This is a genomic window from Streptomyces sp. TRM68367 (assembly GCF_014495685.1).
Classification (GTDB): domain Bacteria; phylum Actinomycetota; class Actinomycetes; order Streptomycetales; family Streptomycetaceae; genus Streptomyces.
The window spans coordinates 1-55,735 of sequence record NZ_JACTVI010000042.1 but is presented as its reverse complement, the minus strand read 5'-3'; the positions used below and the strand labels follow the sequence as shown (position 1 = coordinate 55,735).

Here is a 55,735-nt window from a genome sequence, read left to right as displayed (position 1 = left end):
CCGGAGGGCTCCCCGGCCCGCGAGGTCCCCGAGGGCCAGGTCCCGTTCGAGGTGGCGCAACTGCTGCTGGCGCTGGAGAACGACGAGGAGGTCACGGTCGTCGGCACGGAGGACGTGCCCGTCATGCAGGGTGACAACCTGCTGATCGTGCGCCGCGTCAAGCTCTCCGAGGGCCGGATCTCCTGCGTGCAGTTCGATCGCAGCGACAACGTCCTGGTGACCATCGCCGCCTGGGACCGCCCCATCACCGACGACCTGTACGCCCTCCTCAAACCGCTGCCCGCGGAGCTGTTCCAGCAGGGCTGACCCCGAGCGCCCCGAGCATTCCGAGCGCGCCAAGCCCTCCGACCACTCTGGGCCGTTCGGGCCCCGGCATGTCTCGTCATGACCCTTGTCGCCTGAGTCATCGGACCACTAGCGTCGAGGGCCATGTCGCATGAGTCGCATGAGATCTCCCGAAGAAGCACGCTGAAAGCTGCCGCGGGCGGGGTGGGCGGCCTTGCCCTGAGTGGCTTGGCGTTGAGCTCCGCAGAGGCGGCCGCGGTGGAGTCATCCGATGTGTCACGTATCAGCGGCCGGGACGCCTCGGTCCTCTGGTACACCGCCCCGGCCACCGACTGGGAGCGCGAGGCCCTGCCCATCGGCAACGGCGCACTGGGCGCCATGGTGTTCGGCGGCCTCGCCTCCGAGCGGCTGCAGTTCAACGAGAAGACCCTGTGGACCGGTGGGCCCGGTTCCGCTCAGGGCTACGACTTCGGCAACTGGCGCGCACCCCGCCCCGGCGCCCTCACCGCCGTCCAGGACGACCTCGACGCCCGGACCCGGCTCGACCCCGACGACGTCGCCGCCCGGCTCGGCCAGCCGAAGGCCGGATTCGGCGCCTACCAGACCTTCGGCGACCTGTACCTCGACTTCCCCGACGCCCCGGCCGCGGACCCCGGCACGTACCGCCGCGCACTCGACCTCGACAACGCCGTCGCCTCGGTCGTCTTCACCCATCAACAGGTCCGCCACCAACGGGACTTCTTCGCCTCCTACCCCGACGGAGTGATCGTCGGACGCATCGCCGCCGGCCAACCGGGCCGCGTCACCTTCACCCTGCGCCACACCTCACCGCGCAGCGACTTCACGGCGAGCGCGGCGGACGGCGGGCTCACCGTGCGGGGCGCCCTGAAGGACAACGGCCTGCGCTTCGAGGCCCAGATCCGCGTCCGTAGCAAGGGTGGCACCGTCACCTCGAACCAAGACGGCACGATCACCGTCACGGGGGCCGACAGCGCCTGGTTCGTCCTGGCCGCCGGCACGGACTACGCCGACACCTACCCCGAGTACCGCGGCCCTGACCCGCACGCCGCCGTCACCCGCGCCGTCGCCCGGGCGGGCAACCGCTACGAGTCCCTGCTGTTGCGCCACCTCCGCGACCACCGCGCCCTCTTCCACCGCGTCGCCCTCGACATCGGCCAGACCCTCCCACCGGACCTCCCCACCGACCGCCTCCTCGCCGGTTACACGGGCGGCGAGACCCCGACGGACCGCGCCCTGGAAGCGCTCTTCTTCCAGTACGGTCGCTACCTGCTCATCGCCTCCTCCCGACCCGGCTCCCTGCCCGCCAACCTCCAGGGCGTCTGGAACCACAGCACCACGCCCCCGTGGTCCTCCGACTACCACGTCAACATCAACCTGCAGATGAACTACTGGCTCGCCGAGGCCGCCAACCTGGCCGAGACGACGGCCCCGTACGACCGCTTCGTCGAGTCCCTGCGCGCGCCGGGCCGCCGTACGGCGAAGGAGATGTTCGGCTCACGCGGCTGGGTCGTGCACAACGAGACCAACCCGTACGGCTTCACCGGCGTGCACGACTGGGCGACCGCGTTCTGGTTCCCGGAGGCGGCGGCCTGGCTCACCCAGCAGCTCTACGAGCACTACCTCTTCGGCGGCTCCACCGACTACCTGCGCACCACCGCCTACCCGGTGCTGAAGGAGGCCGCCGAGTTCTGGCTCGCCAACCTGCGCACCGACCCGCGCGACGGGACCCTGGTCGTCACGCCCAGCTACTCGCCCGAGCACGGCGACTTCACCGCGGGCGCGGCCATGTCCCAGCAGATCGTGCACGACCTGTTCACCAACACCCTGGACGCGGCCCGCGTCCTGGGCGACTCCCCGGCGTTCCGCACCCAACTCCAGCAGGCGCTGGACCGGCTGGACCCCGGCCTGCGCATCGGCTCCTGGGGCCAGCTCCAGGAGTGGAAGGCGGACCTGGACGACCCGGCCGACACCCACCGGCACGTCTCCCACCTGTTCGCCCTGCACCCCGGACGGCAGATCCGGCCCGGCAGCACCTGGGCCGAAGCCGCGAAGGTCTCCCTCACCGCGCGCGGCGACGGCGGCACCGGCTGGTCCAAGGCCTGGAAGATCAACTTCTGGGCGCGGCTGCGCGACGGCGACCACGCGCACAAGATGCTCGGCGAACAGCTCAAGTCCTCGACGCTGCCGAACCTGTGGGACACCCATCCGCCGTTCCAGATCGACGGCAACTTCGGCGCGACGTCCGGAATCGTGGAGATGCTCCTGCAGAGCCAGCACGACGTCGTCGAGGTGCTGCCCGCCCTCCCCACCGCCTGGCAGACCGGCTCGGTCCGCGGCCTGCGCGCCCGCGGCGGCGCCACCGTCGACATCGACTGGGCCGAGGGGCGCGCCACCCGCATCGCGCTCCACCCCGCCCGGACCCGCGAACTCACCGTCCGCAGCGACTTGTTGAAGGACGGCGAGGTGACCTTCAGGGCGGTCGCCGGGAAGCGGTACGTCTGGCACTGACGCGCGAGGGCCGGGCCCCGCACGGGACCCGGCCCTTCCGTCGGCGATGACTACGGCTACTCGGACATCACCCGAACGTCCGCGGCCCGTACGAACCCCACCCGGTGCCCGAACTGGATCTCGTAGTACAGGTCCTTGCCGACCACCACCTTGTGCGAGGCCTCGTCGAAGGTCACCGCGTAGTAGTACTCGCCGGGCACCTTGTCACCGGCCACGTACTTCTGCCCGGCCGGAAGCCGGTACGGCAGCGCAGACACCGACTGCGCGGGCACGCCCGCCGGGTAGGCCTCCTTCTCCGGGTACGCCCGCCCGTACACCGGAACGCTCGCAAGGCCCTTCTTGGGCGTCACCACGAGACCCGACGCGGGCACCGCCGTCGGCTGTGCCTTCGGGTTCCTGAACCAGGCCTTCTGCCCCAGGTACCAGATGGCCGTCCAGTCGCCCCAGCGGCCGGCGACCGCGTACTGCTGGCCGGTGGACACCCGCGAGGACAGGTCGTTGACCCCCGTCGTCGGCTCCGTGCCCAGGCCGGTGTCCTTGATCAGGGCGGACTCCTCGTCGTGGTCGGAGTGGAGCCGCACCGCGCTCGACCCGTGCACCGCGCAGGGCTGTCCCTTCGCCGTGCAGTCCGTGTACTCCGGCCGGTTCGTGCCGTAGCCGGGCCGGATCGTCACCATGCCGCTGTTCGTGCCTGCCGTCGGCTCGAAGGGGCGGCCCAGCAGCGCGAAGTAGTGCCGCCAGTCCCAGTACGGGCCGGGGTCGGTGTGCATCCCGGCGATGGCTGAGGTGGTCGGGCCCGGCACGTTGTCGTGGCCCAGGATGTGCTGCCGGTCCAGCGGGATGCCGTACTTCGCCGCGAGGTACTTCACCAGGCGCGCCGACGAGCGGTACATCGCCTCCGTGTACCAGGCGTCCGGACTGGCCAGGAACCCCTCGTGCTCCAGGCCGACCGACCCGGCGTTGACGTACCAGTTGCCCGCATGCCAGCCCACGTTCTCAGCCTTCACGTGCTGGGCGATGTGGCCGTCCGTGGAGCGCAGCGTGTAGTGCCAGGACACGTAGGCCGGGTCCTGCACCAGGTTGAGCACGCCGTCCCAGGCGCCCTCCGTGTCGTGGACGACGATGTACCGGATGCGCTGGGACGCGGGACGGTCGGCCAGGTCGTGGTTGCCGTAGTCGTCGTCGCCAAACCGCTCGTACGGCGCCGGGAGCCACTCGCAGGACACCGTCCGCGGGCACTCGGTGCCGGCGGCGGAGAGCGTGCGCAGGCCCGTGCGCCGCAGCTGGGCCGTCTCCGGGGCGAGCCTCGGCTGCGCGGCCAGGGCGATGCGCTGGCCGGCGTCCGTGGTGCGTTCCGCGCCGGTGCGGAGGGTGTCGTACACGTCGTTCGCGTACGCCGCCGCCGTCGCGGTGTCGTCGGCACCCGAGAAGCGGGCCACTGCCCCGTACCAGTCCGCCGGATCCTCGCTCAGCGGCTCGCCCAGCTGCTTCTGCGCGGCGGCCAGCAGCGCGGCGCCGCCCGCCACGTTGGCGGCCGGGTCATCACGCAGCTTCCGCGGGCTCCGGCCGGTCAGCTCGGCAGCCTTCGGCAGTGTCCGCAGGCGGGCCGGGAGATCGGTGGCCTCCGGGGCCTTCGCGTCGGGGTGCAGCGCCGGGCGGGCGGTGTCGCCGCGCGGGTCCTCCGCGCCCTCGCTGTGGTGCGGTGCCCCGGCCAGCGCGGTGCGGGCGTCCGTCAGGTGCATCGGGCCGTAGCCGCCGGTCACGCTCGGCGCGCCGGCGTGCGCGTCCCAGCGGGACTGGAGGTAGGAGACGCCCAGCAGCACGCTCTGCGGGACGTGATACTCCGAGGCGGCCGAGGCGAACGCCAGCTGAAGGCGGTCCGCGGAGTGCTGCGCCTCGGACGGAGCGGCGCCGAGCAGCGGCAGCAGCAGTGTCGCACCGGCCAGGGCGCCGGCCGCCCTGCGGATGCGTCTGCGACCGGGCGAGGGATGCGAGGCGGTGACGGGCAAGGCGGCCTCCTGGGACAGTCGGGCGGAGCGTGCCGTGCGGGGCCGGGCGTGGGTCTGTGGTACCGGCTTGCCGACGATCCGTCAATCCTGCCCAGCAGGAGGCGACTTCCCTTGTCATCAGCGGGTTCGGCACGTCGGTGGCGTACACCAATGGCCGTGCTGTCCGCCCGTACGACGGCCCGTGATCCGCCGGTACGACGGGCACGTGTCCGTTCGTACGAGCGGCCCGCGGCGCGCCCCTGTCCTGGCGCACTGCGGACCGCTGTCCCCGTCAGCGAGTGCCGACCGCCGCGCGCACGGCCCGTCGGACCTGCTGGCAGTCGTCGTGCAGCCGCCTCAGCAGCAGCCGCTGTTCCTCGCCGGACGGCGCAGCACCAGGGTGGGCCGTTCCCGGTGCCGCCGGGGCCACGTCGTGCATCGAGCGCTGCACGGCCGTCTCGTACGTACGGATCTCACGGGTCAGGACCAGCATCAGGTTCACCAGGAACCCGTCCCGTGACGCCGGCCCCGCCGACTGCGCGAGCTGGCTGATCTGCCGCCGGGCCACCGGTGCGTCCCCGAGCACCGACCACAGCGTCGCCAGGTCGTAGCCCGGCAGGTACCAGCCCGCATGCTCCCAGTCCACCAGCACTGGACCGGCCGGTGACAGGAGAATGTTGGACAGCAGTGCCTCGCCGTGGCAGAACTGGCCCATGCCGTGCCGCCCGGCCGCTTGCGCGATGCCGTGCAGCAGCTTCTGCAGATCGCCCAGGTCCCGGTCGGTGAGCAGGCCAAGCTCGTGGCACCGGGAGATGCGCGCCGCGTACTTCAGCGGGGCGTCGAAGGTGCCCGCCGGCGGCCGCCAGGCGTTCAGCCGGCAGATCGCGCCGAGTGCCGCCCTGATGTCCGCCCGCGGCGGCGCCTCCGCCGGGTGCCGCCGCAGTGCCGCCACCCGCCCGGGCATCCGCTCGATGACGAGCGTGCAGTTGTCCGGATCCGCCGCGATCAGTCTCGGCACCCGCACCGGAGGGCGGTGCCGGACGAACGCGCGGTATGCCTCTATCTCGTGCCGGATCCGCTCGGCCCAGGCGGGGGAGTGGTCCAGTAAACACTTGGCGACGGCCGTGCTGCGACCGGTCGTGCCGACCAGCAGCACGGACCGCCCGCTGCGGCGCAGCACCTGCACCGGAGCGAACTCCGGGCAGATCCGGTGCACGGACGCGATCGCCGTGCGCAGCTGGGCGCCCTGAGGGCCGGACAAGTCGAGTCTCCCGCTGAGCGGTTGCGTGCCGGGCCCCGCGGCGAGCCGCGTCCTGCCCGCGCCGGGCACGGGGGCCGCCCCGCGCGCGGGGGCGAGATAGGGGCCGCTGCCCGCCGGGCGGGGATGCAGCGACCGGGGCGGGGCGGACACGGAGGACGATGCTGCGTACATGGGCGAAACAGATCCCTTCGTGTGCCTGCTGTTCCTGCTGTGCCCTCCTTCGGGGAGGACCTGTGCACTCCTCGGGGAGGCCACGGAGAAGTCATCGCTCAACCCGGCCCGGTCCCACGGAAACACCCTGGGGAATGTCCCTGCGGCGACCGGGTCGGGGTGGCGCGTTCCTACCTGACACCCGATGGGTCGTGGCACACCATCTGGCGCAGCCTGGCGAACCCTGGCGAATAGTCGCCCGGCAACTCTCACCGGGCTACTGTCAAGTCAGCCGAGAACCTGGGGGCTTGATGTGAGCGGACAACCCAACACCCGGCTCGCGGACCTGTTCGGCCTGGCCGGCTGGTCCAAGGGCGAACTCGCGAGACTGGTCAACCGGCGGGCGGCGGCCATGGGTCACCCCCAGCTGGCGACCGACACCTCCCGGGTGCGGCGGTGGATCGACATGGGGGAGTTACCCCGCGATCCGGTGCCGCGGGTGCTGGCGGCTCTGTTCACCGAGCGTCTCGGCCGTGTCGTGACCATCGAGGACCTCGGTCTGGTCCGGCACGGGCGTGCGGGGAAACGGCAGGGCGGCGGGAGTGTGGACCATCCCGACGGAGTGCCGTGGGCGCCCGAACGGACCGCCGAGGTCCTCACCGAATTCACGGGAATGGACCTCATGCTCAACCGACGCGGCTTGGTGGGCGCGGGCGCCGCGCTCGCCGCGGGATCCGCACTCAGCAGCGCCATGCACGACTGGCTGCACACCGACCCTGCCCTGGCTGCCGACGCTCCCGACTTCGACAATCACCTGCACGCCGACCCCGCTGGGTTCGACCGCTACGAGGCCGCCCCCATCGGGTCGCAGGAGATCGAGGAACTGGAGCGCTCGGTCGAGGTGTTCCGCGCCTGGGACGCCGCCCGCGGCGGCGGGCTCCAGCGCAAGGCGGTGGTGGGCCAGCTCAACGAAGTGGGCGGCATGCTCGCCTACCGTCACCCACCCCACCTCCAGCGGCGCCTGTGGGGCGTCGCCGCCAACCTCGCCGTCCTCGCCGGCTGGATGTCCCACGACGTCGGCCTCGAACCCACGGCCCAGAAGTACTTCGTCATCGCCGCCCACGCGGCCCGCGAGGGCGGCGACCGGCCCCGCGCCGGCGAGGCGCTGTCCCGGGCGGCCCGCCAGATGGTGCACCTGGGCCGGCCCGACGACGCGCTCGACCTGATGAAGCTCGCCAAGTCCGGCGTCGGCGAGGAAGTGCTGCCGCGTACCCGGGCGATGCTCTTCACCATCGAGGCCTGGGCGCAGGCCTCCATGGGCAGGAGTCAGGCGATGCGCCGCACCCTGGGCCGGGCGGAGGACCTCTTCGTCGCCGACAAGGGTGACGTGCCCCCGCCGGACTGGATGCAACTGTTCACGGAGGAGGACCTGTACGGCATGCAGGCCCTGGCCTACCGCACGCTGGCGGAGTTCGAGCCCACCGCGGCCGCGCACGCCCAGCACTACGCGGACAAGGCTCTGTCCCTGCGGACCGACGCCCGGCAGCGGTCGAAGATCTTCGACTACCTGTCGATGGCCTCCGCCTGCTTCATCGCGGACGACCCCGAACAGGCGGACCGCTACGCGCGGCTGGCCCTGGTGTCGATGGGCTCCAACTCCTCCCACCGCACCTGGGACCGGCTGCGCCAGATGTACCGGCTCACGGCGGAGTACGCCGACTACCCGAAGATCAACGAGCTGCGGGAGGAGATCAAGGTGGCGCTGCCGAAGGCGAGGGGCCGGACCGGGAACAGCGCCCAGGCATAACGCGAGCAGCAGGCACGCCCGGGAACGCACGGGCACAGGGGGGACTGTGCCGCCGTCCGCCGCGGTGCCTGCAACGTCACCACTATCCCTACGATGTCACCCTGGCGATGAGCACACAGGCGTCGTCCTCCCGCTCGGTCTCGCCGAACTCCTCCACGACCGCCCGCACGCAGTCCTGTGCGGTGCTCGCGCCGGCCAGACGCGGGGCCAGGTCCAGGAGGCGGTTCACGGCCGCCGTTCCTCCCCCACGCTCGGCTTCGCTCGCGCGGGGGGAGCCCCACTGCCGTGGCACCAGTCCGTCGGTGTGGAAGAGCAGCAGGTCGCCCACTTCGAGGGTCACCTCGGCCTCTCCGTAGGTGGCGCCCGAGGTCGCGCCGAGCAGGACGCCGTGCGGCGCGTCCAGCCTGTGCCCCGTCCCGTCGCGGAACAGCAGCGGGACGGGGTGTCCGGCCTGCGCCCACACCAGCGAGCGGGTCTCGGGCCGGTAGCGGCAGCACACGGCGCTGCCGAGGGCCGGCTCCACGGTGGCGTCGAGTAACTGGTTGAGCCACCCCATCAGCCGGCCGGGCCCGGCGCCCGCCATCGCCATGCCGCGTACGGCACCCAGCAGCATCGCCATGCCCGACGTCACGGCGGGGCCGTGCCCGGTCAGGTCGCCGATGCTGAGCAGGGTCTCGCCGCCGGGCAACTCGAGCGCGTCGTACCAGTCGCCGCCGATCAGCGCCGCCGTCGACGACGGCAGATAGCGGGCGGCGAGGTCCAGGCTGCGGCTGCCGTGGCGCGGGAGCCGCAGGGAACCGCGCCACGGCGGCAGCACGGCTTCCTGCAGCTCGACCGCGAGCCGGTGCTCGGTCTGCGCGAGCTGCCGGTGGCGCTGGAGCGAGTCGCGGGTCTCGCTCACCGCGCGCTGGCTGCGGCGCAGCTCGCTGACGTCGCGGAGCACCGCCCACATGGAGGCGGTGCTGCCGTCGGCGTCGAGCACCGGTTCGCCCATCATGTGCACGGTCCGTACCTCGCCGTCCGGACGCACGATGCGGAACTCGCCGTCGATGGGCCGGGCGTCCACGAGACAGTCCGTGACCATCGCCGTCAGCTTCGGCCGGTCCTCGTGGAGCACCAGGGACGGCAGTTCGTCGAGGGTGAGCGGGGGAGCGGCGGGGTCGCGGCCGAGGATCCGGTAGAGCTCCCCGGACCAGTCGGCCTCGTCCGTCAGCAGGTTCCACTCCGCGCTGCCGACCCGGCTGAGCAGCGAGCCGTCGCGGGGCGGGGATGGTGGGGCGGGGACGGCGGGTGACGGCCCGGCCGTCTCGGCGGGTGGGGCGTCGGAGGCGGGCAGCGGGCCGTCCCGCAGCTGGGCCAAGTGGGCGTCGAGGTCGTTGAGTTGATGCAGAGCCAGGTCGTACAGCGCGCGCTGCCAGCGTCCCTGCGGGTCGGATCCGTCGCCCTGCGCGTCCCGCCGGATGGCGTTCACGTCGCCCTTGAGTCGCCGTGTCTTGGAGATCAGGGCGTCGACCGAGCCGGGTCCTGGCGGTTGCGCGGCGGGGCGGTCCGCGGAGAGGTGGGACGGCATGACGCACTCCGGTGGAGGGGGACGGTACGACCAAGGCGGATCGGGAGGGACCGTTACGACTGTTGCACAGCCCGCGACGCCCTGTAAGGGATTTGGCAACACACGATAGGGTGGTGCTGTTGGCATATGCCATAGGCCCGGAGGGTGAATCCGGGCTACGCGTGATGTGCCCTCCGGGATGGGACAAGTCGTAGGAGTCATACGTTACTTGACGGACCGTCGAGAGCGTCGGAGCCGACTTTCGACAACTGTTCGACGTGCGTGTGTTCTATCGCTGATGCGGCGTTTTCAGTACCGCAGGACTCCCGCGATCCCGTTGGCGTCCCCCAGCGCTCCGTCCGGTACGAAACGGACGTCCGCCCCGGTCTCCAGGCACTGCTCGACGATCTCGTCCACGATGTCCTCGTGGGCGTCGAGATCCCCGCTGACCGCCGGGACCAGATGGTCGCCGGCGTCGCGCATGGTCACCTGGTAGTTCTCCTCGACGGCCAGCAGCCGCACCCGGCCCTCCCGGGCGCTCCGCCAGATCTCGTCGATGCCCGCCGCGTAGTCGCGGCGGCCGCGCGCCGAGATCAGCTCCCGGGTCACGGCGTCGGAGGCCCGGCGCTCCTCGGCCGCGACCGCCGGCCGCACGGCCTGCCACACGGCCTCCGGGACACTGTGCGCCAGACCTCCGTACGGGATGTGCACGGCGCCCTTGGGGGCACTGCCGACCTCGTCGAGGACGGACAGCGCGGCCTGGTCCCCGGTGACGTACAGCGGCCGCGGGTACGCGCGCAGGACCCCGGCCAGCGCGGTGTCGGCCTCCCGCAGGAACTGGCGGGTGCCTTCGTCGCTGTAGGTGCTCGGCACGTCGCCGATGCGCTCCTGGCGCTCGGGGTCGAAGTTCTCCACGCGCCGGGTCAGCGGGAAGCCGCCGTAGCGCTCCTCGACGACCCGGTCCGTGCCGCCGTTCCACAGGGTGACGCGGTCGGCGGCGACCGACAGCGCCCAGAACGGCTGCTCGGCGGCCCGCGCGGAGACGAGATTGCGGGTGAGGAAGGTGTCCGACAGCACCACGCGCTCCGGCACGTTGCGGGCGAGCGACCACACCTGGTGCTCACCCGGAGCGGCGAAGATCACCAGGCCGTCCTCGGCGTGCGTCAGATCGACCTCGGCGAGGGCCCGGTCGAGTTCCCGGGCCACCTCGGCGCGCCGGTCCCGGGTGACCGCAGGGTCGGACTCCAGCTGCTTCTTGGCCTCGGCCACGACATTGCGCAGCCGCACCGGATCCTGGGCCCGGTCGGGTTCGCGACGGTGCGTCGGAGTCAGCACGGAGACCGCGGGATAGGGGCGCGGACGGCGCAGCTCGGCCAGGGTCGCGGGACTCAGATCGTGCTCCATGACAGCACGATAGAACCGTTTCTCCAGCCGGGCATGTGGTACGGCGCCGAGTTCCCGCCGCCCCGCCGGAGGGTGCACGCTGGAGGTGGAGGTGACTGGCGATGGCCCGTCTGCGCGTGGACGACGAGGACGTCGTCGTACGGCTGTCCCCACGCGAGGCCCTTCTCGCGCGGCGCCGGGAGATCCGGGTGCCGCTGGCACAGGTGAAGGATGCCCGGGTCGAGCCCGACTGGTGGCGGGCGCTGCGCGGCACGGCCCGGTCCGGTCACAGCACTCCCGACCGCTACAGCGTGGGGGAGCGGCAGCACCCTCAGGGGCGCGACTTCGTCGCGGTCCGGGTGGGCAGGCCCGCCGTGGTCGTGGACCTGTGCCCGTCCACGCCGTTCGTCCGGCTCGCGGTCTCGGCGCCCGACGCCGAACGGGTGGCCCGCACGCTTCGGAACAGGGTGGGTGCCCCGCGCTGAGGCCCCGGGGAGGCGGTTGGGGAAGACTTTGCCGACGGCCGGTTCCGGCCGGGGCCCGCTTTCTGCCTGGCTGGGCACGCGGGGAGCGTGCGGGCAAAGTGCGACCGAAAGCGTGGGGCGGGCGCGCGCACGGGACGACCACGTTGACCGGATCCGGGGTGTGTCTCACGCTCGAAATCTGGATGCCAGATACAACTGGTGCGCCGGATGCGGGTGCGCACGTGCAGAACGGCACTTCTTCGACGAGGCGGTCCGCACGGCCGACACCTTCCCCTGGCTGGTGCGCCTCGGCCGCGACTTCGGCGACGACACCGACGTCCTGCGCCGCGACCTGACCGAGGCACTGAACCTGCCGTCGTACGTCGCCGACGGCTACCGCACCGCCGTCTCGGCCGTCCGCCGCCTCGACGGCGAGAGCGACTTCGAGTACCGCGGATGCGGCAGATCTGCCACCTGCACCTGACCCGGTTCGTCGGGATCCTGCTGGACCGCAAGGACCGCGTCAGCATGGCCGTCGGCCTCGAGGTCCGCGTACCCTTCTGCGACCACCGGCTCGTCGACTACGGCTACAACGCGCCCTGGGCGCTGAAGTCCTTCGCCGGCCGGGAGAAGAGCCCGCTCAGGGAGGCGACCGCGGACGTCATCCCCACGTCGGTGTACGACCGGGCCAAGAGCCCGTACCCGTCCACCCAGGACCCGGCGCACGGGTCCGCCCTCCAGGTCCAGGCCAAGGACCTCCTGGCCCGGCCCGGCCACCCCGTCTTCGATCTCGTCGATCGCGAACGTCTGCGGCAGGCAGCGCACCGCGAAGCGCCCGTGTACACCCAGGCGGCCCGGCGCGGCCTGGAGCGCGCCCTCGACCTGGCTCAGTGGATCGACCTCCTCGAGCCGGACATCACCCTCACCTGAGCGGGTTCAGCGCTCGTCGTCCTCCGCGCCGCAGGAGCTGCGGTCCGGCGGCAGCGTGCCGTACAGCAGGAAGGCGTCGACCTTGCGGTGCACGCACTTGGACGACCCGTACCCGGTGTGGCCCTCGCCCTTGTTGTCCAACACCACCGCCGAGGAGCCGAGCCGGCGCGCCGTCTGCTCCGTCCAGCGGTACGGCGTGGCGGGGTCGCCGCGCGTCCCCACCAGCAGCATCTTCGGCGTGTCGACGTCCCTGACCTCGTCGCGGATGAAGTCGGTGCCCCTGGGCCGGCCGTAACACATCAGGACCTGGGTGAGGCGGTACCGGCCGAACACCGGCGACGCCTCCTGGTACGCGGCGCGCAGCCGGCCCAGGTTCCTGGTGATCTGCCCGGCGGTGGGGCGGTCAGGATCGTCCGCGCAGTTGATCGCCATCAGCGCCGCCGGCAGGTTGTCCAGGGGCACGTCCTCCTCGTCGACGAGACCGCCGCCCCTCTGCTGCCGGGGCGGCAGCGGCGGCACCGGGAAGCCCGGAAGGCCGGGGAGCGCCATGCCGCCGGTCGTGAAGGCCTCGAGACCCCGCGTGTCGCCGTCCTCCAGCAGCAGGGCGAACGCCCGCTCCAGCGACGGCCACCACTCCTTGCTGTACAGCGCCTGCGCGAGTGCCCCCACCAGGTCCTGGCCGGAGAACTCGTCGCCGAAGCCCGTCGGCACCGGATCCTGGTCCAGCGAGCCGACCAGCTGGACGACCTGCTCGCGGGCGTCACGCGGATCCTGGCCGAAGGGACAGGCGATGTCCTCCCGCGTGCACCAGTCGAGGAAGTTCTCCAGCGCCGTCTGCTGCCCCGCCGCGCTCACCAGCCCCTGCTCGGACAGCGGTTCCGTCAGTGTGTCCACGCCGTCCAGGGCCAGCCTGCCGACCTTGTCGGGGAACTGGGCCGCATAGACCGCGCCGAGCCGGGTGCCGTAGGAGAACCCGAGGTAGTTGAGCTTGGCGTCGCCGAGCGCCTGACGCATCACGTCGAGGTCGCGCGCGGCGTTCACGGTGCCTATGCGGCGCAGCACCGGCCCCGAGTGCGCGGCGCACTCGGCGGCCGCCTTCCGCAGCCGCCGCAGCACGGGCTGCGGGTCGGTGACGTCACCGCTGCCGTTCGCGGCGCTCGCGGCCTCGGCGGCGGCCTCGCCGCAGCTGACCGGCGAGGAGCGGCCGACGCCGCGCGGGTCGAACGCCACCACGTCGTAGTCGTCGGTCAGCTCCATGAACTCCTTGGCGCCGGAGGCGAGTTCCCTGACCCCCGCACCGCCGGGGCCGCCGAAGTTGAGCACCACCGAGCCGCGTGACTCGCCCGTGGCCCGGTAGCGGGCGAGGGCCAGGTCGAGGGTGCCCGACCCGGGCCGGGCGTAGTCCACGGGGACGGTGACTTTCCCGCACTGCAGGTCCTTCGGCACGCCCTCGCCCCCGCACGCCGACCACCTGACCTTCTGCCGGTAGAACCGGGACAGGTCGGCACGGTCGTCGTCCGCGGCCACGGCCGGCAGCCCCGCCCCCAGCAGGGCGAGCCCCGCCGCGGTGACCGCACAGCGACGGAACGGGGAACGCGTGGACTTGGCCAGCATCGATGCCTCCCGGGGCGCCCCGCTGCGGACCGGAATCGGCGCCCTCGATCACCATAAGCGGACCCCGGAAGCCGCGCCTCCGGACGAGTGATCGGCCGGCCGCGCCGCGGGATGTACGTACGACGCCCGCGCCGGGCATTCGAGCCGGGCCGCTCGATGGAGTGAAGCTATGAGCCATAACTCGGATGGTCCGTCCCCGTTTAACCGGTGCGGGCGAGTGCCCGCGACCATGTCTGTCTGGAAGGCAGGAACCTATGAGACGGGTTGCCCGAAACAGTGTGATCGCCGTCGCCGCCGCGTCCGGCGCGATGGCCATGACGATCCCGGCTTCCGCCGCCTTTGCGGCTGATGGCGCCTCAGGAGCACAGGGCGACGCGGCCGGCTCGCCCGGGGTGATCTCCGGCAACACCATGCAGCTCCCGGTGCCCGTCCCCGTGAACATGTGCGGGAACACCGTGAACGTGGCCGAGCTGCTCAACCCGGCCGCGGGCAACACCTGCGCCAACGAGGGCGGGGGCTCCGGCCACCGGGGCGGGACGTCCGGCGCAGCCGCCGCCGAGAGCAGCGCAAAGGATTCACCGGGCGTGCTCTCCGGCAACGGCGTGCAGCAGCCGGTGGACCTCCCGGTCAACGTCAGCGGTGACAGCGTGAACGTGGCGGGCGTCGGCAATCCGGCCACCGGCAACGAGTCCGTGAACACCCCCGGCGACCGGCCGGACTGCCCCGGCCGGCCCGCCACGCCCGACCGCCCCACGAAGCCGACGCCCCGACCGACCCCGCCGCCCGGCCCGCACCACCCGGCACCGAAGCCCGCCCCGCAGACGGACGATGCCGCCCTCGCCCACACGGGAACGGACCACACGGTGCCCGCCCTCGCCGGGAGCGCGGCCCTCTTCCTCACCGGCGTTGCCCTCTACCGCCGCTTCCGCCCCGGGCCGGACGCCTGACCCGCCCCCCAACCCGGCCCCGCTGACCGTCACCGGCGGGGCCGCGTACGGCACCTCAGCCCGGCAGCGACGGCCCGGTCACCCCGCTGAGCAGCACCATCCCGGAGTCCCCGTAGCCGGCAGCGTCGGGTCGGCGTCGATGCGGGTGACCGCCGGCTCCCGGGGCAGCGGCGTGAACACCTCCCGTACGGCGTCCGGGTCCACCGGGCAGCCCGGCCAGCGCGACGCGGGCCCGATGCGGTTGGTCGGCATGTTCTCCATGAACGCCGCCGCCAGATACCCGCCCGGCTGCACGCACCGCACGAACGCCCGGCAGAACGCCGAGCAGCCGGTCGACCGCGGCCTCGCAGGACCGGGCGACCTCCTCGTGCTGACGACCGACACCCGGGACGCACCGGCCCGGCCCAGGGCGAGCTCCCGGGCCACCGCCCGGCGATGCGCCACGACCATGCCCGACAGCCGCAGGATCACCAGCAGGAAGAGCATCCCGGAGAAGGTGGCGATCACGGCGGCGTCGTGCGCGGTGCGGGTCAGCCCCTCGTACAGCAGGATGCCCGGTGCGATCAGGGTCACTGCGGCGAGCAGCACCAGCCGGTGCGCCGGCGGGAGCAGGGGCTCCCGCTGCTGCAGGATGCCGTACGCGATGTCGAAGCCGAGCAGGGCACCGTGCCCAGGGCCAGCAGTAGGGCGTCCTGTCAGGTGCCGCCGTGATGGAAGCGGACGTGCAACGCGCGTACCTGCTCGGCCAGTTCGGGCACGGGGCCGTCCACGGCCACGCCGGGTGCGACCTCGTGGACGGGCAGTGTCCGCACCGGCGGCTGCGGCACGCCCAGCTCCGCCAGCCAGGCCGAGAGCTGCTCGGAGGAGGCGACGTACACGATGCGGCCGAGGCCCACCCAGGCGTGCGCGGCCGCGCACATCGGGCAGTGCTCGCCGGAGGTGTACACGGTCGCCTCCGCCCGTTCCCCGGGCGTGAGGTGGGCGGCCGACCAGCGGGCCAGGGCGAACTCGGGGTGCCGGGTGCGGTCGCCGGACGCCACCCGATTGTGGTCCTCGCCGAGCACGGTGCCGTCCGCGCCGACCAGCACCGAGCCGAACGGCTCGTCCCCGGCCGCCAGCGCCTCGGCGGCCAGCTCCACGCAGCGGCGCAAGTACGGCAGCTCGGTGTCCTGCACGGTCATGGGTGCGTTGCCTTTCGCATCGGTGATCCAGTGGGCGTCCCCATCATCGGCCTTCTCCGCGGCCCGGCCGCACCTCAATTGCGTTGCCGCTGTGACACCGGCGTGCTGGAGTGGGGGCATGGATCATGCTGCGGTGCTCGCCCTCTTCGACCGTGACCTGCGCGAGGGAGCGCAGCCCGACAGCCCCGACGCCCGGGTCGAGCGGGCCGGCGGCGTGGTGCGGCAGGTCGCCCCCGCGCACGGCTGGAACGGCGTCCTGTGGTCCGGCCTGGACGGGACCGGCGTGGAGGCGGCGATCGCCGAGCAGATCCGGTACTACACCGGCCTCGGCCGTGCCTTCGAGTGGAAGCTGTACGGGCACGATCTGCCGGTGGACCTCGGCCAACGGCTGGGCACGGCCGGGTTCGCGCCGGGCCCCGAGGAGACGCTGATGCTCGGCGAGGCCGCCGACCTGGACCTCGACGCCGAGCCGCCCGAGGGCATCCGCGTCCTGCCGGTCACCGACCAGGCGGGCGTCGATCTCGTCGCCGACGTGCACGCGAAGGCCTTCGGCGCGGACAGCGCCTGGCTGCGGCACCAGCTGCTCGCCCGGCTGGCGGCCGACCCCGACACCGTCGTCGCCGTCGTGGCGCTGGCCGGTGAAGAGCCGGTGAGCGCGGCCCGCATGGAACTCGTGCCCGGGACGAGGTTCGCCGGGCTGTGGGGCGGCGGCACCGTCGAGGGCTGGCGCGGCCGCGGCATCTACCGGTCCCTGGTCGCCCACCGCGCCCGCGCCGCCGTGGAACGCGGCTACCGCTACCTCCAGGTCGACGCCTCCAGCCAGAGCCGCCCCGTCCTCGAACGCCTCGGCTTCGCGCCCCTCACTACGACGACGCCGTACACGTACGTGCCGTAGCGGTCGCCACATGTGCGTGCCGCCTGGGCGCGTGCGTCCGGGGCGCGGCAGGAGGTTCAGGTGGAGGAGCAGTTTCTCGCCGGGGGATTCATCAACGACGTCGTGCGCATCGGGGACACCGTGCGGCGTACGCCCTCGGCCCGGTCGGGGTATGTACGGGACCTGCTCGCGCTGTTCGAGCGGCACGGGTGGGCCGGGGCGCCGAGGTTTCTCGGGACGGACGAGCGGGGGCGGGAGGTGCTCGGCCACATCGAGGGGCGGGCGGCGCTCACCCCGGCGCAGCGCGCGGCCGCCCGCACCGACGCCGGGCTGGTGCGGATCGCGCGGCTCGTGCGCGAGTTCCACGACCTGACCCACGGGACGGCCCTGGCGGGTGACCAGGACGTGGTGTGCCACAACGACCTCTCCCCGAAGAACACGGTGTACGCCGTGACCGGCGCGGAGTGGACGCCGCTGGCCCTCATCGACTGGGACATCGCCGCGCCGGGGGAGCGGATCCACGATGTCGCCCATGTGTGCTGGCAGTACCTGGACCTCGGCCCCGGCGCGGCCGACGTGCGGGAGGCGGCACGCCGGATCGGGCTCGTCTGTGACGCGTACGGCCTGACCGGGCGCGACCAGCTCCTCGACACGATCCTGTGGTGGCAGGACCGCTGCCGACGGGGCATCGAGTCCGCCGCACTGCGCGGCGCACCGGCCATGCAGCGACTGCGGGAGCGCGGGGTCGTGGACGAGGTCCGGGCGGCCCACGGCTGGGTCTCAGCGCACCGCCGGGAACTGGGCACCTTCCTGCGCTGACGGCCCGCTTCAGGCCGTGACGCGCCTGGCCGCCCTGGAGGCCAGCGAGCGGCCGGCCCGCCTGGTCACCACCTGGGCCGGCGCGAGGACGAGGGAACCCCGGACCGGCACTCCCGCGTCACCTTCGAGATCCAGCCGCACGCCGGCATCGTCCGGCACGAGGCACGGCCGACGCGGAGAGGCCGGTCCGTACATGGCGGACCGGCCTCGCTCGTTTCCCTTTCCTGGGGTGTCCCTACGGCTTGGGGGCGCTCTTCGCCGCCGTACCGGCGCACAACAGCCCCAGGACAAAGGCCAGGCCACCGATGACGATGTTGTTCACGATCACGCCCGCGTCGGGGCCGTCGCCGACGACCCACGGGGCGATGATCATCCAGATGCCCAGCGCGCACATGGCCCAGCTCAGGCCGTACATGCGTTCCGGAGCCCGGGTGAACCCCAGGGCCAGCAGTCCTATCGCGATGCCGACGATGAGGTTGTGTGTCACGAGTGGAGGCTGGCTCGTCGTGTAGTGGAGTATCCACGGGGATACGGCGCAGTACAGACCGAGCAGGAACACCGGTCCGTCCACGAGCGCCACATCGCGACCACCGAGCATTCGGGCATACCGTGCCCGCATCTCGGATGCATCGGGGTGGCCGGATATGTCACCCCTGGTGGGCGAGACGTTGGCCATGACTCGTCTCCTTTGCCTTGCAGGCCTGACCGCGTCTGGTGCGGTATGCGGATTAAGCACCGCGTGAGCTCATTCTGCGCTTATTTTTCCCTTATGTGTAGAGGCCGGATGCGCATGGGGCAGGCGCGGCGAGGAGATGCTCGGGGGCATCAGCCTCATCAAGGCGCCCGACCTGGACGCGGCCCTGGAGTGGGGCCGCAGGCTGGCGGCGGCGACCACGCTGCCGATCGAGGTGCGGCCGTTCATGGGCGAAGCCGAGGACTGATGACCACGGGTGTCGAGGCGACTCCCTTCTCCGCCTTGCAGCTGGACGCACCAGACCCCCCTCACCAGCGCCCATGAGGAGCTGTCGATTTCCTCTGGCCTGATCCGCCGGCAGGCCCCAGCCGAGGAAGCGGCCCAGGACGACTTCACCACCGCGGTGCGGCGCCGGCCGGAGACCGGGGCGCAACCGAGTCCGGCCGGGTGGATCATCACCACCGCGCGAAACCGGGCCATCGACTGTCTGTGCCGCGAGGCCGGGCGGGACGCGCGGCACGCCGAGGCGGACCTGCTGCACGCCCCCGACGCACCGCCCGAGGAGAGCCCGTGCGCGACGAACGGCTCCGCCTGACCTTCACCTGCTGCCACCCCGCGCTCTCCCAGCAGGCCCGGGCCGCCGCTCGCCGAGTCGCGCAGGGCCGCCCGGCGCGGCGACGGCGGTGTGCTGGTGCCGCTGCCCGAACAGGACCGGGCCCGCTGGGATGGCGGCCTGATCGCCGAAGGGCAGGCGCTGGTCCGCCGCCGCCTGTGCCGCGACCGGCACGGCCCTTACCAGGTCCAGGCCCGCGATCCAGGCCGTCCACAGCGACGCACCCACCGCGGACGCCACGGCCGGCGGCAGATCCGCCAGCTCTACGACCAGCTTCCGGCCCTCGTCCGAGCCCGGCCGTCGCGCTGAACCGGGCGGTTGGCGTCGCCGAGACCGAGGCCCCCGCCAGGCCCTCGTCCTCGTGGACAGGCCGGACCTCGACGTGAACTCACCCGTTGGCGAACCGATCCGTGGATTCGGCGGCTGAGTTCGTCATCGCCCTACGTGCTTTCCGCAGGAGCGTCAGTTCCGTGCCCACGTCGAAGTCGAGGCCGGCCGCGCGCGCCGGATAGATCCGCTGCCGCACATGGCTGCCGCGCAGATGCAGCAGCCCGCGCGGACCCTCGTACGACACGGTGTCGGCCGCCGACCCGATCGCCGCCACGTCCAGCGTCCCGGCCCGGCCGATGAGGGCGGGGAGCAGCAGCACGCCCTCGTAGCAGGATTCGCCGAAGTTGCCGAGGGCCGGGGCCTCGACGCTGTACCGGGAAGCGTACCGCCCGTGGAAGTCGAGGGTGTCGCGGTTGGCGAGCGAGGCGAAGAACCCGGCCGTGCTGTACAGGTCTTCGGTGGCCGCCGGTCCGCTCGCCATCAGCATGTTCCCGTCCATCAGCGTGCTCAGCCGCAGACACCGCTCGTGCAGCCCGTACGCGGCGAACGCCCGGTTGAACCGCACCGCGTCGCTGCCCGCCGGCAGCAGCACGGCGTCCGCGTCCGAGCGCTCGATCCGGCGCAGTACCGGCGCGAAGTCATGGGTGCCGAGCGGCAGATACGCCTCACCGGCGACGCGCCCGCCGGACTCCCGCGCATACGAGTGCGCCGCCCTGATGCAGCTCCTGACCCGGGCCGAGCGGCTGGCCGCGCGCCGGCTCGAGGCCGTCCTGAAGGCGCACGGCTGCTCGCTGGAGGTGTGGCGGGTGCTCGCCCTGCTCTCCGACGGCGAGGGGCACCGCATGACGGCGGTCGCCGAGGCGGCCTTCCTGCCGCCGCCGACGCTGACCAAGCTCGCCGACCACCTCGTCGACCGAAACCTCGTGCACCGCCGGGTCGATCCGCTCGACCGGCGGCGCATCCTCGCCCACCTCACCCCGCGCGGCCAGGAGTACTGGCGGAGCATCGACCGCGCGGTCCGCGCCGACTGGCCGGCGCTCTCCGACGACGACACCGACCTGCTGCGCGGCCTGCTGGACCGGCTGGCGACGACGCTGGAGGAGCCGCCGGTGCCGGCCAACTCGCCCGTGCCGGGCACTCGCTGAGCATCCACGCCTCCGGGCACCAGCCTGCTGTGCTGTGTCTGTGACTGAACTCTCACCGTTTTCTTTCCTTATTGCCACGCAATCATGCATTGACTTCCCGAAATGCCGCTCCTAGCGTGCAAGCGTTGTCCGGAGGCGGACAGGTACAGCCCGGACGGACTGCTCGTTCGGGTATCCGACCTGTGTTTTTTGTCAGTCCAATGCTGTGACAACGCAATCTCATGACCTGGGGGAAAGCCACGGCTTCGGTTCCGCACGACCAGGAGTAACAGTGAAGACAAGCACCGCCAGAGTGATGCAGTGTTCCGCGGCCCTCACGGCAGCCGGACTGCTCCTCACCGCCTGTGGATCGTCCGGCACCGGCGGGTCCGGATCGGCCGCATCGGCCGCCGCCGCGTCGTTCAAGGGCCGCGGCCCCATCACGTACGTGGCCGGCAAGGACACCACCGGCACCGTCCAGACCATCCTCAACCGCTGGAACAAGCAGCACCCGAAGCAGAAGGTCACCTTCATCCAGCTGCCGACGGACGCCGACTCGCAGCGCCAGCAGATGATCCAGAACGCGGAGACGAAGTCCGACGCCTACACGGTGCTCGCCACCGACGTCGTGTGGACGTCGGAGTTCGCCGCCCACCAGTGGATCGAACCGCTGCCCGCGACTCAGTTCCCGCTGCAGAAGATGCTGAAGCCGGTGGTGGAGACAGGCAAGTACCGCGGCAAGCTGTACGCCGTACCGTTCAATTCGAACGGTGAGCTGCTGTTCTACCGCACAGACCTGCTGAAGAAGGCCGGCATCACCCGGCCCCCGTCCACCTGGGCGGAGATGACGGCCGACTGCGCCAAGGTGAAGAAGCTCCCCGAGGCCAAGAGCATGTCCTGCTACGCCGGGCAGTTCCAGCAGTACGAGGGCCTGACGGTGAACTTCGCCGAGGCCGTGAACTCCGCGGGCGGTGTCATCACCGACGCCAACGGCAAGCCGGACGTCGACACCCCGCAGGCGAAGAAGGGCCTGGACTTCCTCGTCAACGCCTTCAAGGACGGCACGATCCCGAAGGCGGCCATCACCTACCAGGAGGAGGACGGCCGTCAGGCGTTCCAGTCCGGAAAGCTCATATTCCTGAACAACTGGCCGTACGTGTACTCCCTGGCGGAGAAGAGCAAGATCGCGGGCAAGTTCGCGGTCGCGCCGCTGCCCGGCCTGAACGGGCCCGGCGTCTCCAGCCTGGGCGGTTCCAACCTGGCCCTGTCGTCCTTCGCCAAGAACAAGGCCACGGCCCTGGACTTCATGAAGTTCCTCACCAACGAGGAGAACTCCACCTACTTCCTCAAGAAGGCCTCCCTCCCCTCGCCGTACGCGAGCCTGTACGACAGCGCCGCGCTGGACAAGCAGTATCCGTACCTGTCCGACCTCAAGGCGTCCATCACGCATGCCGTGCCGCGTCCGCGGGTCGTGCAGTACGGGCAAGTGACGCAGGCGATCCAGAAGGAGGTCTACGCCGCGCTGACCGGCAAGAAGAGCAGTGCGCAGGCGCTGAAGGACCTGCAGGCGGACCTGCAGAAGCTGACGGCGCAGCAGTGAGGCCCCGGTTCATGTCCGCCATCAAGATCCCGCCCGAAGCCGCCGCGCGGGAGCCCGGGGCGGCGGCCGGCCGCCGCCCCGGGCGGCCCGCCGCACTGCCGAACCGCCGGGGCAGGCAGGCCCGGGCCACCGCGGGCACGGGGCGCATGGCCGCGCTGCTGGTCTCCCCGACGCTCCTGGTACTGACGATCGTCGTGATCTACCCGACGATCATGGCGCTGCACGAGTCGCTGTACGGGCCGCAGGGACTGGACCCCAAGACCGGCTTCATCAGCACCACTGAGCCCTTCGTGGGGCTGAAGAACTACACCGACATCTTCACCCAGGCCGGCGACCGGTTCTGGAACGCCTTCTGGAACACCACGCTGTTCACCGTCGTCACGGTGTCGCTGGAGACGGTGATCGGTGTGGCCATGGCGTTGATCATGCACAAGGCGTTCCGCGGCCGGTCCCTGGTACGGGCCAGCATCCTCATACCCTGGGCGATCCCCACGGCCATCTCCGGCCTGCTGTGGCGGTGGATCTTCAACGCCGACGGAATCGCCAACGTCCTCATCGGACATCAGGTGCTGTGGACCGCCGACGGCTTCCAGGCCAAGATCGCGGTCGTCATCGCCGACGTGTGGAAGACCTCCCCCTTCATCGGGCTGCTGGTCCTGGCCGGCCTTCAAGTGATCCCGAAGGAGGTCTACGAGGCGGCCCGGATCGACGGGGCCGGCGCCCTGGCCCGGTTCTGGCGCATCACCCTGCCCCTGGTGAAGCCCGCGCTGCTGGTGGCGGTGCTGTTCCGGTGCCTGGACGCACTGCGGATGTTCGACCTGCCGTACATCCTCATCGGCGCGCAGAAGGGCTCGGTGGAAACCCTGTCGATGCTCGCGCAGAGCGAGGCCTCCAACGTCCGCTTCGGACCGGCCTCCGCCTACGCGGTGCTCCTCTTCCTCTACGTCTTCCTCATCGCGCTCGCCTTCGTCCGGCTGCTGGGCGCCGACCTCGGCGGCGACGGCGGCACACGCGACAGGCGTGCGGGCAGGAGAAGACGCCGGGGCGCCGTGGAGCGCGGTGCGGAGGTGACGGCATGACCACCCTCACGGCCAAGTGGCGTCAGCGGCTGCCGTACGTGGGAGTCGCCGCGGTGGTGGCCTACTGTCTGGCCCCGTTCTACTGGATGCTGGTCTCCAGCATGCGGCGCACCACCGACATCTTCAGCACCTCGCTACTCCCCTCCCCGGTGTCCTTCGAGAACTACCGGTCTGTGTTCAGCCCCACCCAGGGCTTCACGCGCGCGCTGCTCAACAGCCTGATCGTCGCCGGCATCACCACGACACTGTCGCTGCTGCTGGCCACGTTCACCGCGTACGCGATGGCCCGGCTGGAGTTCCGGTTCAAGCGGCTGATCCTCACACTGATCATCGCCACCTCGATGTTCCCGGTGGTGTCGATCGTGGTTCCGCTGCTGAAGCTGTTCACAAACATCGGCTGGATCAACACCTACCAGGCGATGATCGTGCCGAGCATGTCCTTCACGCTGCCGCTGGCGGTGTGGAACCTGACCACGTTCTTCCGGCAGATGCCGGACGAGCTGGAACACGCCGCCATGGTCGACGGCTGCACCCGCGGCCAGGCCTTCCGCAGGATCATCATCCCGCTCGCCGCGCCCGGCATCTTCACCACCGCGATCATCACCTTCATCGCCGCCTGGAACGAGTTCCTCATCGCCCTGTCGATGACCAACAAGCCCGGCATGCAGACCGCGACGGTCGCCATCTCGAAGTTCTCCGGTGCGACGACGTACCAGACCCCGTTCGGCAGCCAGATGGCCGCGGGCGTGGTCGTCACGATCCCGCTGGTGGTCATGGTGCTGCTGTTCCAGCGTCGCATCGTCGCCGGTCTCACCGCGGGCTCGGCGAAGTAGCCACCGGGTGCCCCACCGCCCTCTCCCGGAGTGCAAGAAGACCAAGGAGCAACGCAACACCATGCCCGAAACAGCACCTTGGTGGCGCAGTGCCGTCATCTACCAGGTCTACATACGCAGTTTCGCCGACGCAAACGGCGACGGCGTCGGTGACATCGCCGGCATCCGCTCCCGCCTGCCGTATCTGAAGGCGCTCGGCGTCGACGCCATCTGGATCAACCCCTGGTACAAGTCGCCGATGGCCGACCACGGTTACGACGTGGCCGACTACCGCGACATCGACCCCCTGTTCGGCACCCTGGCCGACGCGGAACACCTCATCGAGGAGGCGCACCGGCACGGAATCCGCGTCATCCCCGACATCGTGCCCAACCACACCTCCGACCAACACGCCTGGTTCCAGGAGGCGTTGGCGGCTGGGCCGGGCAGTCCCGAGCGGAAGCGGTACGTCTTCCGCCCCGGCCGGGGGCCCGACGGCGCCGAGCCGCCCAACGACTGGGTCTCCTGCTTCGGCGGCCCGGCCTGGACACGGCTGCCCGACGGCGAGTGGTACCTCCACCTGTTCGCCCCGCAGCAGCCCGACCTGAACTGGCAACACCCCGAAGTGCGGGAGGAGTTCGAGGACATCCTGCGGTTCTGGTTCAGCCGCGGTGTGGACGGCTTCCGCATCGACGTCGCCCACGGACTGATCAAGCAACCGGAACTCCCCGACCTGCCACCGCGCCCGGAGCCGGCGACACTGGGACCGCTCTCCCGCCGGGACGACGCGCAGGAGCGGATCCGCCAGCACGTCGACCACCCGCACTGGGACCGCGACGAGGTGCACGAGATCTACCGCGCCTGGCGCCGCGTGGCCGACGAGTTCGACGGCGACCGCTCCTTCGTCGCCGAGGCCTGGGCGGACACCCCCGAGCGGCTGGCCGCCTACGTCCGCGCGGACGGCCTGCACACCGCGTTCAACTTCGACTTCCTCATGTGCGGCTGGGACGCCAAGGACCTGCGCTCGGTGATCGACGACTCGCTCGCCATGCTCGGCGCGGTGGGCGCACCGGCCACCTGGGTGCTCTCCAACCACGACGTGATGCGCCACGCCAGCCGCTACGGCCGCCGGACCGTCCGGCGCTGGGTCGCGGGCGAGCCGTATGCGCCCGAAGGCCCCCTCGACCGCGACCTGGGCGCCCGGCGCGCCCGCGCCGCCGCCCTCCTGATGCTCGCCCTGCCCGGCGGGACGTACATCTACCAGGGCGAGGAACTCGGCCTGCCCGAGGTCGAGGACCTGCCCGAGGACATCCTCCAGGACCCCGTCTGGGAACGCTCCGGGCACACCGACCGCGGCCGTGACGGCTGCCGCGTCCCGATCCCGTGGTCCGGCCCGACCGCACCGTACGGCTTCAGCCCCGACGACGCCGATGCCACCCCGTGGCTCCCGCAGCCCGCGACCTGGGCCGACCTCAGCGTGGCCGCCCAGACGGGCGACGCGGCCTCGATGCTGGAGCTCTACCGCACCGCCCTGCGCCTGCGCGGCGAGCATCCCGCACTCGGTGACGGCACCATGACCTGGCTGGACACCCCCGACGGCGTCCTCGCCCTCACCCGCAGCCCCGGCTTCCTCTGCGCGATCAACCTCTCCACCGAGCCGTACCGCCTGCCCGACCACACCTCGGTCCTCCTGGCGAGCGGCCCCGTCGAGAACGGACTGCTGCCCCCGGACCAGGCCGTCTGGCTGGCGGTGTAACACCCGTCCACGCCCACTCCTCGATGTGCGAGACTCCGTCGATGAGGCCGGACACGATCACCGCGGACGCCGCGGGCAGCTGGAAACTCGGCGACCTGCCCGTTCACCGCATCGGCTTCGGCGCGATGCGGCTGACGGGCAGCGCCGCCTTCCACCTCGGCACGCCGAGCGACCGGGCCCGCTCCCTCGCCGTGCTGCGCAGGGCCGTCGAACTCGGCGTCAACCACGTCGACACGGCCGCCTTCTACTTCTCCGCGCTGCGCTCCGCCAACGAGCTCATCAACAGCGCGCTGGCGCCGTACCCGGACGACCTGGTCATCGTCAGCAAGGTCGGCCCGCACCGCGACTACTCGGGGGAGTGGGCCACCGCGGCCCGGCCCGACGAACTGCGCGGCCACGTCGAGGAGAACCTGCGCCAGCTCGGCCGCGACCATCTTGATGTCGTCAACCTCCGCCGGATGCCGAGCTACGGCTCCATCGCCGAGCACTTCGGCGCTCTCGCCGAACTCCGCGAGGCGGGCCTGATCAGGCACCTCGGCATCTCCAACGTCGAGCCCCGCCACCTCGCCGAGGCCCAGGCCATCGCACCCGTGGTGTGCGTGCAGAACCGCTACGGCCTCGGTGCCACCGACCCGGCCACCGACGAACTACTGCGCCTGTGCGGCGAACAGGACATCGCCTTCGTACCGTTCTACGCCGTCGCCGGCGAGGGCCGGGAGCACGGCGCGACCACGGCCCGCGACGACGAGCTACTCGCCCTCGCCCAAGCACACGGCGCAACCCCCGCCCAGATGCGCATCGCCTGGACCCTCCACCAAGGCCCCCACGTCCTGGCCATCCCCGGCACCGGCAACCCCGCCCACCTCACGGAGAACGTGGCAGCAGGCGCCCTCCACCTCACGGCCGACGAACTGCGGCAGCTCAACGAGCTGAGCCAGAAGACCGGTTGACCCACCGCCGCCGACCCCCGGCAGCAGCTGAAGCCGCCGTAGCCGCCTGCCGCCGCACCGCCGCAGCCGTCGTAGCTGCGGGCAGTCGTGCCTCCCCCGGTGCCTCAAGAGCCTGGGAGGTACCCCCAGGGCGGCACGGGTGGGCGCAGCGGCACCCTGCCAGCGCGGGCGAGCGTACCCACCCCGGCCCGCACCAAGGCCGGGCAAGCAACAAACGCGGCCCAGCCGACGCAGTCAACCCGCCGCACCCCAACACCGGCCCGCGCGACCCACCCCCGGCCCACACCGGCACAGCGCACCCCACAGCCAACCGCGGTCGCCCGTCACCCCACCCACACTCCGTCCCGCATAACGTGCCGACGCGGCAACTCCCGCTGCTCGCACCACGCCTGAACCCCCGTCGGCCGCACCCGGAAGAACGCGTAGGACGCGTGATCGGCGCGTGGATCCCACCCGTACTTCGCCCGGAACGCCTCGGCCGCCCCCGCCGGCACCTCCCGCAGTGAGAAGCTCTCCACGGCACCGTCGACGAGCACCACGTCCCGCGTGTCCCCGAACGCCAGCCGGGCTCGCCCGCCGTCCCTGAGGTTGCGCCCCGTGGGATTGGTCAGCCGCGTGGACAGCCAGACCGCCTCGCCGTCCCACAGGAACCACAGCGGAACCAGACACGGCACCCCCTCGGCGTCCGCCGACGCCACCCAGATGTCCTCCTCCCGCTCCAGCCGGGCCAGGACATCCTGCTTGCGCTGCTCCGCACTACGCGGCGGCTCGGTGATCGTCATGCCGGGACGCTAACGGACCCGCCCACCGCCGCGCCTCGGGCGGCAGCCCTAGGACCATGGTCCGAGCAGCGCGTACGCCGGTGCGCGGTTGACTGGCATCGCTGGCGTTTTACGTATAACCTCACCCGTCAATCCGCCGCCCCGAAAGGCCATGATGAACCGCATCGCCCTGGTCAGCCTCGTCGTCGACGACTACGACGAGGCGATCTGTTTCTACACCGAAGCCCTCGGCTTCCGGCTCGTCGAGGACAGGCCCAAGCCCGACGGCTTCCGCTGGGTCGTCGTCGAGCCCGGCGGGGGACCGGCGCAGGGCACCGCGCTGCTGCTCGCCCGGGCCAGGAACGAGGCCGAGCGATCCCGGGTCGGTGACCAGACGGGCGGGCGCGTCGGCTTCTTCCTGTACACCGACGACTTCGCCCGCGACCACGCCCGGTTGCTCGCCGCCGGCGTGACCTTCGTGAGGGAGCCGCGCCACGAGCCGTACGGGACCGTCGCCGTCTTCCAGGACCTGTACGGCAACCTCTGGGACCTGCTCCACCCCGCTGCCCGATAACACCCGCTCACCCGTACCCGCTCACCGAGAAAGACCGCTCATGACCGCGCCCCACACCATCGACACCGACACCCTCCGCCGGCTGCCCAAGGCCGTGCTGCACGACCACCTCGACGGCGGCCTGCGCCCCGCCACCGTCGTCGACCTCGCGGCCACGGTCGGGCACACCCTGCCCACCACCGACCCCGGCGAACTCGCCGCCTGGTACTACGACGCAGCGGGCTCCGGCGACCTGGTCCGGTACATAGCCACCTTCGAGCACACCCTCGCCGTCATGCAGACCCGCGAGGGCCTGCTGCGCACCGCCGAGGAGTACGTCCTCGACCTGGCCGCCGACGGCGTCGTGTACGGCGAGGTGCGCTACGCCCCCGAGCTGATGGTCAGGGGCGGGCTGGCTCTGTCGGAGGTCGTCGGGACCGTCCAGGAGGGGCTCGCGGCGGGCATGGCCAAGGCGGCGGCTGCGGGGACGCCGGTACAGGTCCGGACCCTGCTGTGCGGCATGCGGATGTTCGACCGCAGCCGGGAGATCGCCGACCTGGTCGTGGCCTTCCGGGACGCCGGAGTCGTCGGCTTCGACATCGCCGGCGCCGAGGACGGCTTCCCGCCCGCCGATCACCTCGCCGCCTTCGAGCACCTGCGCCGCGAGAACATACCGTTCACCATCCACGCCGGCGAGGCCCACGGCCTGCCCAGCATCCACCAGGCCCTCCAGGTGTGCGGCGCCCAGCGCATCGGGCACGGGGTGCGCATCACCGACGACATCGTCGACGGCAAGCTGGGGAGGCGCGCCGGCTGGGTGCGCGACCGCCGGATCGCCCTGGAGATGTGCCCCACCTCCAACCTGCAGACCGGCGCCGCGACCTCGATCGCCGAGCACCCGATCACTGCGCTGAAGGACCTCGGCTTCCGCGTCACCCTCAACACCGACAACCGGTTGGTGTCCGGCACCACGATGACCCGCGAGATGTCCCTGCTCGTCGAGCAGGCGGGCTGGACGCTCGAGGACCTGCGCAAGGTCACCGTGAACGCCCTGAAGAGCGCGTTCCTTCCGTTCGACGAGCGGAACGCGCTCATCCGTGACGTGGTACTGCCGGGCTACGCGCTCTGAAGGAGCCCCCGCACATAGGCGGCCTGTCCGACGTGCTGGAGATCGTCGGACAGGACGCTGACCAACCGCACGCCCAGCGTGACCGGCGGATCCCAGTGGTCGTCGACGACGCGTTCGAGGTCCTTGGCGGTCAGCTCGCGCAGGGCCCGCAGGGTCTGCTCGTGCACGGCGTCGTAGTACCCGGTCAGCAGGCCGCCGTCCTCGACGCGCACCTTGGCGACCTTCGCGGGGCTGTGGCCGTACCCGGTGTCGTGGGGCGGCAGGCCGAGGCCGAAGCGCCCCTGCCAGTCCTGCGCCAGCCACACCTGGTCCAGCTCGAAGGCGTCCGCGACATGGTCGTCCTGGACGCGGGTGAGATGCCAGACGAGCCAGGACACGGAGTTGGCGGCGGGGGAGGGGCGGGCGCTCAGGTCGTCGGGGTCCAGGCCCTCGACGGCGGCGTGGACCTCTTCCTGGATGCGGTTGTATCCGTCGATGAGGATGTCCTTCGCATGCATGCGTCCACCATCGCGCACCCGCCCCTCACGCGCTTCCCGATTCCAGCAGCGCCATCAGCGCCCGCGCCGCCGGACTGGTGGCCTGCGCGGGCGGCAGCAGAGCGACCGTCTTGTACGCCCGCTCGTCGGTGCCCTTCAGCGGCAGGGCGGTCAGCGAGGCGCGCTTGTGCCGGAAGTGCCGGGGCACGACCGCGATGCCGAGGTTCTCGTCGACCAGGTCGAGCAGGGTGTGCACGTCGTTCACCTCCAGCGCGACCGTCCGCCGTACGCCCGCGGCCGCGAACGCGGCGTCGGTGATGCGGCGCGGACCCCAGTCCGGGTGGAAGTCCACGAACACCTCGCGGCCCAGGTCCTCCGGCGTGACGGCGTCGGCGGATGCCAGCCGGTGACTGGCGTGGCACAGCACCGTCATCGGCTCGTCGGCCAGCGGCACGGACCGCAGCTGGTCGCTGTCCGCATGGTCTGTCCGGACGGCGAACGCCAGGTCCAGCCGCCCGGCCGCGACCTCCTCCGCCAGCGCGCCCGAGCCCGCCTGCCGCAGACAGATCTCCACGTCCGGGTGCTGCCGCCGGAACGCGGCCAGCAGCCGCGCCGCGTCGACGCCCGCGATGCACTGCTCGGTGCCCATCGCCAGCATGCCGCGCAGCACGCCCTGCACCGCGGCCACCGCCTCGTGCGCGGAGCGCACCTGCGTCAGGATCCGCTCCGCCTCGCCCAGCAGGGCTCGGCCGGCCGGGGTGAGCGTCACCCGGCGGGTCGTCCGCACGAACAGCGGGGTCTGCAGTTCCCGCTCCAGGGCCCGGATCGAGGCCGACAGGCCCGACTGGGAAACCATCAGGCGTTCCGCCGCCCGGGTGAAGTGCTGGTCCTCGGCGACGGCCACGAAGTGCTGAAGATGGCGCAGTTCCATGATTGAGAAGCGTATCCGCTGAATTTCATCGGATTCTTCTGTTGGACCCATGGGCGCAGGTCGCGGGAGAGTGGGTACCGGTTCCGGGACCGATCCTTCGTGCCAACCCTTCATGGAGTCGCGTTGTACACCGCACACACCGACCGCTACGCGGACATGCCCTACCGGCGCACCGGACGCAGTGGCCTGAAGCTGCCCGCGCTCTCGCTCGGCCTGTGGCACAATTTCGGCCCGGACCGCCCGGTCGAGACCCAGCGCGCGATCCTGCGCCGCGCCTTCGACCTCGGCGTCACCCACTTCGACCTTGCCAACAACTACGGCCCGCCGCCCGGCGCCGCCGAGGAGTCCTTCGGCGAGGCACTGAAGACGGACTTCGCCCGGTACCGGGACGAGATGATCATATCCACCAAAGCCGGCTACCTGATGTGGCCCGGCCCGTACGGCGAGTGGGGCTCGCGCAAGTACCTGATGTCCTCGCTCGACCAGAGCCTGCAGCGGATGGGCCTGGACTACGTCGACATCTTCTACTCACACCGCCCCGACCCGGACACTCCCTTCGAGGAGACGATGGGCGCCCTGCACTCGGCCGTCCAGCAGGGCAAGGCGCTGTACGTCGGCATCTCCAACTACTCCGCCGAGCAGACCCGCGAGGCCGCCCGCATCCTCGGCGAGCTGGGCACGCCGCTGCTCATCCACCAGCCCCGCTACTCGATGCTCGACCGCCGCCCCGAGGACGAGGGCCTGCTGGACGCCCTGGACGAGCTCCAGGTCGGCTCCATCGTGTTCTCCCCGCTGGAGCAGGGCGTGCTGACCGCCCGCTACCTCGATGGCATCCCGGAGGACTCGCGGGCCGCGAGCGACAGCCCGTTCCTGAACTCGGACGCGATCACCGAGGACCTCGTGGCCAAGCTGCGCGCCCTCAACGACATCGCCAGGTCCCGCGGGCAGTCCCTGGCGCAGCTCGCCCTCGCGTGGGTGCTGCGCGGCCGCCGGGTGACCTCCGCGCTCGTCGGTGCGAGCAGCCCGCAGCAGCTGGAGGACAGCGTCGCCGCCATCCGCAACCTCGACTTCGACGCGGACGAGCTGGCCCGCATCGACGCCGCCATCAAGGGCTGAGCCGTTCCTCCAGGCGCACGGTGACGGTGTCGCCCTCCTGCTTGCCGATGATCTTGCGCACCTCGCCCTTGACGGGAAGCTTGTGCGTGCCGTCGCCGAGCGCCATGAAGGAGCTCTGGAACGGGTGTCCGTCGATGGTCCCGCGGACCTTGACCAGTCCGCGGGTACCGAAGAACGTGACGGACTCGGGCCAGACGACATACGTCCAGCCGCCGCTCTCCGGGCTCTTGCGCAGTACGGCGGTGAATTCCGCGTGCACTTCATCTCTGCCGGCAGCCATGACGTCCTCCGCTCTGGGGTCCTTCTCCTACAGACCGCTGCGGGCGGCAGAACTCATCGTCTGGGCGAGGGCCGGTCCCATCGAGGTCGTCCGTGCTGGTCAAGACGGGAGTCCGGTAGCGGTCATGACGCTCGCCCGCGACGCCCGTCGCATTTCGGCCAACAGGTAGGGAGAATATGCCAGGAGACTGGCCGGAAACCCATGGTGACAGTGTGTCAGCAGTGAAGATACTCGACAGCGAGAGCGCTTCACATGCCGCTACGGCGCCCTCACGCACCGCTCGCGAGCCGCCGGGAAGCGAGGCCCGGCCAACCGCCGAGCACGGCAACGGGGAAGGCACCGCGTGCACGACGAGTTTCTGTGCCATGTCACCGCGTACGGCGTCTGCGACGGCCGGCGCATCGGCGTACCTCTGGGCACCTACCGGGCCCCGACCCTGGCGCTCGCCCTGTGGTGGCTTCGGGACCGGGCCTCCTGGATCGCCCAGCGATTAGATCCGCAGCCCGACGCCGAGCACATACCGCCGAACGCGCTCGTCGCCGTCGGCGACACCGTACCCGACGTGCCCGCCGTCCTGCGCGCCTGGTGCGGCGACCCGGCCGAGCAGGAACTGGTCGCCGACGAACTGGCCGCCGGACGCCTGGTGCGCATCGCCACCAGCGACGACACCACCGAGTACGAACTCCTCGCCGAGTCCGTCGACGCTCTGCGCATGCAGCGCACCATCCCGTCGCTGGGCGTCCCCGTCGCCTGACTGTCCTGGCCTGCCGGCAGCCCGCTCACCCGCACCGCCGACCCGCGCCCCCGTGCACCTGCCGCGCCAGCAGGCCGCCCAGGAAGCCCGCGACCAGGCCCCACAGCAGGGCGAGGCCGACAGCCGTCCACACCCGTGGCCGCAGGAACAACTCCCCGGCCAGATCGCCGCCCAGGTCGCCGATGCCGAGCACGGACAGGCCGTAGTGCGCGGAGATCCGGGCGACCAGACAGATCATGAGCACCGTCAGCGCGAGCGCCACCGCCAGGTGCACGGCGTGCTGCCAGGCCCGCATCCGGGCCGGTGACCGGACCGCCATCAGGAACGCGGCGGCCAGCAGCAACACCGCGTCGACGACCACCAGCCACCACACCCGGCCGTCCTGCTCGGCGAGCGAACTCAGGTTGAGCGCGGCGACGTCCTGTCCGCGCAGCACCTCGTCGAGCACATGCGGCATCGGCAGTCCGAACGGCCCCTCCACCCGGCCGTCCCAGGTGGCGCCGAGGCCGATGGTGAGCGCCAGCCACACCAGGTTGGGCAGGCCGAGCAGGATCACCGCGAACGTCTCCGCCGCGTGCCCCCGCGTCGCCGCCACCACCAGCGCGACCACGATCCCCACGGCGACGTACGCGAGCAGCAGCACGACCATGGCATACGTCGCCGGACGCACCGACGTCTGGAAGCGCAGCAGCCGCCCCGACAGTGGCGCCCCGCGCGCCACGACTACGGCGAGCGTCAGCACCCCCGCCAGCCACAGCAGGCCGAACAGCAGGGTGATCGGCACGTCGGTGGCGAAGCCGACCTCCGGCTCGATGCCGAACAGGTCGCCGATGTCGCCCAGCGTGCCCTCGCCCAGGGAGATCGTGAACGTCTGGCGGGCGGCGAGGGCCAGGCCGAGCAGCGCGAGCAGCCACACGACGGCGACCCGTCCGGCCCAGCCGGCCAGCTCCGTGCCGCCCGCGACCGCGCGGTGCCGCAGCGGGCGCAGGAAGCCGCGGGCGATCACCAGGGCACCGGTGAGCGTGACGGACAGCGGGAGCACGGTCAGGTCCGCCTCCGTGTCGGCGAGCCCGCCCGCGTTCCCCGTCATCTCGATGCTGCCGCCGACAGCGGTGACCACGGTCGCCACGACCACCCGCGGAAAGGCGCCGTCCGGGAGATCCGCGGCCCCGGCCGCCCACAACCCCAGCGCGGCGACCAGCACCATCGCCGCCAGCCCGGCCAGCACCGCGCCGAGGGCCTGGACCCAGCCGTGCCGGGCGACTGCCTGGTCGGGGACGGTGCGTACGCTCACCCTGCCCACGCTAAGCAGCGCCCGGGCGCCGCGCCTGCCGGGAGGGTCCGTCCGCGTCGGCTTGCGGGCGGGCCATCACCGGCGCACACAAGGCCGGCCGGTCGAGCAGCGGACCGGGTCTCCACTCCCACCGAGTCGCCGACCTCGACCCCGCCGACCACCAGGCCGCCGACCTCCGAGACGCCCACGCCGGCACCGGAAACGAGCGAGCCGCCGCCGCCCGAGGAGCCTCCGTCCCCGGAGCCCCCGCCCGACACGACGACGCAGTCGGCCCCGGAGTCACCGGCGCACTCCCCGGCGCTGTGACTCAGCCGGTCCGGACGACCAGGGCGTAGTCGCCGAGGCCCAGCATGCGGCCGGCGGGCAGCTCGCCGCGCGTGGTGAGCAGCGTCTCGACGCGGCCCGTCGCCGGATCGAAGGCGACGTCCAGGACCGTGCCGCGCTCGTCGCCCGCCTCGGTCAGGATCCGCCGGCCCGGCAGGTCGTGGTGGGGTGGCGGCGCGGCCGCGGTGTCGGCCGAGCGGACCACGACGGCGTCGGGACCGACGGCGTGCACCGCCTCCCGGGCCAGCACGGTCTCCCGGCGCGGATGCCGGCCGCGCACCCGGAGATGCGTGATCATCCCGGTGGCGGCGTCCACGGTCAGGGACCTCAGCACGCCCATCTCGGCGAACCGCCCACGGCGTCCAGGGGACAGTGACACCACGGGCAGCCCCCGCACCTGGGAGAACAGCATCACGGCAGCGCCCCTTTCCGGGACTCGCGCAGCGCACCGACCTCATGGACGAAGGCCGGCAGGTCGTCGACCACGTAGTGCGTGGTGTCGCCTGGGATGACCAGCGCACCGCCGGACACGGCGAGCGTCTCGCCGCGCGGCACGTACACCCTGCGCCGGTGGTGCTTCGGGCCCGGCACGAGCGCCTTGCGCGCGGCGATCCGGAACCCGGTGACCCGGCCGCTCTTGCCGCCCTCCACCACCACGTCGAGCACCGTGCCGACCTCGGTGCCCGCGTCCGTCAGCACCCGCGCGCCCACGACCCGCCCCCGCCGGGCCGCCTGCCGCGCCGCGGCCATGTCCACCGGCGCCGGCGCTCCCGCGTCGCGGATCATCACCGCGTCATGGCCCAGCGCGTGCACCGCCGGCCACGGCAGGCCCAGCCGCAGCGGGCCCGACAGCAGGTGGGGGCCGCTCAGGGTGAAGCCCGTGATCCGTCCCGCCGAGGCGTCGAACACCGTGTCCCTGACGTGCGCGACGACATCCCCGCCGAGGGTCACCACCGGCCGGGTCGTCAGGCTCCGCGCGGACATCAGCTCGTACATCGCACGCCTTTCCCGCCGGACCGGCCCGCCGCCGGACCGGACCCGGTGTGCTCCGAGTGCCCCGCCCGGCTGTGAGAATGCCCGCAGCGCGGGTGGGCCCGGTGGGGACTGCACGGCCCGGCACGGGGTACGAGCACTGTGCAGGAGCGTCCGGCCAGTCCGGCTTGTCGAGAGAGAAACGCATGACCGAGCACGTGGGCGAGGCATTGATACCGACTGGTTTCGACGTGCCCGTGGAACCGCTGCGGCGCGCCGCGCACTACACCGGCCAACCCGGCTGCATCGCCGAGGCCCGGTCCTTCGCCACGGGTTTCCTGGGCCGGCTCAGGACCGAGTGGTGCGCCGTGATCGACGAACGGTCCGCCGACGCGCTGCTCCTGGTCGTGAGCGAACTGGTCACCAACGCGGACCGGCACAGCAACGGCCCGTACATCCTGGAGCTGGAGGGCACGGACGCCGCGGTCGCCGTGACCGTCTACGACAGCAGTGCCGCACTGCCCCGGCTCTTCCCCCGCGACCCCGAGCGCATCGGCAGACACGGTCTGGAGATAGTCCACGCGCTCGCCGAGAACGTCACCGTCGAGCGGGTGCCGGTCGGCAAGCGCGTCCGGGCCAGGGTGCGGGTGGGCGACGGGGAGGCCGGGCAGCGGCCCGTCAGACGCCGCCCGGCTCGGCCATGAGGCCCCGGCGCAGGCGCGTGATGATCCGCTTGATCAGCCGGGACACATGCATCTGCGAGCAGCCCAGCCGTTCGCCGATCTCCGCCTGCGTGGCCTCCTCCACGAACCTCAGGTGAATGATCCGCCGGTCCCGCTCGTCGAGTTCGGCCATCAGCGGGGCGAGCGAGTGGACGTCCTCGACGAGCCGCAGCCGCTCCTCCTCCACGCCGATGAAGTCGGCCAGCACCGCCTCGCCGTCCTCCGGCCCGTCGCCGGTCAGTGCCGCGTCCAGCGACGCGGAGGTGTAGCCGTTGGCGGCGAGTTGCGCCTCGACGACCTCCCTCTCGGGCAGGTCCATCAGTGTGGCCAGCTCGGCCACCGTCGGCTCGCGGTCCAGCCGGCCGGCGAGTTCCTCCCGGGCCCTGGCCAGCTCCACGCGCAGCTCCTGGAGCCGCCGCGGCACGTGCACCGCCCAGGTGGTGTCACGGAAGAACCGCTTGATCTCCCCGAGGATGTAGGGCAGCGCGAACGTCGTGAACTCGACCTCGCGGGACAGCTCGAACCGGTCGATCGCCTTGATCAGGCCGATCATGCCGGTCTGGACGATGTCCTCCATGTCGTGGCCGCGGGTCCGGAACCGTCCCGCCGCGAACCGCACCAGCGACATGTTCATCTCGATGAGCGTGTTGCGCGAGTACTGGTACTCGTGCGTACCCTCCTCCAGCTCCGCCAGGCGCTGGAAGAACTGCCGGGACAGCTCCCGGGCGTCCTGCGGCGCCACGCTCCACGCCTGGGGCACGCCGGGAAGCGTGCCCTCCCCCCTTCCCGCCGCGTCGCCCGTCCTGCTCCCGGTGGTCCCCTCGGTGCTCTCTGTCTCCGGCCCGGTCACGGCGGTGTCCATTGCCTCTCCCACGAAAAAAGACGGCCCGGAAAACGGCCGGTCAACAATTGCTCGGAATGTTCCGGGTGTCGGCTACCCAGGAGAGGCCAACGCATGCCTGTCACGTGCGTGCGGCGGAAAACCGGTGGCGGGCCGCGGCGCCCGGTCAGTTCTGCGCCACCCGGGGCGCCGTGATCAGCTCGTGCAGGTAGCGCTTGGTGACCCGGCCGCCGTACCGCGTCTCGATCAGCTCCCGGATGCACCCCAGCAGCCCTTCGCGGGCGGTGTCGTCCAGGGCGCGGTGGCCCGAGTAGGTGAGCAGGACGCCGAGGTACTCGTCGGCGGAGTAGGCGATGTCCCGCACGTGCCGTTCCACCGCCACCTCTCCGAACAGCGGGGAACCCGTCAACTCGCCGATGTCCGTGCTCACCACGGCCGCGTCACGCGCGCGCAGACCGGGCGGCGTGGCCGGGTCCAAGCGTTCGTAGCAGTCCTGAGCCCGGGTGAAGAACTCCTCGGTGCCGCCCGCCACATGGTGTGTGGTGACCAGGACCAGCCGCCCGCCGGGACGCAGTGCCCGCGCCGCCTTGACCACGCGCACCGCCGGGTCGATCCAGTGGAACGAGGTGCCGCTCACCACCAGGTCGTACGGCTCCGGCGGCAGCTCCCAGCGCTCGAAGTCGGCCACGACGACGTCCGCCTCCGGGAACGCGGCCAGCCGGCGCCGGGCCATCGCCGCCAGTTCGGGGCCTCCACCGCGGTGATGCGGCAGCCGAACCCGGCGAGCGGCACGGTGAGTTGACCGGTCCCGGGGCCCACCTCCAGGACCCGGCTGCCCGGGCCGAGGCCCGCCACCCGGGCCAGCTCCGCGACCAGGGCCTCGGGATACCGGGGCCGGGCCCGGTCGTACAACTCCGCGACCTCGTCGAACTTCTCGCGCAGCACCACGGCCCGCCCCTTCCCCTGCGTGAATTCCACTCAGGGCAGAATGCTGCGCCCTTCCCCTGGCGTCCATCGCTTCTAGGCTGAGGGTGTGAGCGAACAAGCGCCGAACGAAGCCCGCGTCATTCCCCTGCGCCGGCCCGCCGCAGGACTGGAATCCGCCCGGCCCGCCGCAGCCCCGGGACCGGCTCGCCCCGCCGCCCCGCCCGCCCGTCCGGAGCCCGCCGGGAAGCCCAGGGAGCCCTTGTGGCGCGACCTGGTCGGTGACGTCCTGCGGCGCGAACGCCTCGCGCAGGAGCGCACGCTGAAGGACGTCGCGGACGAGGCCCGGATCTCCATGCCGTACCTGTCGGAGGTGGAACGCGGCCGCAAGGAGGCCTCCTCGGAGGTCCTCGCGGCCGCCGCCCACGCCCTCGGCCTGAGCCTCGGCGACCTGCTGACGCGGGCCCACGGCGAACTCACCCGCGTCACCTCGCGGTACACCAACAGGAGCCGTGGCGCCTCCACTTCGTCGTACGACGGGCTGTGCATGGTCGCCTGAGACGCGGCAGCCGGTGCCTCAGACCATGACCGGGCGCCGGCTGAGGACCTCGTCGGCCAGTCCGTAGGCCACGGCCTCCTGGGCGGTGAACACCTTGTCGCGGTCCATGTCCGCGTGCAGCGTCGCCACGTCGTGGTGCGTGTGCCGCGACAGGACCTCCTCCACCTGGGAGCGGATCCGCACCATCTCCTTGGCCTGGAGGGACAGATCGGACGCCGTGCCCCGCTGCCCGCCGGAGGCCGGCTGCCCGAGCAGCACGCGCGCGTGCTCCAGCACGTACCGCCGCCCGGGATCCCCGCCGGCCAGCAACACGGCCGCCGTGGAGGCCGCCTGCCCGACGCAGCATGTCGAGATCGGCGCCTGCACGAACGTCATCGTGTCGTAGATGGCCATGAGCGAAGTGAACGAGCCACCGGGGGAGTTGATGTAGACGGAGATCTCGTTCTCGGGGGACGCCGACTCCAGGTGCAGGAGTTGCGCGATGACGACGTTGGCGACGCCGTCGTCGATCTCGGTGCCGAGAAAGATGATCCGCTCGTTGAGCAGCCGGCTGAACACGTCGAAGGACCGCTCGCCCTGCGGGGTCCGTTCGATGACGTTCGGAATCGTGTACGTCCCCATCACTGAAGCCCCATCCTGCGTCGCGACGCGGCCGGGCGGACGTCCGCGAGGGACTCCACGACCCGGTCCACCATGCCGTACTCCCTGGCCTGCTCCGCCGTGAACCAGCGGTCCCGGTCGCCGTCCCGGGAGATGGTCTCCGGCAACTGGCCGGTGTGCTCGGCGGTGATCTGCTCGATCGTCCGTTTGGCGAACTCCAGGTTCTCCGCCTGGATCTCGATGTCGGAGGTGGTGCCGCCGATCCCGCCCGACGGCTGATGCATCATGATCCGCGCGTTCGGCAGGGCGTAGCGCTTGCCGCGGGTGCCGACGCAGAGCAGGAACTGGCCCATGCTGGCGGCGAATCCCATGGCCAGCGTCGAGACGTCGTTCGGGATCAGCCGCATCGTGTCGAAGATGGCCAGGCCCGCGTGCACCGAGCCGCCGGGGCTGTTGATGTACAGGCTGATGTCGGTGCGCGGGTCCTCCGCGGAAAGAAGCAGCAGCTGGGCGCAGACCCGGTTCGCGGAGGCCTCGGTGACCTCGGTGCCGAGGAACACGATGCGCTGCGCGAGCAGTTGGGCGGCCAGGTGGTCGTCGAACCGTGTGGGAGGGGCCTCGCCCTCCTCGGCCCGGGGCAGCAGGGCCGGCACCGGGCCGGCGGTGAGTGGAGACATCGGCGCTCCTAGTCGTCGCTCGTTGTCGCGTGCAGTCGCCTGCACTCGCTTGTCGTCACGCGGCGGGCGTCGCCGCGTACTCCACTCTCGGCCGGACACCGGGCCCGCCGGGGATTTCCAGGCCCGCAGCAGATTCGCTGTGGGCAGAGGGAGCCGAGCGATGACTTTCAGGTGCGGGCCGGCCGCGGGTCGCGCAGGGGCGAGCAGCGGGCGGCGGAGATCGCCGCCCGGATCTCCGCGCCTCCCGGCCCGCGGGCGGCGAGCCCGCGAACCTCCCGGCGGACATGCGCAGCGGCGCCACGAGGCGAGCGTGCGCTCTCGCTCCTCGGGGCCGAGCGCGTCCAGTTCCTCGGGCATCGGCTCATGGGCTGCCTGCGCGCCCGGCAGCAGATTGAGGTGCACGCCGATCAGCCGGTCGGGGTGGGTGCGGCCCAGCTCGCGGGCCGGGCAGCTCTCCGGCCAGCGGGTGCGGTCGAGGCGGTCGTGGAGATCGTCGAGGTCGCGCTGCGGGACGTCGATCCGGAAGGGCCGGATGCCGTCGGGTCCGGGCGATGAGGTCGTCATGATCCGGATGGTAGGCGCGGCCGGTGACGCGGCCCCACGGATTAATCATCCGCCGAGCGATGAGTTTCCCGGCCGGGACCGGTCGATACAGATGACCGCGTTCCACACCCTGGAGGTACTCATGGCCACCGACGGATTCACCACGTGTCTCTGGTTCGACAACGAGGCCGAGGAAGCCGCCCACTACTACGTCTCGATCTTCAAGAACTCCAGCATCGGCCGGATCGCCCGCTACCCCGAGGAGGCGCCTCGCCCGGCGGGCACCGTGATGACCGTCGAGTTCACGGCCAACGGCCAGAAGTTCTTCGCGCTGAACGGCGGCCCGGAGTTCAAGTTCAACGAGGCGATCTCCTTCGTGATCTACTGCGAGAACCAGGAGGAGATCGACTACTACTGGACCAAGCTGACCGAGAACGGCGGCGAGCCCGGCCCCTGCGGCTGGCTCAAGGACAAGTACGGCGTGTCCTGGCAGGTCACCCCGGAACGGCTCGACGACATGGTCAGCGACCCGGACCCGGCGAAGGCACAGCGCGCGATGACGGCGATGCTGTCGATGGGCAAGCTCGACATCGCCGCCCTGGAGAAGGCGTACGCGGGCGAGTGACGCGCCGCGGGGGCACGGGCACACCCGGCACCGCGCCCACGTGGTGCCGGGGCCCGTCCCCCTACGCGGATTCGGCCAGGATCTCCCGGATCACATGCCGTGAGTTCGCCGCGAGCGCCTGATTCGTGTCCCAGTAGTACGGCAGCTGGATCAGCGAGATCGACAGCGCCCAGCCCCGGCCGCGCGCCCACTCGGCGTCATCGGCCCCACACCCTCGCGGAAGACGCCCCGCGCCTGTGCGGGCAGCAGATTCCAGGTGACGATCAGATCGACGGCGGGATCGCCCACGCCCACGGTGCCGAAATCGATCACGGCGGCCAGTCGTCCGCTGCCGACCAGGAGATTCCCCGGCATGAGATCGCCGTGCGCCCACACGGGCGGCCCGGCGTACGCCGGAGCCCGCAGGGCCTCCTCCCACAGCGCCGTCATCGCACGGGTGTCGATCCGCCCCACCAGCTGCGCGATCGCACCACCAGGTCCGTGCCGAGGCGGAACATGGCGTTCTCGGTCCCGGAGGACTCCACACGCCGCACGGGCAGCCCCGCCCACTGCGGGAACTGTCCGGCGATCAGCCGGCCGACGAGCGAGGCGTCGATGTCCAACTCGTCGTCATGCATCTTCACGGCACACATGCCGCCCATCCCAGCGGCCGGCCGGGGTCCTGTCGAACGGTTTTGCCGGCCGGGCTCAGCCGGCCTCGTCCCCGACCACCCGTGTGATCTCGCGGGCCATGCGCAGGATGCCGGGGGAGCGGACCGGGCAGGGCTTCGGCTCGGACGTCGTGGGCGCCAGACAGAAGTGCAGGTAGTCGTCGTCGCGGTGCAGGGCCGTACGGTCCCGGCCCGGTTCGGTGCAGTAGTCGGGATGGGCGCGCTCGTACGCGGTGCACGGCAGGTGGCGCGCCCACGTGTAGCGGGCCGACGCCGGGCTCACCGTCTTCCCGGCGTCGGCCACCAGATCCCCGGAGGCGGCGGCCCGCTCCTCGTACAGCGCGTTCACGCGCCGGACGCGCTCCGGGGTGATCGGATCCGGACCCTGCAGCACCCACACGATGCGCGGACGCCGGTCGCCTCCGGCCGCGGAGATCTGCCCGGCGAGCCGCTCCGCGTCGGCGGCGTACCGTGCGAGGTACCGCTCGCGCGAGGCGTCGTACGTGATCCCGTCCATGCACGGCGTGTAACCCCAGGCGTTGCCCCAGAACTGCAGCACCACGAAGTCCGGCCGCAGCTTGCGCACCAGCGTGGCTGCCTTGTCCGCGGGCGGGACGAGGGACCGCTCACCGGTGCCCTCCAGGTAGTCGCACAGCGTGGTCCCGGAGTACGGGGCGCTCGTGTACGTCGCGCGCAACCGGCTGCGCAGTTCCTGCCCCAGCACCTTCTGGTTCTCCATCGCGAGCGAGTCGCCGAGGTACAGCACGCGCGGAGCCCGGGCGGGCGCGCTCGGGGAGGCGGCGGCCCGCTGGTGCGTGGTGGACGACGCGCCCGGTTCGGGCGGTAGCGGTGCCTCCTGCGGCCCGGACGCCGGATCCCCGCACGCACCGAGCAGCACGCCCGCCAGCAGTACCCCCACGACCCACGGCTTGCGCATACGGCAACTCCCGCCCGGCCACCGAAACGGCCCCCAGGCAAGCACAGCCGGGCGCCGGGGGGGAAGACACGCGTCGGCCACGGTACGCCGGCGGCCGACGGCATGACGCCGCGTCAGGCCCGGTCGGCGGCGATCAGCAGGTACTGGAAGCTGCCGTTGTTGTAGGCGGTCAGGAACGTGTCCTCGATGCCCGTGACCAGGTGGTCGGCCCGCTTGCGCAGTTCCCGGTAGGGGATCGTTTCCGCGGTCAGGTTCTGCACATGGACCGGGACGAGGCGGCTCCGGGCCATCGCGCGGAAGTACGCCGACCGGGGGTGGATGTCGCAGATGTAGTGGGCGTTGATGAGGGAGACCTCGCGCGAGGCCTGCCCGTAGGTGTCGTTGTAGCAGCCGGTGATCACCACGTAGCGTCCGCCGCGGCGCAGCAGCCGGGCGTGCTCGGCGGCGTTCCAGTAGTCCGCGACGCGGGCCTGGTACGTGGACTGGTGCGGCAGCGGCGTGGCCGCCGGTGCGGTCGTGGAGCCGGGGTCGGCGGTGGTGGTCAACGATGACTCCTCGTGGTGTTTCTGAGGGGATGTCAAGGGTCATGCGCCTTACCAGTAGTCGGGCAGGTGGTAGCGGTGGGTGTTGGTGGCGTGCCACTCGTGGTTGCCGGACACCCAGGCGGCGAGCCCCCGGGCGTGCCGTTCGACGAGCGGCGTGGTCGCGGAGAGGTCGGCGGACTCCTCCAAGGCCGCCATGATCCGGTTGTGGATCTCGACGGCCCGCAGATAGGCCGCCTTGAGCCCGCACCGCTCGTTGGCGGAGACGACCAGCGGAACGGGCCGGGGCTCAGGAGAGGTCGTTCACCAGCACCGCGGCCCCGTCGAAGCGCCCCTCCTTCAGGTCCCGCAGCGCCTCGTCCGCCCGCGACAGCGGATACGTGTGCGTGGTGGCGCGCACCCCGTGCCGGGCGGCGAGCGTCAGGAACTCCCGCCCGTCCTCGCGCGTGTTGGAGGTGACGCTGCGCAGCTCCTTCTCGTAGAACAACTCGGACTCGTAGTGCAGCGGCGGCACGTCCGTGAGGTGGATCCCGGCGATCGCCAGTACACCGCCCCGGTCCAGGGCCCGCAGCGCCACCGGTACCAGATCGCCGGCCGGGGCGAACAGGATCGCGCTGTCCAGGGGCTCCGGGGGCGTCGCCCACGCGTCCTGGGCCGAGGACGCGCCCAGGTCCAGCGCCAGGCGCCGCGCAGCTGCCCCGCGCGTCATCACGTGCACGGCGGCGCCCTCGGCCAGCGCCACCTGCGCGCACAGATGTGCGCTGCCGCCGAAGCCGTACAGCCCGAGCCGCCCGCCCGGCGGCAGCGCGGCCCGCTTCAGCGCCCGGTAGCCGATGATGCCCGCGCACATCAGCGGCGCCGGCGCCACGTCGTCCAGGCTTGCGGGCAGTGGATAGGCGAAGGCCGCGGGGACGGTCGTGTACTGCGCGTAGCCGCCGTCCGCGTCCCAGCCGGTGTACCGCGAGGACGGGCACAGGTTCTCGGCGCCCCGCCGGCAGTACACGCAGGTGCCGTCGGTGCGTCGCAGCCAGGCCACGCCGACCCGGTCGCCCACGGCGAAGCCGCGCACCGACGCCCCGAGCGCGCCCACCACGCCGACGACCTCGTGCCCCGGCGTCACGCCCGGCCGGTGCACCGGCAGGTCGCCCTCGGCGACGTGCAGATCGGTGCGGCACACCCCGCACGTGCGCATGTGCACCAGCAGCTCGTCGTCCCCGGGCACCGGCACCGGCTTCTCGACGAACCGGAGGGACCCCTCCTCGACCGGCCCGGGGCGCACCACGGACCACGCGCGCATCGTCCCGTCCGCCATGCCGCTCCCCGTCCCGCCGACGACCGTCCCGGTCCCTCCAGTGTGCTGCGGAGGGAACCGTTCGGCGCGCGCGTCGGCGCCCGGCTGGCTAGCGTGAGGAAGCGGACCAGCCACCGACTCGGAAGAGGGCCGCATCATGGCCGTACACCCTGAGGGAGCCCCGTGTTGGGCCGACGCGATGTTCACCGACCTGGAGGGGGCCAAGAGCTTCTACGGAGACGTCCTGGGCTGGACCTTCGCCGAGGCGTCGACGGTGTACGGCAACTACACCGAGGCGTACTCGGGCGGCAAAGCGGTCGCCGCCGTCGTCCCGCCCATGCCCGGCCAGGAGGGCCAGTCGCAGTGGTGCCTGTACTTCGCGGCCGACGACGCCGCCGCCACCGCGGCGCGAATCCGCGACAATGGCGGTGAGGTGCTGATGGAGCCGATGCAGGTCGGCGACTTCGGCACCATGTGCCTGGCCCGCGACCCCGGCGGCGTCGTCTTCGGCCTGTGGCAGGCCGGCACCCACGAGGGCTTCGAGGCGGAGACGGGCCAGCCGGGCGCGTTCACCTGGGCGGAGGTCTTCACCCGCGAGCCGGAGAAGTCCGACGCGTTCTTCCCCGCCCTGTTCGGCTACAAGGCCCAGCAGATGCAGGACGACGCGATGGACTTCCGCGTCTACAACCTCGGTGAGCGCCCCGCCCTCGGCCGGATGCAGATGACGGACGACTTCCCGCCCGAGGTGCAGCCGTACATCAACGTCTACTTCTCCGTACAGGACTGCGACGACGCCGTCGCGAGGGCCACCAAACTGGGCGGCGTTCTGCGTTTCGGGCCGATGGACACCCCCTTCGGCCGGTTCGCGGCGCTGAGCGACCCGCAGGGCGCGAACTTCTCGTTGATCGACACCACCAGGACCGAAGGCGAGATGCCGGCCATGACCGACGTCGACTGACCGGCCAAGGATCCCATCACTGTCTTGTCCGTCTGCCCTGCGGTGGCCGGCGGGATCGACACCCATGCCGATCTCCACCAGGCCGCGGTCATCGACAGCATCGGCCGCCACCTGGCCACCGAGTAGTTCGAGACCACCCCGGACGGCTACCGCAGGCTGCTGGACTGGCTGCGCTCACATGGCGAGGTCCTCGCTGTCGGAACCGAGGGGACCGGCGCCTATGGCGCCGGGATCGCCCGGTTCCTCAGCTCCAACGCCGTCACTGCGATCGACGTGGACCGCCCGACCGCAAGGTTCTACAGGAGCTTCCCACGGACCGGGAGCCCCGTCGGCACGTGGCATGATCGTGCGCATGCGTGAACGTGTGGTGGCCGCGTGCGACGGGGCCTCGAAGGGAAACCCCGGGCCCGCGGGCTGGGCCTGGGTCATCGCCGACGCGGCGGAGACCCCCGCCCGCTGGGAGGCCGGCCCGCTCGGGAAGGCCACCAACAACGTCGCGGAACTCACCGCGCTGGAACGCCTGCTGGCGGCCACCGACCCGGACGTGCCGCTGGAGATCCGGATGGACTCCCAGTACGCCATGAAGGCTGTCACCACATGGCTGCCCGGCTGGAAGCGCAACGGCTGGAAGACGGCCGCCGGCAAGCCGGTCGCCAACCAGGACCTGGTCGTGCGCATCGACACCCTGCTCGCCGGCCGCTCGGTCGAGTTCCGCTACGTCCCCGCCCACCAGGTCGACGGCGACAAGCTCAACGACTTCGCCGACCGCGCCGCCAGCCAGGCCGCCACCGTCCAGGAGTCGGCGGGCAGTGCCCTCGGCTCGCCGGAGCCGCCGCCGTCACCCGACACACCGACCGCCAAGGCTCCGCGCACCCGGTCGCGCGGCGGCTCCGCGCGCACCGCGAAGGCGGCCTCCTCGCGCACCATCAAGGCGAAGTTCCCCGGCCGCTGCGGCTGCGGCCGCCCCTACGCGGCCGGCGAGCCCATCGCCAAGCACCCCCAGGGCTGGGGACACCCGGAGTGCCGTACGGCGGTGGACGCCTGAGCACGCTGTGCAGGTGACCAAGACCGCTGCGCACGACCCCGGGCTGCTACTCTGCGTCATTAAATGACCGCCTTGAGTAATTACCAGGGGTATGTGTGAAGGTCGCCTGCGTCGGTGGCGGGCCCGCCGGCCTGTATCTCTCGATCCTGCTGAAGCGGCAGGACCCCGCCCACGACATCACCGTCTACGAGCGCAACCCGGAGGGCTCGACCTACGGCTGGGGCGTGACCTATTGGCGCGGCATGCTCGACCGGTTCCACGAACACGACCCCGAGTCGGCCCGCGCCCTCGACCAGAACTCCGTGCGCTGGAGCGACGGGGTCGCCCACGTGCGGGACGAGACCACCCGGCACCACGGCGACCAGGGCTTCGGCATCGGCCGCCACCGGCTGCTGGAGATCCTCGCCGACCGCGCCCGCTCGCTCGGCGTACGGCTGGAGTTCGAGCACGAGATCACGCCCGACAGCCTGCCCGCCGGCGCCGACCTGATCGTGGCGGCCGACGGCGTCCACAGCGCGCTGCGCACCCGCCACGCCGACCGGTTCGGCACCCGCCTCACAGCCGGCCGCAACCGCTACATCTGGCTCGGCACCAGCAAGGTCTTCGATGCCTTCACCTTCTCCTTCGTCGAGACCGACCACGGCTGGATCTGGGCCTACGGATACGGCTACGGCGCCGACCGCAGCACCTGCGTCGTCGAGTGCGCGCCCGACACCTGGACCGGTCTCGGCCTCGACCGGGCGAACGAGGCAGACGGACTCGCCCTCCTGGAGAAACTCTTCGCCCGCGTCCTGGACGGCCACCCCCTCATCGGCCGCACCGTCGCCGACGGCAGCTCCCCGTGGCTGACCTTCCGCACCCTCACCAACTCCGCCTGGCACCACGGCAACCTCGTCCTGATCGGCGACGCCGCCCACACCACGCACTACTCCATCGGCGCCGGCACCACCCTCGCCCTGGAGGACGCCATCGCCCTCGCCGGGGCCCTGGGTGAGTGCGCCGACCTGCCGCAGGCCCTCGCCCGCTACGAGCGGGAGCGCCGCGCGGGCCTGCTGCCCGTGCAGAGCGCGGCCCGCTACAGCGCCCGGTGGTACGAGAACCTGCCCCGCTACATCGGGCTGCCCCCGGAGCAGATGTTCGCCCTGCTCGGCCAGCGCCACTCTCCCCTGCTGCCCCACATCCCGCCCCGGCTGTACCACCGCCTCGACCGGGCCGCCGGGCGGCTGGCAGCGCTGCGCCGGTTCAAGCGCTGGCTCGGACCGCGGCTCGCCCGCACCGTGCACGCACGGGCGCTGGCCTCCCGCGAGTAGCGGCCCGCCACCCCGGACCAGTACAGCTGAGGAGCCTGTCCACCCGACCCACAGAGCTGGGGTGAATGGGAATTCACCGCTATGGGCGACATTCTGCGCGCCAACTACCGCGCCCAGGTGACCGAGAGCCTCACCGCACGCCTCGCCGGCCCCGACGCCGGACTGCGCGCCGAACTGGCCGTCGCCACCCTGCTCGGCCTGGGCGTGATCGCACGGGCATCGCACGCGGCGACCACGTGCGCGCGAGCGCGATCGACGACGTCGTGGAGCGCTGCGGACCCGTCGTACAGGACCAACTCACGGCGTGAACGGCACATCGGAGCGAGCAGTACGGCACACCGCAGCGAGCAGCTCCGCGCACCGGCGCGGCGGATGACAGACTGACGCCATGGACGAGCGCACATTCGACAGGTCTGGTCAGCACGCCTCCGTGGTCGGTCTCGGCACCTGGCAACTGGGAGCCGACTGGGGTGACGTCGACGACAAGGAAGCCCTCGCAGTACTGGAAGCGGCCGCCGAGTCCGGCGTGACCTTCTTCGACACCGCCGACGTGTACGGCGACGGACGCAGCGAACAGACCATCGCCGCCATCCTGCGCGGTCGCCCCGACCTGCACGTGCTGGTCGCCACCAAGATGGGCCGCCGCGTCGACCAGATCCCGGAGAACTACGTCCTGGACAACTTCCGCGCCTGGAACGACCGTTCCCGGCGCAACCTCGGCGTCGACCGCCTCGACCTCGTACAGCTGCACTGCCCGCCGACGCCCGTGTACTCCACCGACGAGGTGTTCGACGCCCTGGACACCCTGGTCGAGGAGGAGCGCATCGCCCACTACGGCGTCAGCGTCGAGACCTGCGCCGAGGCGCTGACCGCGATCGCCCGGCCGAACGTGGCCAGCGTGCAGATCATCCTCAACCCGTTCCGCATGAAGCCCCTGTACGAGGTTCTCCCCGCCGCCCGCGAGGCCGGCGTCGGCATCATTGCGCGGGTGCCCCTTGCCTCCGGCCTGCTGTCCTGCCGGTACACCAAGGACACTGTCTTCGCCGCCAACGACCACCGCACCTTCAACCGGCACGGCGAGTCCTTCGACCAGGGCGAGACCTTCTCCGGCGTCGACTACGCCACGGGCGTCGAGGCCGCCGCCGAGTTCGCCGCCCTCGCCCCGGACGGGTACACCCCGGCCCAGCTCGCGCTGCGCTGGATCATCCAGCAGCCGGGCGTGACCACCGTGATTCCCGGCGCCCGCTCGCCCGAGCAGGCCCGCGCCAACGCGGCCGCCGCGAAACTGCCCGAGCTGTCCGGCGCGACGCTCAGCGCGATCCGCGAGCTGTACGAGCGGCGGATCAAGGACCAGGTCGAGGGCCGCTGGTAGGGCTCACGGCGGGGCTCAGGCTCGCGCGGTCCCTATGACCGCTCCCTGAACGCTCGAACGGACGGTCGGCCCGGCATGGTGCCTGCAGACGGGGAACTCGCGGGAAGACTGGAAGTCGGTCCCTCGAACCGGGAGGCACAGTGTCGGGCACGACGGATGGCGCGGCGAGGCGCAGGGGGCGCAACGAGACCGAGGAGGAGCGGGCGGACCGGATGTGGGTTGAGCTCATCCAGGAGGTCCGCGTCGCCCAGATGGGCGTGCAGATCCTGTTCGGCTTCCTGCTCACCGTCGTGTTCACCCCGAAGTACGACGATTTGGCCGACGCCGACCAGGTCATCTACATCGTCACCGTGGTCCTGGGCGCCGCCGCGACCGGTGCCCTGATCGGACCCGTGTCCCTGCACCGCCTGGTCTCCGGCCGCCGGGTGAAGCCCCAGGCGGTGCGGTGGGCGTCCCGGCTGACCCTCGTCGGTCTCGTCCTGCTGCTGGCCACCATGACGTGCTCGCTGCTGCTGATCCTGCGGGTGGCGACCGACGGCGGCTATGTGCCCTGGCTGGTCATGGCCATGGTCGCCTGGTACGTGGCGTGCTGGTTCGCGTTCCCGCTGTGGCTGCGGCGCCGGCACACGACGCGGTGAGGCCGGCGCGGACGGAAACGACCTGTGCTACTCGGTCCCGCGCGCCCCGCGCAGCGCGTCCAGGCAGGTGGCGATGGCCCGCTGGAGGTCCTCCAGGCGCTGGACCATGTCGTCCTCGTAGCGTGCTGCACCAGATAGAAGACGGTCATGCTCGCAGGGTGGCGGTTCGGCACGACAGCATGCCACTGAAGTACCCGCTCTTCTGGGCAGGGTTGACCCGACTGCATCGGCACTGCGTCCGTGCAGACGGGAAGCCTGAATGCGCCCATGGGAGATGTTTTGCCGGGGCCCCTGACGGGGCGGTGCGCGCCGGTGGCGCGGGGGGTCAGCCGAAGGCGTCGCGCAGTGCGGGCAGCAGCGTCTTCTGCGACCAGTCCAGGAACGCCGGCTGTGTCTCGCCGCCGATCTGCACCAGGGCGATCTCGGTGAAACCGGCCTCGGCGTACGGGCGTACCGCCTCGACGAAGTCCTCCGGATCGTCGCCGCACGGGATCGAGGCGGCGACGTCGTCGGGCGTGACGAACTGCGTGGCCGCCTCGAACGAGTCGGGGTGCGGCAGCTCGGAGTTGACCTTCCAGCCGCCGCCGAACCAGCGGAACTGCGCGTGGGCCCGCTTGACGGCCGTGTCCCGGTCGGGGTCGTGGCAGACCGGCAGCTGGCCCACGCGCGACTTGCCCGTGCCGCCGTGCCGGTCGAACGCCGCCAGCAGGCCCTGTTCGGGCTGTGTCGCGATGACCAGGTCGGCGAGCTTGCCCGCCAGCGCGCAGGAGCGTTCGCCGGACACGGCGATGCCGATGGGCGGCGGCTCGTCGGGCAGGTCCCACAGCCGGGCCGACTCCACGTCGTAGTGCGAGCCGCAGTGGTTGACGTGACCGCCGGCGAAGAGCGCGCGGATGATCGCCACGGCCTCCTGGAGCATCTCGTGCCGCACGTCCACCGGCGGCCAACCGCCGCCCACCACATGTTCGTTGAGGTTCTCGCCCGACCCCAGCCCCAACCGGAACCGTCCTCCGGACAGCAGCTGCATCGTGGCCGCCTTCTGCGCCACCACCGCCGGGTGGTACCGGATCGTCGGACACGTCACGTACGTCATCAGCGGAATGCGCGTCGTTGCGTGCGCCGCCGCGCCCAGCACGCTCCACGCGTACGGCGAGTGCCCCTGCGCGCGCAGCCACGGGAAGTAGTGGTCCGAGGTCACCGAGAAGTCGAACCCCACCTCCTCGGCCCGCACGACGTGCTCGACGAGCTCACGAGGCCCCGCCTGCTCGGTCATCATCGTGTATCCGATCTGCACCATGAGGCCCGAGTCCCCGACGGACACACCCGAAAACGGCTCGGCGCCGGGGCCGGGGAGCGGCTAGCCGCGGTCCTCAGTCCGGCCTCTGGATCATGGCCTGACCGCTGAGGGAGAATGCTGTCATGGACATTCACCGGCTGCCCGTCTCCACGCCCGCCGCGCAGGGCGTCGACGCCGTCGGCGTCCACGCCTTCCTGGACGCTGTCGACGCCGACCCGGACATCGAGCCGCACAGCCTGATGATCCTGCGGCACGGTCACCTCGTGGCCTCCGGGTGGTGGGCGCCGTACACACCCGACCGCCCCCAGCTGCTGTACTCGCTCAGCAAGAGTTTCACCGCGACGGCCGCCGGGTTCGCCGTCGCCGAGGGGCTGATCGGTCTCGACGACCCGGTGATCTCGTACTTCCCGGAGTTCGAGGCCGACATCACCGACCCGCGCAGCCGGTCGATGCTGGTGCGGCACGTGGCGTCCATGGCCAGCGGGCACGAGGAGGAGACCCTGGCCCGGGCCGACGCCCTCGACCCCGACGAACTCGTCCGCGGCTTCCTGCTGCTGCCGCCGGAGCGCGACCCGGGCACCGTCTTCGCCTACAACAACCCCACCACGTACACGCTCGCCGCGATCCTCCAGCGTGTCACGGGACAGCCGCTGACGGAGTACCTGCGGCCCCGGCTGTTCGAACCGCTCGGCATCGGCCCGGCGGCCTGGCTGCGCGACCGGTCGGGCCGCGAACTGGGCTTCAGCGGACTGCACGCCACCACCGACGCCGTCGCCGGGCTCGGCCAGCTGTACCTGCGTGGCGGCGTGTGGGAGGGCAGGCGGCTGCTGCCCGAGCGGTGGGTCGCCGAGGCCACCCGCACCCAGACCGCGAACGCCGACGGCACGCCCGAGGGGGCGCTGTCCGACTGGCAGCAGGGCTACGGCTTCCAGTTCTGGCGGTCGCGGCACGGCTACCGCGGCGACGGGGCCTACGGCCAGTTCTGCGTGGTGCTGCCCGAACAGGACGCCGTGATCGCGGCCACCGCGGCGACCGCGGACATGCAGCGGATGCTGGACCTCGTCTGGACGCATCTGCTGCCCGCCTTCGGCCCCGGCCCGCTGTCCGGCCGCGAGGAGCAGGACGCGGCTCTTGGCCGGCGCCTCGCCCGGCTCGCGCTGCCGCCGGTCCAGGGCGAGCCCGCCCCGCCGGAGGAGGCCGAGGCCTGGTCGGAGGCCGCGTTCACGCCGTACGGCGGCGTCTGCGCGGGCCTGCCGGACCTGACCGCGGTCGCGGTCACCGTGACGGCGGACGGCCCGCGGCTGACGCTCACCGACGACGACCACCCCCTCGACGTGCGGCTCGGCCGGGACGGCTGGACGGTCACCGAGGAGCCCGTCCCCACCGCGGTGAGCGGCGGATGGACCGACGCCGGTACCTTCACCGCGGACGTGGTCTTCCTGGAGACACCGCACCGTCTGACGGTGACCTGCTCCCTCCCCGACCGCACGTTCACCGCGCGCTGGGCCACCGAGCCACTGCACGGACCGACGCTGCGCTCGCAGCGCGCGCCGCGCGGCTGATCAGTCCGCGCCAGGCCGGAAGGTGTCCAGGAACGTCCGCAACGACTCCTGGCTGGCGGGCTCCTCCCACTCGTCGGCCGGCGTCGACCAGCGCAGCGAGAAGCTGCGGCCGTCGCCGATGAGGAAGCCGCGGCCGAAGGTGCGCACGCGGGTGTCGCCGTCGTCGATGAGCCACTGCATGTCCGCGGCCTTGCGCCCCTGGTACGTCGTCGCGCGGATGTCGCCGATCCGCCGGTAGTCGTCGCCGGACTGCTCCAGACCGGGCTCGACGTCGTCGCGCCAGACCGCCACCGGATCCGGGCCCACACGCTCGCTGTAGGTCACCGCCAGCAGGCGGTGGTCGCCGTCGGCGCCGAAGAAGGCCCGGTAGGCCACATCCGACTGGCGCAGGGTCTCCAGCCGCTTCCAGCCCTGGGGGAGGGCGACGGAGAAGCCCTCGGGCGCGTGGTAGCGGTGATAGCCGGGCGGCAGCCCGTCGCCGGGCGGAGCGGACGACCTGGGGGGCGGGGGGGACGGGGACTTGTCCGGGGGCGTGGGGTCGGAGGGGGACGGAGACGGGGACGGGGACGCGGTGGGTGGGGGTGACGCCGACGGGGCGGCGGTTCCTCCGCCTCCGCCGGCACTGGCGCCGGGGTCGGCGGCGGAGGCCGGGGGACGTGCCTCGGGGCCGGAGGCGGAGGTGTCGTCACCGGGCAGCCCGCGGGTCGCGGCGAGCACGGCGACCGCGACGGTGACCACGGCCAGGGCGGTGCCCGCGACCATCGTCCGCCGGTTCCACTGCGACCCGGCGTGCAGGGCGGCGGCGTACGCCACCCGCAGCCGGGGCGGCCTCGGGCCTGTTTCCAGGGGCGCGCCGGGGTCCTCGGTCAGCGCGCGGGTGAGGGCCTGGCGCACCACCGGGCGGGTCAGCCGGTCCCGGGAGTCCTTGCGCAGCAGCCCCTGCACGACCTGCGTGAGCGATCCCGCCCGCACCGGCGTACGCAGCGGCAGCCGGTCCACCCCCTTCAGCGTGGCCTCGGGCCGCCCCCGGTCCCGGAACGGAGGGCGGCCCTCGACCAGCGTGTAGAGGATCGCGCCCAGCGCCCACAGGTCGGCCGCCGGCCCGATGCGCTCGTCACGGGCCTGCTCGGGCGAGGCGTACGACGGTGCGCTGAGCCGGGGTGCCAGGGTCGCGCCGGCCAGCCCGAAGCCGGTGACGATGACCGAGCCCTCGTCCCGCACGAACACCTGGCCGGGGCTGAGCTCGCCGTGCGTGATGCCCTGGCCGTGCGCGGCCTCCAGCACGTCCAGCACCTGGAGCCCGATGCGCGCAGCCCGTACACAGGTGAACGGCCCCTGTTCGGTGAGGAGTTCGCCCAGCGGCGTGCCGCCGGCCCACTCGTTGACGATCCACAGGAGGCCGGTCTCCTCGACTGCGTCGAAAACCGCCGGGACGCGGCCGGAGCACAGCATTCCGATGGTCTCCCCGGTCCGGATCACCCGGGCCGTGGTGTTGCGGGCGCAGCCCAGGGCCGGATCGTCCGGCAGCCCGATCTGCGTGACGAGACACGGCCGTTCGGCCTCGACGTCCTCGCCGTACCAGGAGATGCGGTTCGTCTCGCGATGGACGATGTCGAGCAGCCGGTACCTGCCGGCCACCAACTGCTGTGTGGAGACGTGCGCCCTGCCCATTGGCCATCCCTCGCTGAACCCGCTGGCTCTCACCTTTCCCAGAGGTACGGTGAGTGAGGCACACTGCGTTCAATGAACTCGCGACTACCCGACGCATTTTCACTCTTATCCAATCCACGCGAGCAAATGTGCGATGGAATGACGCCATTGAGGGCCGCGTGGGCGCTGTCCACCTCGCGAACCCTGCGGGTCCGTCGCAGGTAATTCCTCCGGCCGCGCCCGCTGAAACGAAAATTCCTGGGTTCACCTGGTCGAGTAACCAACGGTAAATTGACAGAATGTCAATAGAGATGAACTCTTCGGCCAGTCGGCCGGAAATGGACGACGGAATGTCCGGTGGCGTCAGCGCCCTCAGCGCAGGCCGAAGCGGGCCGACCAGGTGATCATGTCGGCGGTCGTCGCGTTGCCTCCGCACACCACCAGTCCGAGCCTGGCCCTTTCGCCGACCCGCTCAAGGACCTGCCGGGCGGCGGGCAGGAGGCAGCCGGCGGCCGGTTCCGTCCACACCTTGGCCTGGTCGGCGAGGTCGAGCGAGCCCTGTACGGCCTCCCGGTCCGGGATCACCAGCACCTCGGTGACCAGCGCGGACACATGGTCGTACGTCAGCTGTGACACGGACGGGGCGCTGAGGGTGGACACGATCGACGACAGGGCGACCGGCACCGGGCCGCCCGCCGCCAGCGCCTCGGACATGGCCTGGGCGCCCTCGGTCTCGACGCCCCAGATCCGCACGCCGGGGCGCCGTGCCCTCATCGCCGTCGCGACTCCGGCGATCAGCCCGCCGCCCCCGATGCTGACGAGGACGTCCGTGAGGTCCCCGGCGTCGTCGGCGAACTCCAGTCCGACGGTCCCCTGCCCGGCGATCACTACCGGGTCGTCGAAGGGGTGGACCAGGGTCAGCCCCTCCTCCTGGAGTCGCGTCACGAGTGCGAAGGCGCCCGGCATGTCGTCGGTCAGCCGCACCGAGGCGCCGGAGGCCTCCACGATCTCGACGGCAGGGGCGGGCGCCGAACGCGGCATCACCACCGTGGCCTTCACATCGAGCGCGGCGGCCATCACGGCGAGCGCGATGCCGTGGTTGCCGCCGCTGACCGCCGCCACCCCGGCGGCCCGCTCCGCCTCGCTCAGCGACAGCAGCTTCGCCGTCGCCCCGCGCGCCTTGAACGAGCCGGTGCGCTGGAGCAGTTCCAGCTTCACGGTGACCGGTGCGCCGAGCAGCGCGGACAGGCCCGGGCTCGGCACGGTCGGGGTGCGTACGACGTGTCCGGCGATCCGTTCGGCCGCGGCTTGCACGTCCTCGATGGTGATCAAGACCAGCACCTTCCCGGCACGGGACGGTGATCCGCGCCGTATCGCACCCTGACGCGCGAAGTGCCGCAGGTCAACACGTTTTCGAAGGCCACGCCGGTGGTTCGGAGGCAGGTCGCGCCGAGTGTCTCAGGAGGTGCGACGCGCCCGACGCGTCTGGCGGACGAGCGCCTCGGGGAAGGCAACGCCGAGCGCCTTTGGAGAGACCACGCCGAGCGCCTCTGGGCGAACACCGCTCCGAGCGCCGCTAGTCCCGTACTTCGCGGGTCGTTGATTCGTATGGTGTGACCGGCCCGGGGGTGTCTCGGGCCGGGGGTGTGGCGTTGGGCCGGGT

General features: G+C 71.8%; 51 protein-coding genes and 8 pseudogenes (1 of these 59 cut by a window edge). 30 read left to right on the top strand and 29 right to left on the bottom strand.

Annotation, left to right across the window (positions count from 1 at the left end):
- Together H8R17_RS25065 and H8R17_RS25060 are read left to right on the top strand one after the other, a co-directional pair.
- On the top strand, positions 1-306 hold the 3' portion of the coding sequence (locus H8R17_RS25065) for a hypothetical protein (RefSeq protein ID WP_187825459.1). 192 nt of this gene lie to the left of the window's left edge; 306 of the gene's 498 nt are visible here — the last part of the coding sequence; its start codon lies beyond the left edge, outside the window; its stop codon occupies positions 304-306.
- Positions 307-468: 162 nt separating this feature from the next.
- On the top strand, positions 469-2,814 hold the full coding sequence (locus H8R17_RS25060; RefSeq protein ID WP_399477229.1) for a glycosyl hydrolase family 95 catalytic domain-containing protein: 2,346 nt from the start codon (positions 469-471) through the stop codon (positions 2,812-2,814).
- Positions 2,815-2,870: 56 nt separating this feature from the next.
- Here the strand turns inward: H8R17_RS25060 and H8R17_RS25055 are convergent, their stop codons facing one another.
- Both H8R17_RS25055 and H8R17_RS25050 read right to left on the bottom strand, forming a co-directional pair.
- Complete coding sequence (locus H8R17_RS25055; RefSeq protein ID WP_187825457.1) at positions 2,871-4,823, bottom strand: N-acetylmuramoyl-L-alanine amidase; 1,953 nt, start codon at positions 4,821-4,823, stop codon at positions 2,871-2,873.
- 271 nt (positions 4,824-5,094) lie between these two features.
- On the bottom strand, positions 5,095-6,234 hold the full coding sequence (locus H8R17_RS25050) for an aminoglycoside phosphotransferase family protein (protein WP_187825456.1): 1,140 nt from the start codon (positions 6,232-6,234) through the stop codon (positions 5,095-5,097).
- A gap of 292 nt (positions 6,235-6,526) precedes the next feature.
- Between H8R17_RS25050 and H8R17_RS25045 the strand changes: the two genes are divergently transcribed.
- A complete protein-coding gene (locus H8R17_RS25045; RefSeq protein WP_187825455.1) occupies positions 6,527-8,020 on the top strand; it encodes a hypothetical protein in 1,494 nt (497 codons plus the stop codon).
- 88 nt (positions 8,021-8,108) lie between these two features.
- Here H8R17_RS25045 and H8R17_RS25040 read toward each other — a convergent pair whose 3' ends face one another.
- Positions 8,109-9,590, bottom strand: a complete 1,482-nt coding sequence (locus tag H8R17_RS25040; RefSeq protein WP_187825454.1) for a PP2C family protein-serine/threonine phosphatase — start codon at positions 9,588-9,590, stop codon at positions 8,109-8,111.
- Between the two features lie 288 nt (positions 9,591-9,878).
- Entirely contained in the window at positions 9,879-10,973 is a 1,095-nt protein-coding gene (locus tag H8R17_RS25035; RefSeq protein ID WP_187825453.1) for a chemotaxis protein, read from the bottom strand.
- 101 nt (positions 10,974-11,074) lie between these two features.
- On the opposite strand from H8R17_RS25035, the gene H8R17_RS25030 reads away from it, so the two are divergent.
- Together H8R17_RS25030 and H8R17_RS25025 are read left to right on the top strand one after the other, a co-directional pair.
- On the top strand, positions 11,075-11,437 hold the full coding sequence (locus H8R17_RS25030; RefSeq protein ID WP_187825452.1) for a hypothetical protein: 363 nt from the start codon (positions 11,075-11,077) through the stop codon (positions 11,435-11,437).
- Between the two features lie 207 nt (positions 11,438-11,644).
- Entirely contained in the window at positions 11,645-12,346 is a 702-nt protein-coding gene (locus H8R17_RS25025; RefSeq protein WP_187825451.1) for an asparagine synthase-related protein, read from the top strand.
- Positions 12,347-12,352: 6 nt separating this feature from the next.
- On the opposite strand, the gene H8R17_RS25020 is transcribed toward H8R17_RS25025, so the two are convergent.
- Positions 12,353-13,960: an alpha/beta hydrolase gene (locus tag H8R17_RS25020; protein WP_187825450.1), complete on the bottom strand. Its 1,608-nt coding sequence runs from the start codon at positions 13,958-13,960 to the stop codon at positions 12,353-12,355.
- A gap of 254 nt (positions 13,961-14,214) precedes the next feature.
- Between H8R17_RS25020 and H8R17_RS25015 the strand changes: the two genes are divergently transcribed.
- Positions 14,215-14,907, top strand: coding sequence for a chaplin (locus H8R17_RS25015; protein WP_187825449.1), 693 nt, complete (start codon positions 14,215-14,217; stop codon positions 14,905-14,907).
- A 55-nt stretch (positions 14,908-14,962) separates the two neighbouring features.
- Here the strand turns inward: H8R17_RS25015 and H8R17_RS25010 are convergent.
- Together H8R17_RS25010 and H8R17_RS25005 are read right to left on the bottom strand one after the other, a co-directional pair.
- Positions 14,963-15,225 (bottom strand): annotated as a pseudogene (locus tag H8R17_RS25010) (class I SAM-dependent methyltransferase); the annotation flags it as partial.
- Between the two features lie 377 nt (positions 15,226-15,602).
- Positions 15,603-16,088, bottom strand: coding sequence for a nucleoside deaminase (locus tag H8R17_RS25005; RefSeq protein ID WP_187825448.1), 486 nt, complete (start codon positions 16,086-16,088; stop codon positions 15,603-15,605).
- Between the two features lie 118 nt (positions 16,089-16,206).
- Here H8R17_RS25005 and H8R17_RS25000 point away from each other — a divergent pair, with 118 nt between their 5' ends.
- Both H8R17_RS25000 and H8R17_RS24995 read left to right on the top strand, forming a co-directional pair.
- Complete coding sequence (locus H8R17_RS25000; RefSeq protein ID WP_187825447.1) at positions 16,207-16,983, top strand: GNAT family N-acetyltransferase; 777 nt, start codon at positions 16,207-16,209, stop codon at positions 16,981-16,983.
- A 60-nt stretch (positions 16,984-17,043) separates the two neighbouring features.
- Positions 17,044-17,781, top strand: a complete 738-nt coding sequence (locus tag H8R17_RS24995; RefSeq protein WP_187825446.1) for a phosphotransferase — start codon at positions 17,044-17,046, stop codon at positions 17,779-17,781.
- A 9-nt stretch (positions 17,782-17,790) separates the two neighbouring features.
- On the opposite strand, the gene H8R17_RS47350 is transcribed toward H8R17_RS24995, so the two are convergent.
- The gene (locus tag H8R17_RS47350; RefSeq protein WP_262505485.1) at positions 17,791-17,922 is read right to left on the bottom strand and encodes a hypothetical protein; all 132 of its coding nucleotides are present in this window, start codon (positions 17,920-17,922) and stop codon (positions 17,791-17,793) included.
- Positions 17,923-18,016: 94 nt separating this feature from the next.
- The gene (locus H8R17_RS24990; RefSeq protein WP_187825445.1) at positions 18,017-18,457 is read right to left on the bottom strand and encodes an SPW repeat protein; all 441 of its coding nucleotides are present in this window, start codon (positions 18,455-18,457) and stop codon (positions 18,017-18,019) included.
- Positions 18,458-18,593: 136 nt separating this feature from the next.
- On the opposite strand from H8R17_RS24990, the gene H8R17_RS47345 reads away from it, so the two are divergent.
- Together H8R17_RS47345 and H8R17_RS24980 are read left to right on the top strand one after the other, a co-directional pair.
- Entirely contained in the window at positions 18,594-18,722 is a 129-nt protein-coding gene (locus H8R17_RS47345; protein WP_262505484.1) for a hypothetical protein, read from the top strand.
- A 120-nt stretch (positions 18,723-18,842) separates the two neighbouring features.
- Positions 18,843-19,470: pseudogene (locus tag H8R17_RS24980) on the top strand (DUF6596 domain-containing protein); the annotation flags it as partial.
- Between the two features lie 6 nt (positions 19,471-19,476).
- On the opposite strand, the pseudogene H8R17_RS24975 reads toward H8R17_RS24980, so the two are convergent.
- Positions 19,477-20,145, bottom strand: a pseudogene (locus tag H8R17_RS24975) (ABC transporter substrate-binding protein); the annotation flags it as partial.
- On the opposite strand from H8R17_RS24975, the gene H8R17_RS24970 reads away from it, so the two are divergent.
- The 6 genes from H8R17_RS24970 (at position 20,135) to H8R17_RS24945 (ending at position 26,739) form a co-directional block, all read left to right on the top strand.
- Positions 20,135-20,563, top strand: coding sequence for a MarR family winged helix-turn-helix transcriptional regulator (locus H8R17_RS24970; RefSeq protein WP_187825444.1), 429 nt, complete (start codon positions 20,135-20,137; stop codon positions 20,561-20,563). The pseudogene H8R17_RS24975 and the gene H8R17_RS24970 overlap by 11 nt on opposite strands.
- Before the next feature lie 271 nt (positions 20,564-20,834).
- Complete coding sequence (locus tag H8R17_RS24965; RefSeq protein ID WP_316959529.1) at positions 20,835-22,142, top strand: ABC transporter substrate-binding protein; 1,308 nt, start codon at positions 20,835-20,837, stop codon at positions 22,140-22,142.
- A gap of 11 nt (positions 22,143-22,153) precedes the next feature.
- A complete protein-coding gene (locus H8R17_RS24960; protein WP_187825443.1) occupies positions 22,154-23,221 on the top strand; it encodes a carbohydrate ABC transporter permease in 1,068 nt (355 codons plus the stop codon).
- A complete protein-coding gene (locus H8R17_RS24955; RefSeq protein WP_187825442.1) occupies positions 23,218-24,054 on the top strand; it encodes a carbohydrate ABC transporter permease in 837 nt (278 codons plus the stop codon). Before H8R17_RS24960 ends, H8R17_RS24955 begins: the two co-directional genes overlap by 4 nt.
- Before the next feature lie 61 nt (positions 24,055-24,115).
- Positions 24,116-25,789: a glycoside hydrolase family 13 protein gene (locus H8R17_RS24950; RefSeq protein WP_187825441.1), complete on the top strand. Its 1,674-nt coding sequence runs from the start codon at positions 24,116-24,118 to the stop codon at positions 25,787-25,789.
- A 41-nt stretch (positions 25,790-25,830) separates the two neighbouring features.
- Positions 25,831-26,739: an oxidoreductase gene (locus H8R17_RS24945; RefSeq protein WP_262505483.1), complete on the top strand. Its 909-nt coding sequence runs from the start codon at positions 25,831-25,833 to the stop codon at positions 26,737-26,739.
- 323 nt (positions 26,740-27,062) lie between these two features.
- On the opposite strand, the gene H8R17_RS24940 is transcribed toward H8R17_RS24945, so the two are convergent.
- The gene (locus H8R17_RS24940) at positions 27,063-27,521 is read right to left on the bottom strand and encodes a pyridoxamine 5'-phosphate oxidase family protein (RefSeq protein ID WP_187825439.1); all 459 of its coding nucleotides are present in this window, start codon (positions 27,519-27,521) and stop codon (positions 27,063-27,065) included.
- A gap of 154 nt (positions 27,522-27,675) precedes the next feature.
- On the opposite strand from H8R17_RS24940, the gene H8R17_RS24935 reads away from it, so the two are divergent.
- Positions 27,676-28,074, top strand: a complete 399-nt coding sequence (locus tag H8R17_RS24935) for a VOC family protein (RefSeq protein WP_187825473.1) — start codon at positions 27,676-27,678, stop codon at positions 28,072-28,074.
- Positions 28,075-28,114: 40 nt separating this feature from the next.
- Positions 28,115-29,182 (top strand): adenosine deaminase, encoded by a 1,068-nt coding sequence (locus tag H8R17_RS24930; RefSeq protein ID WP_187825438.1) that lies wholly within the window; start codon positions 28,115-28,117, stop codon positions 29,180-29,182.
- On the opposite strand, the gene H8R17_RS24925 is transcribed toward H8R17_RS24930, so the two are convergent.
- On the bottom strand, positions 29,170-29,679 hold the full coding sequence (locus H8R17_RS24925; protein WP_187825437.1) for a mycothiol transferase: 510 nt from the start codon (positions 29,677-29,679) through the stop codon (positions 29,170-29,172). The two genes, H8R17_RS24930 and H8R17_RS24925, sit on opposite strands and share 13 nt — an antisense overlap.
- Positions 29,680-29,704: 25 nt before the next feature.
- Positions 29,705-30,589, bottom strand: coding sequence for a LysR family transcriptional regulator (locus H8R17_RS24920; protein WP_187825436.1), 885 nt, complete (start codon positions 30,587-30,589; stop codon positions 29,705-29,707).
- A gap of 123 nt (positions 30,590-30,712) precedes the next feature.
- Here H8R17_RS24920 and mgrA point away from each other — a divergent pair, with 123 nt between their 5' ends.
- Entirely contained in the window at positions 30,713-31,705 is a 993-nt protein-coding gene (gene mgrA / locus H8R17_RS24915; RefSeq protein WP_187825435.1) for an L-glyceraldehyde 3-phosphate reductase, read from the top strand.
- Here the strand turns inward: mgrA and H8R17_RS24910 are convergent.
- A complete protein-coding gene (locus H8R17_RS24910) occupies positions 31,695-31,985 on the bottom strand; it encodes a DUF1905 domain-containing protein (RefSeq protein WP_187825434.1) in 291 nt (96 codons plus the stop codon). The genes mgrA and H8R17_RS24910 overlap by 11 nt on opposite strands.
- A 343-nt stretch (positions 31,986-32,328) precedes the next feature.
- Here H8R17_RS24910 and H8R17_RS24905 point away from each other — a divergent pair, with 343 nt between their 5' ends.
- Positions 32,329-32,739, top strand: coding sequence for a hypothetical protein (locus tag H8R17_RS24905; protein WP_187825433.1), 411 nt, complete (start codon positions 32,329-32,331; stop codon positions 32,737-32,739).
- A gap of 25 nt (positions 32,740-32,764) precedes the next feature.
- Here the strand turns inward: H8R17_RS24905 and H8R17_RS24900 are convergent, their stop codons facing one another.
- From H8R17_RS24900 to H8R17_RS24890, 3 genes are all read right to left on the bottom strand, one after another.
- On the bottom strand, positions 32,765-34,033 hold the full coding sequence (locus tag H8R17_RS24900; protein ID WP_187825432.1) for a streptophobe family protein: 1,269 nt from the start codon (positions 34,031-34,033) through the stop codon (positions 32,765-32,767).
- Positions 34,034-34,340: 307 nt separating this feature from the next.
- Positions 34,341-34,772 (bottom strand): PRC-barrel domain-containing protein, encoded by a 432-nt coding sequence (locus tag H8R17_RS24895; protein WP_187825431.1) that lies wholly within the window; start codon positions 34,770-34,772, stop codon positions 34,341-34,343.
- Positions 34,769-35,353, bottom strand: a complete 585-nt coding sequence (locus H8R17_RS24890; protein ID WP_187825430.1) for a PRC-barrel domain-containing protein — start codon at positions 35,351-35,353, stop codon at positions 34,769-34,771. The genes H8R17_RS24895 and H8R17_RS24890 overlap by 4 nt, the downstream gene beginning before the upstream one ends.
- A gap of 182 nt (positions 35,354-35,535) precedes the next feature.
- Here H8R17_RS24890 and H8R17_RS24885 point away from each other — a divergent pair, with 182 nt between their 5' ends.
- Entirely contained in the window at positions 35,536-36,033 is a 498-nt protein-coding gene (locus H8R17_RS24885) for an ATP-binding protein (RefSeq protein WP_187825429.1), read from the top strand.
- Here the strand turns inward: H8R17_RS24885 and H8R17_RS24880 are convergent.
- On the bottom strand, positions 36,008-36,913 hold the full coding sequence (locus H8R17_RS24880) for an RNA polymerase sigma factor SigF (protein ID WP_187825428.1): 906 nt from the start codon (positions 36,911-36,913) through the stop codon (positions 36,008-36,010). The genes H8R17_RS24885 and H8R17_RS24880 overlap by 26 nt on opposite strands.
- 145 nt (positions 36,914-37,058) lie before the next feature.
- Positions 37,059-37,837 (bottom strand): annotated as a pseudogene (locus tag H8R17_RS24875) (class I SAM-dependent methyltransferase).
- 88 nt (positions 37,838-37,925) lie between these two features.
- On the opposite strand from H8R17_RS24875, the gene H8R17_RS24870 reads away from it, so the two are divergent.
- Positions 37,926-38,375, top strand: coding sequence for a helix-turn-helix domain-containing protein (locus tag H8R17_RS24870; protein ID WP_187825427.1), 450 nt, complete (start codon positions 37,926-37,928; stop codon positions 38,373-38,375).
- A gap of 18 nt (positions 38,376-38,393) precedes the next feature.
- Here the strand turns inward: H8R17_RS24870 and H8R17_RS24865 are convergent, their stop codons facing one another.
- Together H8R17_RS24865 and H8R17_RS24860 are read right to left on the bottom strand one after the other, a co-directional pair.
- Positions 38,394-38,996 carry a ClpP family protease gene (locus H8R17_RS24865; protein WP_187825426.1) on the bottom strand — a complete coding sequence of 201 codons (603 nt, stop codon included), beginning with the start codon at positions 38,994-38,996 and terminating at the stop codon, positions 38,394-38,396.
- Positions 38,996-39,652, bottom strand: coding sequence for an ATP-dependent Clp protease proteolytic subunit (locus H8R17_RS24860; protein WP_187825472.1), 657 nt, complete (start codon positions 39,650-39,652; stop codon positions 38,996-38,998). Before H8R17_RS24860 ends, H8R17_RS24865 begins: the two co-directional genes overlap by 1 nt.
- Positions 39,653-40,337: 685 nt before the next feature.
- Here H8R17_RS24860 and H8R17_RS24855 point away from each other — a divergent pair.
- Entirely contained in the window at positions 40,338-40,820 is a 483-nt protein-coding gene (locus H8R17_RS24855; RefSeq protein WP_187825425.1) for a VOC family protein, read from the top strand.
- Positions 40,821-40,881: 61 nt separating this feature from the next.
- Here the strand turns inward: H8R17_RS24855 and H8R17_RS24850 are convergent.
- From H8R17_RS24850 to H8R17_RS24830, 5 genes and pseudogenes are all read right to left on the bottom strand, one after another.
- Positions 40,882-41,452 (bottom strand): annotated as a pseudogene (locus tag H8R17_RS24850) (phosphotransferase).
- A gap of 55 nt (positions 41,453-41,507) precedes the next feature.
- Positions 41,508-42,407 (bottom strand): SGNH/GDSL hydrolase family protein, encoded by a 900-nt coding sequence (locus tag H8R17_RS24845; protein ID WP_187825424.1) that lies wholly within the window; start codon positions 42,405-42,407, stop codon positions 41,508-41,510.
- A gap of 113 nt (positions 42,408-42,520) precedes the next feature.
- Positions 42,521-42,850, bottom strand: a pseudogene (locus H8R17_RS24840) (SAM-dependent methyltransferase); the annotation flags it as partial.
- A 150-nt stretch (positions 42,851-43,000) separates the two neighbouring features.
- Positions 43,001-43,225 (bottom strand): annotated as a pseudogene (locus tag H8R17_RS24835) (cyclase); the annotation flags it as partial.
- 13 nt (positions 43,226-43,238) lie between these two features.
- Positions 43,239-44,246: a zinc-binding alcohol dehydrogenase family protein gene (locus tag H8R17_RS24830; RefSeq protein WP_187825471.1), complete on the bottom strand. Its 1,008-nt coding sequence runs from the start codon at positions 44,244-44,246 to the stop codon at positions 43,239-43,241.
- 151 nt (positions 44,247-44,397) lie between these two features.
- On the opposite strand from H8R17_RS24830, the gene H8R17_RS24825 reads away from it, so the two are divergent.
- The 6 genes and pseudogenes from H8R17_RS24825 to H8R17_RS24800 all read left to right on the top strand — a co-directional run bounded on the left by H8R17_RS24825 (position 44,398) and on the right by H8R17_RS24800 (position 49,563).
- Positions 44,398-45,198 carry a VOC family protein gene (locus tag H8R17_RS24825; protein ID WP_187825423.1) on the top strand — a complete coding sequence of 267 codons (801 nt, stop codon included), beginning with the start codon at positions 44,398-44,400 and terminating at the stop codon, positions 45,196-45,198.
- A gap of 340 nt (positions 45,199-45,538) precedes the next feature.
- A complete protein-coding gene (locus H8R17_RS24820; RefSeq protein ID WP_187825422.1) occupies positions 45,539-46,243 on the top strand; it encodes a ribonuclease H in 705 nt (234 codons plus the stop codon).
- A gap of 95 nt (positions 46,244-46,338) precedes the next feature.
- The gene (locus tag H8R17_RS24815) at positions 46,339-47,553 is read left to right on the top strand and encodes an FAD-dependent monooxygenase (RefSeq protein WP_187825421.1); all 1,215 of its coding nucleotides are present in this window, start codon (positions 46,339-46,341) and stop codon (positions 47,551-47,553) included.
- An 84-nt stretch (positions 47,554-47,637) separates the two neighbouring features.
- Positions 47,638-47,861 (top strand): annotated as a pseudogene (locus H8R17_RS24810) (TetR/AcrR family transcriptional regulator); the annotation flags it as partial.
- 80 nt (positions 47,862-47,941) lie between these two features.
- Positions 47,942-48,925 (top strand): aldo/keto reductase, encoded by a 984-nt coding sequence (locus H8R17_RS24805; RefSeq protein ID WP_187825420.1) that lies wholly within the window; start codon positions 47,942-47,944, stop codon positions 48,923-48,925.
- A gap of 212 nt (positions 48,926-49,137) precedes the next feature.
- Positions 49,138-49,563: a DUF6328 family protein gene (locus H8R17_RS24800; protein WP_223125434.1), complete on the top strand. Its 426-nt coding sequence runs from the start codon at positions 49,138-49,140 to the stop codon at positions 49,561-49,563.
- Positions 49,564-49,888: 325 nt separating this feature from the next.
- On the opposite strand, the gene H8R17_RS24795 is transcribed toward H8R17_RS24800, so the two are convergent.
- On the bottom strand, positions 49,889-50,860 hold the full coding sequence (locus H8R17_RS24795) for an LLM class F420-dependent oxidoreductase (RefSeq protein ID WP_187825418.1): 972 nt from the start codon (positions 50,858-50,860) through the stop codon (positions 49,889-49,891).
- A gap of 122 nt (positions 50,861-50,982) precedes the next feature.
- Between H8R17_RS24795 and H8R17_RS24790 the strand changes: the two genes are divergently transcribed.
- Positions 50,983-52,422: a serine hydrolase gene (locus H8R17_RS24790; protein ID WP_187825417.1), complete on the top strand. Its 1,440-nt coding sequence runs from the start codon at positions 50,983-50,985 to the stop codon at positions 52,420-52,422.
- On the opposite strand, the gene H8R17_RS24785 is transcribed toward H8R17_RS24790, so the two are convergent.
- Together H8R17_RS24785 and H8R17_RS24780 are read right to left on the bottom strand one after the other, a co-directional pair.
- Positions 52,423-54,093, bottom strand: a complete 1,671-nt coding sequence (locus H8R17_RS24785) for a serine/threonine-protein kinase (RefSeq protein WP_187825416.1) — start codon at positions 54,091-54,093, stop codon at positions 52,423-52,425.
- Between the two features lie 351 nt (positions 54,094-54,444).
- Positions 54,445-55,404 carry a threonine/serine dehydratase gene (locus tag H8R17_RS24780; RefSeq protein ID WP_187825415.1) on the bottom strand — a complete coding sequence of 320 codons (960 nt, stop codon included), beginning with the start codon at positions 55,402-55,404 and terminating at the stop codon, positions 54,445-54,447.
- Positions 55,405-55,735 lie beyond the last annotated feature (331 nt).

Coding starts and splice junctions, on each gene's coding strand:
- H8R17_RS24950 (WP_187825441.1), top strand. CDS start 24,116: ATGCCCGAAACAGCACCTTGGTGGCGCAGTGCCGTCATCTACCAGGTC.
- H8R17_RS24940 (WP_187825439.1), bottom strand. CDS start 27,521: ATGACGATCACCGAGCCGCCGCGTAGTGCGGAGCAGCGCAAGCAGGAT.
- H8R17_RS24960 (WP_187825443.1), top strand. CDS start 22,154: ATGTCCGCCATCAAGATCCCGCCCGAAGCCGCCGCGCGGGAGCCCGGG.
- H8R17_RS24845 (WP_187825424.1), bottom strand. CDS start 42,407: ATGCGCAAGCCGTGGGTCGTGGGGGTACTGCTGGCGGGCGTGCTGCTC.
- H8R17_RS24945 (WP_262505483.1), top strand. CDS start 25,831: ATGAGGCCGGACACGATCACCGCGGACGCCGCGGGCAGCTGGAAACTC.
- H8R17_RS24890 (WP_187825430.1), bottom strand. CDS start 35,353: ATGTACGAGCTGATGTCCGCGCGGAGCCTGACGACCCGGCCGGTGGTG.
- H8R17_RS24795 (WP_187825418.1), bottom strand. CDS start 50,860: ATGGTGCAGATCGGATACACGATGATGACCGAGCAGGCGGGGCCTCGT.
- H8R17_RS25035 (WP_187825453.1), bottom strand. CDS start 10,973: ATGGAGCACGATCTGAGTCCCGCGACCCTGGCCGAGCTGCGCCGTCCG.
- H8R17_RS24880 (WP_187825428.1), bottom strand. CDS start 36,913: ATGGACACCGCCGTGACCGGGCCGGAGACAGAGAGCACCGAGGGGACC.
- H8R17_RS24865 (WP_187825426.1), bottom strand. CDS start 38,996: ATGGGGACGTACACGATTCCGAACGTCATCGAACGGACCCCGCAGGGC.
- H8R17_RS24805 (WP_187825420.1), top strand. CDS start 47,942: ATGGACGAGCGCACATTCGACAGGTCTGGTCAGCACGCCTCCGTGGTC.
- H8R17_RS24970 (WP_187825444.1), top strand. CDS start 20,135: ATGCAGCTCCTGACCCGGGCCGAGCGGCTGGCCGCGCGCCGGCTCGAG.
- H8R17_RS24785 (WP_187825416.1), bottom strand. CDS start 54,093: ATGGGCAGGGCGCACGTCTCCACACAGCAGTTGGTGGCCGGCAGGTAC.
- H8R17_RS24830 (WP_187825471.1), bottom strand. CDS start 44,246: ATGCGCGCGTGGTCCGTGGTGCGCCCCGGGCCGGTCGAGGAGGGGTCC.
- H8R17_RS25000 (WP_187825447.1), top strand. CDS start 16,207: ATGGATCATGCTGCGGTGCTCGCCCTCTTCGACCGTGACCTGCGCGAG.
- H8R17_RS24825 (WP_187825423.1), top strand. CDS start 44,398: ATGGCCGTACACCCTGAGGGAGCCCCGTGTTGGGCCGACGCGATGTTC.
- H8R17_RS24860 (WP_187825472.1), bottom strand. CDS start 39,652: ATGTCTCCACTCACCGCCGGCCCGGTGCCGGCCCTGCTGCCCCGGGCC.
- H8R17_RS24990 (WP_187825445.1), bottom strand. CDS start 18,457: ATGGCCAACGTCTCGCCCACCAGGGGTGACATATCCGGCCACCCCGAT.
- H8R17_RS25050 (WP_187825456.1), bottom strand. CDS start 6,234: ATGTACGCAGCATCGTCCTCCGTGTCCGCCCCGCCCCGGTCGCTGCAT.
- H8R17_RS24930 (WP_187825438.1), top strand. CDS start 28,115: ATGACCGCGCCCCACACCATCGACACCGACACCCTCCGCCGGCTGCCC.
- H8R17_RS24925 (WP_187825437.1), bottom strand. CDS start 29,679: ATGCATGCGAAGGACATCCTCATCGACGGATACAACCGCATCCAGGAA.
- H8R17_RS24800 (WP_223125434.1), top strand. CDS start 49,138: ATGTGGGTTGAGCTCATCCAGGAGGTCCGCGTCGCCCAGATGGGCGTG.
- H8R17_RS25015 (WP_187825449.1), top strand. CDS start 14,215: ATGAGACGGGTTGCCCGAAACAGTGTGATCGCCGTCGCCGCCGCGTCC.
- H8R17_RS24820 (WP_187825422.1), top strand. CDS start 45,539: ATGATCGTGCGCATGCGTGAACGTGTGGTGGCCGCGTGCGACGGGGCC.
- H8R17_RS24920 (WP_187825436.1), bottom strand. CDS start 30,589: ATGGAACTGCGCCATCTTCAGCACTTCGTGGCCGTCGCCGAGGACCAG.
- H8R17_RS24935 (WP_187825473.1), top strand. CDS start 27,676: ATGAACCGCATCGCCCTGGTCAGCCTCGTCGTCGACGACTACGACGAG.
- H8R17_RS47345 (WP_262505484.1), top strand. CDS start 18,594: ATGCTCGGGGGCATCAGCCTCATCAAGGCGCCCGACCTGGACGCGGCC.
- H8R17_RS24790 (WP_187825417.1), top strand. CDS start 50,983: ATGGACATTCACCGGCTGCCCGTCTCCACGCCCGCCGCGCAGGGCGTC.
- H8R17_RS25030 (WP_187825452.1), top strand. CDS start 11,075: ATGGCCCGTCTGCGCGTGGACGACGAGGACGTCGTCGTACGGCTGTCC.
- H8R17_RS25025 (WP_187825451.1), top strand. CDS start 11,645: ATGCGGGTGCGCACGTGCAGAACGGCACTTCTTCGACGAGGCGGTCCG.
- H8R17_RS24855 (WP_187825425.1), top strand. CDS start 40,338: ATGGCCACCGACGGATTCACCACGTGTCTCTGGTTCGACAACGAGGCC.
- H8R17_RS25005 (WP_187825448.1), bottom strand. CDS start 16,088: ATGACCGTGCAGGACACCGAGCTGCCGTACTTGCGCCGCTGCGTGGAG.
- H8R17_RS24910 (WP_187825434.1), bottom strand. CDS start 31,985: ATGGCTGCCGGCAGAGATGAAGTGCACGCGGAATTCACCGCCGTACTG.
- H8R17_RS24955 (WP_187825442.1), top strand. CDS start 23,218: ATGACCACCCTCACGGCCAAGTGGCGTCAGCGGCTGCCGTACGTGGGA.
- H8R17_RS25020 (WP_187825450.1), bottom strand. CDS start 13,960: ATGCTGGCCAAGTCCACGCGTTCCCCGTTCCGTCGCTGTGCGGTCACC.
- H8R17_RS24885 (WP_187825429.1), top strand. CDS start 35,536: ATGACCGAGCACGTGGGCGAGGCATTGATACCGACTGGTTTCGACGTG.
- H8R17_RS25040 (WP_187825454.1), bottom strand. CDS start 9,590: ATGCCGTCCCACCTCTCCGCGGACCGCCCCGCCGCGCAACCGCCAGGA.